A 53,923-nucleotide genomic window follows, 5' to 3' on the forward strand; every position below is an offset into this window, starting at 1 on the left:
CAGACTGAGGAACTCCACGGGCCCCTCCCCCGTCGACCCGAACCAGTGCGGCACCCGGGTGTCGAACTCGGCGGCCTCCCCGGCCGTGAGCACCACGTCGTGCTCGCCCAGCACCAGGCGGAGCTTCCCGGACAGCACGTACATCCACTCGTAGCCCTCGTGCGTGCGGGGATCCGGCTCCAGCCTCCGCTGCGGTTCGAGCACCTTGTAGGCCTGGAGGCCGCCGGGCTGGCGGGTGAGCGGCCAGTGGGTGCGCCCGCCCATCACGATCGGCTTCGACCGCACCCGTGGATCACCCGTCGGCGGGGCCCCGACCAGCTCGTCCAGGGCCACCTGGTGAGCGCGCGCGATGGGCAGCAGCAGTTCCAGACTGGGTTTACGGAGGCCGGACTCCAGTCGTGACAGGGTGCTGACGGAGATGCCGGTGGTCTCGGAGAGCGCCGCCAGGGTGACCTCCCGCTCCTTCCGCATCTGCCGCAGCCGGGGGCCGACACCCGCGAGTACCTCGTCCGTCGTCATGGCCTTATTGCAGATTCGGCAAACCTGTTTGTCAATCCCGTAGCGCTGGAGCGACGCTCGGGCGCGGAGGTGGTCACCATGACCGAGAAGTACGACGTCGTGGTCGTCGGCGGCGGTGCCGCGGGCCTGTCCGCGGCTCTGGTGCTGGGCCGGGCCCGGCAGCGCACGCTGGTCGTCGACGCGGGCGAGCCGCGCAACGCGCCCGCAGCGCACATGCAGGGCTATCTGTCGCGGGACGGGATGCCGCCCGCCGAGTTCCTGGCCGCCGGCCGGGAGGAGATCGCGCGCTACGGCGTGGAGCACGTGCGGGACCGGGTGGTGGAGGCGGCGAAGGGTGAGGACTTCTCCGTCGTGCTGGCAGGCGGGCGGACCGTACGGGCCCGGCGGCTGGTCGTCGCGACGGGGCTGAAGGACGAGCTGCCGGCGGTCCCCGGAGTCGCCGAGCGGTTCGGCCGGGACGTGCTGCATTGCCCGTTCTGCCACGGCTGGGAGGTGCGCGACCAGCCGTTCGGGGTGCTCGCCTCGAGCCCGGCGAGCGTGCACCAGGCGCTGATGGTGTCGCAGTGGTCGAAGGACGTGCGGTTCTTCCTGCACACGGTCGCCGAGGAGGAGCTGTCCGACGAGGACCTGCGCCGGCTCGCGGCGGTCGGGGTGGACGTGGTGCCGGGCGAGGTCGCGGGGCTCGTGGTCGAGGACGACCGGCTGACCGGTGTACGGCTCGCCGGCGGTACGACGCACAGCCGCTCCGTGCTGTTCGTCGCCCCGCACGCCGTCCCGCGGACCGGGCTCCTGGAACGGCTCGGCGCCGAACTGCGCGAGACGCCCTTCGGCGCGTACCCGGTGGTCGACCCGACCGGCCTGACGACCGTGCCCGGCGTGTGGGCGGCGGGCAACGCGATCGGGTTCAGCGAGCAGGTCGTGCACGCGGCGAGCGGTGGGTACCGGGCGGCGGCCGCGATCGTCGGAGATCTTCTGATGGCGGACCTCGACGCCGCCGTAGGGGTGTAGAGGCGGCGCACGCGATCACCGGGGCCACGGCGATGACCGGTCCCGACGGTCCGGCCGGTGGTGGCCGCGCCGACTTCGCGATCGCACCGGCTGCCGGTGACCGGCCTCCGCACGGCCGCCCAGGTGTAGAGGTGTCGCCTCCGGTGCACCATGACTGCATGCTGCTGCACCGGCTGGCCCGAGTGTCCCAGGAGGTCGCCGCCACCTCGGCCCGCTCCCGGAAGACCGCCCTGCTCGCGGAGCTGTTCCGGGACGCCGAGGCGGAGGACGTGCCGATCGTCATCCCCTACCTGGCGGGACGGCTGCCGCAGGGCCGGATCGGCGTCGGCTGGAAGGTGCTGAGCCGACCGGTCGCCCCGGCCACCGAGCCGGGTCTGACCGTACGGGAGGCGGACGCCCGGCTGTCGGTGCTCGCCGAGGTGTCCGGCCCCGGCTCCCAGGCGGAACGGGTCCGGCTGGTCGGGGAGTTGATGGGGGCGGCCACCGAGGACGAGCAGCGGTTCCTGGTCGGCCTGCTCACCGGCGAGGTGCGGCAGGGCGCGCTGGACGCGGTCGCCGTCGAGGGCCTGGCCCAGGCGACCGGGGCGCCTCCGGCGGAGGTACGGCGGGCGGTGATGCTCGCGGGCTCCCTGCAGACGGTGGCCGAGGCGCTGCTCGCGGACGGTCCGGCCGCCCTTGACCGCTTCCGCCTCACCGTCGGCCGCCCGGTCTGGCCGATGCTCGCGCACAGCGCCTCCTCCGTGGCCGAGGCGGTGGACAAGCTCGGCGCCTGCGCGGTCGAGGAGAAACTGGACGGCATCCGCGTCCAGGTGCACCGGGACGGCGACGTGGTCCGGCTGTACACCCGCACCCTCGACGACATCACCGACCGGCTGCCCGAAGTGACGGCCGCCGCGCTGGCGTTGCGGGGCGAGCGGTTCATCCTGGACGGCGAGGTGATCTCCTTCGACGAGGGCGGGCGCCCCCGCTCGTTCCAGGAGACCGCCGGGCGCGTCGGCTCCCGCACGGACGTGACGACGGCCGCCCGCGCGGTCCCCGTCTCCCCCGTCTTCTTCGACGCGTTGTCCGTGGACGGCCGCGACCTGCTCGACCTTCCGTTCACCGAGCGGCACGCCGAGCTCGCCCGGCTGGTCCCCGAGCCGATGCGGGTGCGGCGCGCGACGGTGTCCGGTCCGGACGACGCGCACACGGCGGAGGAGTTCCTCGCCGGGACGCTGAAGCGCGGCCACGAGGGCATCGTCGCCAAGGCGCTGGACGCCCCCTACAGCGCGGGCCGGCGCGGCGCGGCCTGGCTGAAGGTCAAGCCCGTCCACACCCTCGACCTGGTCGTCCTGGCCGCCGAGTGGGGCCACGGCCGCCGCACCGGCAAACTCTCCAACCTCCACCTGGGCGCCCGCACGGCCGACGGGGGCCTGGCCATGCTGGGCAAGACCTTCAAGGGCATGACCGACGCGATGCTCACCTGGCAGACCGAACGGCTCCAGCGGCTCGCCGTCGACGACAACGGACACGTCGTGACCGTGCGCCCCGAACTCGTCGTCGAGATCGCCTACGACGGCCTGCAGCGCTCCACCCGCTACCCGGCCGGCGTCACCCTCCGCTTCGCCCGCGTGATCCGCTACCGGGAGGACAAGCGCCCGGAGGACGCCGACACGGTCGAGACGCTGCTGGCGGCGCACCCGGAGGTGAAGCCGTGAAGCGCAGCGCCGGCCTGCTGCTCTTCCGCCCCTCGGAGGGCGGCCCCGAAGTGCTGCTCGGCCACATGGGCGGCCCCTTCTTCGCCCGGCGCGAGACGGGCGCGTGGACCATCCCCAAGGGCGAGTACGAGCCCGGCGAGTCCGCGCTCGCGGCCGCCCGCCGCGAGTTCGAGGAGGAGCTGGGGCTGCCGCCGCCCGACGGCGAGGCCATCGCCCTGGGCGAGGTGCGGCAGACCGGCGGCAAGACCGTCACCGCCTGGGCGATCGCGGCGGACCTCGACCCGTCGACGATCGCGCCCGGCACGTTCCGGATGGAGTGGCCGCCGCGCTCCGGGCGGCTCCAGGAGTTCCCCGAGCTGGACCGGGTGGCGTGGTTCGGCCTCGACCGGGGCCGCGAGGTGATCGTCAAGGCGCAGGCGGCGTTTCTCGACCGCCTGGCGGAGCACTCGCTCTGAGGAGACGTTCCCGCGTTGCGCTCCCCTCCGCCGCGCGGGAAGGTCGAGACACAGCCCGCACCGAGGGAGGTCAGTCATGCCCATCGCAACGGTGAACCCGGCGAACGGTGAGACGCTCAAGACGTACGAGGCCATGGGCGAGGAGGAGATCGAGCGCCGGCTCCAGCTCGCGGAGGCCACCTTCCGCACTTACCGGACGACGACGTTCGACGAGCGCGCCCGGCTGCTGCACAAGGCCGCCGACCTCCTCGAAGAGGACCAGCAGGACATCGCCCGGGTGATGACCACCGAGATGGGCAAGCCGATCCAGCAGGCCCGGGCCGAGGCCGCGAAGTGCGCCAAGGCGATGCGCTGGTACGCCGACCACGCCGAGGAGATGCTCGCCGACGAGGAACCCGCCGAGGCCGACGTCAAGGACTCCGGCGCCGCACGGGTGCGGGTGCGCTACCGGCCGCTCGGGCCGGTGCTGGCGGTGATGCCGTGGAACTTCCCGCTCTGGCAGGTGGTCCGCTTCGCCGCGCCCGCGCTGATGGCGGGGAACGTGGGCCTGCTCAAGCACGCCTCGAACGTCCCGCAGACCGCCCTGTACCTGGAGGACCTGTTCCACCGGGCGGGCTTCACGGAGGGCTGCTTCCAGACCCTGCTGATCGGCTCCGCCGCGGTCGACGACATCCTGCGCGACGAGCGGGTCAAGGCGGCGACGCTCACCGGCAGTGAACCGGCCGGGCGGGCGGTCGCCTCCACCGCCGGGGACATGGTCAAGAAGACGGTGCTGGAGCTGGGCGGCAGCGACCCGTTCGTCGTCATGCCGTCCGCCGACATCGACCGGGCCGCCAAGGTCGCGGTGACCGCGCGCGTGCAGAACACCGGGCAGTCCTGCATCGCCGCGAAGCGGTTCATCGTGCACACGGACATCTACGACGCCTTCGCCGAGCGCTTCGCCGAGGGCATGAGGGCGCTGAAGGTGGGTGACCCCCTGTCCGACGACACCGAGGTCGGGCCGCTCTCCAGCGAGCGGGGACTGCGCGATCTGGAGGAACTGGTCGACGACGCGGTGCGCGGCGGGGCCGAGGTGCTGTGCGGTGGCGAACGGCCGGAGGGGCCCGGCTGGTACTTCCAGCCGACGATCCTCGCCGGCATCACCCGCGAGATGCGGATCCACCGGGAGGAGGCGTTCGGGCCGGTCGCGACGCTGTACCGGGCGGCCGACCTGGACGAGGCCGTGCTGATCGCGAACGACTCGCCTTTCGGACTGAGTTCGAACGTGTGGACGCGGGACGAGGCCGAGGTCGACCGGTTCGTCCGGGACCTGGAGGCGGGCGGCGTGTACGTCAACGGCATGACGGCGTCCCATCCGGCGTTCCCGTTCGGCGGTGTGAAGCGGTCCGGGTACGGGCGTGAGCTGTCCGGGCACGGAATCCGCGAGTTCTGCAACATCACGACCGTTTGGCACGGTGCGTGAGTGTTACGGGGCTACGATCCCGTCTGTGAACCGCGAAGTGACTCTGCCGTTGATCGTCGACGACCGCGGGACCTTGCAGGTGGCTGCGGCCGATGTGAGCAAGCTGCTTCGGACGGTGGGCGGGCGGTGGCTGCGCCTGGTGGAGGCCGGGGACGAAGGACTGGACGAGGACACGGTCGCCGCGCTGACGATCGAGCTCGCGAAGCTGGCCGACCGGATCGACGTGGCGTGCATCGCGCACAGCAGCGGTGGCGCGCCCTGAGGGGACGCGGGGAACTGCGCGATCAGCCACGGACGGCCCGAAGACCGGATCGCACAGCACCCCGCCGCGGCGCTAACGAATCGGCATCCCCGACAGGGTCCGCGCGATCACCAGCCGCTGGATCTCGCTCGTGCCCTCGAAGATCGTGTAGATGGCCGCGTCGCGGTGCATCCGCTCGACCGGGTACTCCCGGGTGTAGCCGTTACCGCCCAGGATCTGGATCGCCTGGGCCGTGACCTTCTTCGCCGTCTCGCTCGCGAACAGCTTGGACATCGAGCCCTCGGCCGCCGTGAACGGCTTGCCGTTGACCGCCATCCACGACGCCCGCCACACCAGCAGCCGCGCCGCGTCGATGGACGTCCGCATGTCCGCGAGCTGGAAGGCGACCCCCTGGTTGTCGATGATCGGCCGTCCGAACTGCTCACGCGTCAGGGCGTAGTCGAGGGCGACCTCGTACGCGGCACGGGCCGTGCCGACCGCCATGGCTCCGACCGCGGGGCGGCTCGCCTCGAAGGTGGCCATGGCGGCGTTCTTCACCCGCTCCCCGCCCTGCTTCGCCCGCTCCCGTGCCCGGGCCAGCCGCTCGTCCAGCTTCTCCTTGCCGCCGAGCAGGCAGGAGCCGGGGACGCGCACGTTGTCCAGGATGACCTCGGCCGTGTGCGAGGCGCGGATGCCGTGCTTCTTGAACTTCTGTCCCTGGGACAGGCCCTCGGTGCCCGGCGGGACGATGAAGGAGGCGTGCCCCTTGGAGCCGAGTTCCGGGTCGACGACCGCGACCACGACATGGACGTTGGCGATGCCGCCGTTGGTCGCCCAGGTCTTCGTGCCGTTGAGCACCCACTCGTCCTTGGCCTCGTCGTACACGGCCCGGGTGCGCATGGAGGCCACGTCGGAGCCGGCGTCGGGCTCGGAGGAGCAGAACGCGGCGACCTTGACGTCGTTCGCGTCGCCGTACATCTGGGGGATCCAGGTGCCGACCTGCTCCTCGGTGCCGTTGGCGAGGACGCCGACGGCGGCGAGACCGGTGCCGACGATGGACAGGGCTATGCCCGCGTCCCCCCAGAACAGCTCCTCCATCGCCATCGGGATACCGAGGCCGGTGGGGTCGAAGTACTGCTGGGCGTAGAAGTCCAGGGAGTAGATGCCGACCTTGGCCGCCTCCTGGATGACCGGCCAGGGAGTCTCCTCACGCTCGTCCCATTCGGCGGCCGCGGGGCGGATGACGTCGGCCGCGAAGCCGTGCAGCCAGTCCCGGACCTCCTTCTGTTCGTCGTTGAGCTCCATGGTGAACTCGGCCATGTCGTCCCCTCCAGCGGCGGCACATGATGCATGTTACTTGCGGTAACAGCAGTCTGTTACCGGCGGGTAGGCCGCGTCAACTCCTACCGACCGGTCGGCACCCTTTCGGTGTTCAGGGCGCGCTTGAGTGTTAGTTTGCGCAGGCGTCATCGAAACAGCACGGGTGGGGAGAGCACATGGACACCACGCAGCGGACGGATCAGCAACGGTCCGCCGACCGCCGGCGGCGTGAGCTGCTGGAGGCCGCCGACCGAGTGGTGCTGCGCGACGGCCCGCAGGCCTCGATGAACGCGATCGCGGCCGAGGCCGGCATCACCAAGCCGATCCTCTACCGGCACTTCGGTGACAAGGGCGGACTTTACGCGGCCCTTGCCACACGGCACACGGACGCGCTGCTGGACTCGCTGCGGGCGGCGCTGGACGCGCCGGCGGACCGGCGGGAGCGGGTCGAGGCGACGTTGGACACGTACCTGGCGGCGATCGAGGCGCGGCCTCAGGTGTACCGGTTCCTGATGCATCCGGCGGAGGGGAGCCAGCCGGGCGATCAGGGATTCGATGTCGGCAAGCACAGTGCGCCGTTGCTGCGGCGGATGGGTGAGGAACTCGCCCAGGTCATCGAGGAGCGGCTGGATCTCGGGCCGGGCGGGCAGCAGCTGGCGCGGGTGTGGGGGCACGGGATCGTCGGGATGATGCACGCGGCCGGGGACTGGTGGCTGGGGGAACGGCCCTGTTCCCGTGCCGAGTTGGTGCGGAGTCTGGCGGACCTGTTGTGGGGTCGGCTTGCGGCCGCGGGAGATCGGATCGGGGGCCCGGGGTTCTGACGGTTGCGTTTCGGCTGCCGGCCGGTGGGGGTTGTTCGCGCCCACGCGGCGGAGCCGCATATCGACACAGCCCCGCGCCCCTGAGGAGTCACACCACACGGCGCCAGGGAGCCCGGCTCACCTGACGCATCAGCCTGCGGTGGCGCCAGCCGGTCAGGTGGTCCGCGTAGACGCGGCCCTCCAAATGGTCGCACTCGTGCTGGAGGCAACGGGCGAAGAAGCCCGTGCCGTGCACCGTGATGGGGTCGCCGGTCATCGTGAAGCCCTCGACCACCGCGTGGTCGTAACGTTCCGTGCCCGCTTCCAGGCCCGGGAGGGACAGGCAGCCCTCCGGGCCGCGGATCACCACTCCGTCCGTCTCGACCAGGCGCGGGTTGACCAGGTGGCCCAGGTGGCGGACGTCCTCGTCGTCGGGGCAGTCGTAGACGAAGACCCGCAGCGGCTCGCCGATCTGGTTGGCGGCGAGACCGACGCCCTGGGCGGCGTACATACTGGCGAACAAGTCCTCGACGAGCCGGGCCAGTTCGGGGCCGAAGTCGGTGACCTCCGCGCAGGGTGCGTGCAGGACGGGGTCGCCGTGCAGGGTGAGGGGTCTCACGCGGCCGTGGGCGCCGGGGATGGGGCTCTGTCGCATGGCGGCAAGAGTAAGGTCCTGTCGGTCCGCGCCTTCCACACGAGTTCGCCACAGTGCCGCGGTTCGGGAGTGCTAGTGGATCTCGATAGGCTGAGGTCCACACCACGTGGCCGTCAGGCTTCAAGGCGCGGCGCGTACGCAAGGAGGATCGAGAACTGATGGCAGGCAACTCGGACCCGCTCTCGCCGCGGGCCAAGCTGGCCGTGACCGCGGGCAAGGCGGTCGCGGCGGCATCCCGCGCCGCAGGGCGCGGCAGCGGTTCGGTGATCGGCGGCCGGGTGGCGCTCAAGCTCGACCCCGACCTCCTCGCCCGGCTCGCCCAGAACCTGGACGTGGTCCTGGTCTCGGCGACCAACGGCAAGACCACCACCACCCGGCTCATCGCGGAGGCACTGCGGGCGGCCGGGCCGGTGGTCTCCAACGCGCTCGGCGCCAACATGCCGGCCGGCATCACCTCGGCGCTCGCGGGCAGCTCGGACGCGCGGTACGGCGTCATCGAGGTCGACGAGAAGTACCTCGCCGGCGTCGCCCGGGACACCGCCCCGAAGTGCATCGCGCTGCTCAACCTCTCCCGCGACCAGCTCGACCGGGCCGCCGAGACCCGCATGCTCGCCGAGAACTGGCGGGAAGGACTCGCCGGCTCCAAGGCCGTGGTCGTGGCCAACTGCGACGACCCGCTGGTGGTGTGGGCGGCGTCCTCCTCCCCCAACGTGATCTGGGTCGCCGCCGGGCAGATGTGGAAGGACGACGCCTGGTCCTGCCCGTCGTGCGGCGGTGTGATGCAGCGCCCGGGCGACGACTGGTTCTGCGGCGAGTGCGGCTTCCGCCGTCCGACGCCGAGCTGGGCGCTCTCCGGCGACCACGTCCTCGACCCGCACGGCTCGGCCTGGCCGATCCACCTCCAGCTGCCCGGCCGCGCCAACAAGGCCAACGCCGCCTCCTCGGCCGCCGTCGCCGCCGTGTTCGGGGTGCCGCCGCAGGTCGCGTTGGAGCGCATGTACCAGGTGCAGGCGGTGGCCGGGCGGTACGACGTCGTCCAGTTCCAGGGCCGTGACCTGCGGCTGCTGCTCGCGAAGAACCCGGCCGGCTGGCTGGAGACGTTCTCCCTGATCGACCCGCCGCCGACCCCGGTCATCCTGTCGGTGAACGCGCGCTCCGCCGACGGCACCGACACCTCGTGGCTGTGGGACGTCGACTACTCGCGCCTGACGGGCCACCCGATCTGCGTCATCGGCGACCGGAGGCTGGACCTCGCGGTCCGCCTGGAGGTGGCGAACCAGCACTTCCAGGTCTACGAGAACCTCGACCAGGCCGTGCAGGCGTGCCCGCCGGGCCGGATCGAGGTCATCGCCAACTACACGGCGTTCCAGGACCTGCGCCGCCGCGTCGGCAACTGAGCACGAGACATCAGGGGACTTTTGTGAGCGACAACCAACTGCGGATCGTCTGGATCTATCCCGACCTGCTCAGCACCTACGGTGACCAGGGCAACGTGCTCGTCGTCGAACGCCGCGCCCAGCAGCGCGGCCTGGACGTGGCGCGGCTGGACGTACGCAGCGACCAGCCGATCCCGACCTCCGGTGACATCTACCTGATCGGCGGCGGCGAGGACCGGCCGCAGCGGCTCGCCGCCGAGCGGCTGCGCCGGGACGGCGGTCTGCAGAGGGCCGTGGAGAACGGCGCCATCGTGTTCTCGGTGTGCGCCGGCTACCAGATCCTCGGCCACGAGTTCATCAACGACCTCGGCCAGCGCGAGCCCGGCCTCGGCCTGCTGGACGTCGTCTCCGTGCGCGGCGAGGGCGCTCGGTGCGTCGGCGACGTGCTGGGCGACATCGACTCGCGGCTCGGTCTGCCCCCGCTGACCGGCTTCGAGAACCACCAGGGCGTCACCCACCTCGGCCCCACCGCCCGCCCGCTCGCCCAGGTGCGCTTCGGCAACGGCAACGGCACGGGCGACGGCACGGAGGGCGCGTACAACGACACGGTCTTCGGCACGTACATGCACGGGCCGGTGCTCGCGCGCAACCCGCTGATCGCGGACCTGCTGCTGAAGCTGGCCCTCGACGTCAACGCGCTGCCGCCGACCGACGACCGCTGGTACGAGGCGCTGCGCGACGAGCGCATCGCGGCTGCTCAGCAGCCTGCCTGATCCACGCGTCAACGTACTGGTCAACAGCCCGTCTGACGGCACATCCGCACAGGTGAGCGGGGTCGTCCAGCAGGCGGACGCATGGTTCGGCCCCGCCCCCTCCTGCCGCTAGGGTGGCGGGGATCGAGCCGGACGGCGTGGTCCGGCCCCGGCCCACTGTTGAGAAGGTATTTCGGGCTATGCGCATTGGTGTCCTCACGTCCGGCGGCGACTGCCCCGGCCTGAACGCCGTCATCCGGTCCGTCGTGCACCGCGCCGTCGTCGACCACGGCGACGAGGTCATCGGCTTCCGGGACGGCTGGAAGGGTCTCCTGGAGTGCGACTACCTCAAGCTCGACCTCGACGCGGTGGGTGGCATCCTCGCCCGCGGCGGCACGATTCTCGGGTCCTCCCGGGTCCAGCCCTCCCACCTGCGGGACGGTGTGGAGCGGGCCAGGGGCCATGTCGAGGAACTCGGCCTCGACGCGATCATCCCCATCGGCGGCGAGGGCACTCTCAAGGCCGCCCGGCTGATGTCGGACAGCGGTCTGCCCGTCGTGGGGGTGCCGAAGACCATCGACAACGACATAGCGGTCACGGACGTCACGTTCGGCTTCGACACGGCCGTGGGTGTGGCGACCGAGGCCCTGGACCGGCTGAAGACCACCGCCGAGTCCCATCAGCGGGTCCTGGTGGTCGAGGTCATGGGCCGGCACACCGGCTGGATCGCGCTGCACTCCGGCATGGCGGCCGGCGCGCACGCCATCGTCGTTCCCGAACGGCCCTTCGACATAGAGGAACTGGCCAAGCGGGTCGGCGAGCGGTTCGCGGCGGGCAAGCGCTTCGCGATCGTCGTCGCGGCGGAAGGGGCCAAGCCCCGGGCCGGGACCATGGAGTTCGACGAGGGCGGCAAGGACATCTACGGGCACGAGCGGTTCGCCGGGATCGCGCGTCAGCTGTCCGTGGAGCTGGAGCGGCGGCTGGGGAAGGAAGCGCGGCCGGTGATACTCGGACATGTGCAGCGGGGTGGTACGCCGACCGCGTATGACCGGGTGCTCGCGACGCGGTTCGGGTGGCACGCGGTGGAGGCGGTGCACCGGGGCGAGTTCGGGCAGATGACCGCGCTGCGCGGAACCGACATCGTGATGGTGCCGTTGGCCGAGGCCGTGGAGACGCTGAAGACGGTGCCGGAGGAACGGTACGCCGAGGCGGAGACCGTTCTCTGAGTTTGCTGTAGCCGGCCGGGTGCGGGTGGTTCGCGGCTTGTCCCGCCCACGGGGCGGAGCCGCGGATCTGACACAGCCCCACGCCCCAGGACGTCGTACTGCCCCCGGTCGCAAGGGTGACCGGGGGCGGTTCTACTCTTGGGGGCGGACAGATGGCTGCACACCCCCACGAAACAGGAGCCGGCGGAATGGATCACAGCGGGCACGGCACGACCATGGATCTGCCGCCGTTCACGCTGGGGCGAGGGCTGGAATGGTCGGCCGACCCGTTCTTTCTCATCGCCTGCCTGGTCGGGCTGGCACTGTACGGGTGGGGTGTCGTGCGGCTGGTGCGGCGCGGGGACAAGTGGCCCGTCGGGCGGACGGCCGCCTTCGTCGGCGGTGTGCTCAGCATCATGCTCATGATGTGCACCCAGCTGAACGACTACGGCATGGTCATGTTCAGCGTGCACATGGTGCAGCACATGGTGATCAGCATGGTGTCGCCGATCCTGATCCTGCTCGGCGCGCCGATCACGCTGGCGCTGCGGGCGCTGCCGACAGCGGGCCGCGGCCGCAAGGGCCCCCGCGAGCTGCTGCTGATGTTCCTGCACAGCCGGTACATGCGGATCGTCACGCACCCGGCGTTCACGATCCCGCTGTTCATCGCGAGCCTGTACGGGCTGTACTTCACGCCGCTCTTCGACACCCTGATGGGCTCCAAGGCGGGGCACATCGCGATGATGGTGCACTTCCTCGCCGTCGGCCTGGTGTTCTTCTGGCCGATCATGGGCGTGGACCCCGGCCCGCACCGGCCGGGCTACCTGATGCGGATGCTGGAGCTGTTCGCCGGCATGCCCTTCCACGCCTTCTTCGGCATCGCGCTGATGATGGCGTCCGAGCCGATGGTCGAGTCGTTCAGGAACCCGCCCGCCTCGCTCGGCATCGAGGCGCTCGCCGACCAGAACGCCGCGGGCGGCATCGCCTGGGCGTTCAGCGAGATCCCGTCCGTGCTGGTGCTGATCGCGCTCCTGTTCCAGTGGTACGCCTCGGAGCAGCGGCAGGCCAGGCGGAAGGACCGGGCCGCCGAGCGGGACGGGGACAAGGAACTCGAGGCGTACAACGCCTATCTGGCCTCCCTGGACGCGCGGGGGCGCTGAAAGCCACTGCCGCACGGGCCGTGCGCGCGGGGCGTCCGACGGGCACCATGGAGGGGACAGAACCCGAGGAGGGTGTTGCGATGCCCGGTTCCACGAACGGTTCGAACTCGACGAAGACCATGGGAGTGCTCACCGTCGGCGGTCTCGTCATGGTGACGGCGTACACGGTGGCGCTCGGGAGCAACGGGTGGCTGTGGTTCGGCTGGGTCGTCCTGGGCCTGATCACTCTCGGGATGGTGGTGACCACGAAGAGCACCTGACGGCTCACTCCCGGGTCAGCCGGCCCGCCAGGTGCACGCCCGGCTGGTACTTGGGGATCCGGACGGTGATCTTCATTCCGGCGCCCGTGGCGGTCTCGATGACGAGGCCGTAGTCGTCGCCGTAGACCTGGCGGAGCCGGTCGTCGACATTGGAGAGTCCGATGCCGCCCGAGGGGCTGACCTCGCGGGCGAGGATGCGGCGCAGCAGGGCGGGGTCCATTCCGGCGCCGTCGTCCTCGATGACGACGAGGGCCTCGGCGCCCGTGTCCTGGGCGGTGATCTGGATGCGGCACTTGCCCGAGGACACGGCCTTGCCCTCCAGGCCGTGTTTGACGGCGTTCTCGACGAGCGGCTGGAGACAGAGGAAGGGCAGGGCGACCGGCAGCACCTCCGGGGCGATCTGGAGGGTGACGGACAGGCGGTCGCCGAAGCGGGCCCGCACCAGCGCCAGGTAGTGGTCGATGGCGTGGAGTTCGTCGGCGAGGGTGGTGAAGTCCCCGTGCCGGCGGAACGAGTAGCGGGTGAAGTCGGCGAACTCCAGGAGCAGTTCGCGGGCGCGCTCGGGGTCGGTGCGGACGAACGAGGCGATCACCGCGAGCGAGTTGAAGATGAAGTGCGGCGATATCTGGGCCCGCAGCGCCTTGATCTCGGCCTCGATGAGGCGGGTGCGGGACTGGTCGAGATCCGCCAGTTCCAGTTGGACCGAGACCCAGCGGGCGACCTCCCCGGCGGCCCGGACGAGCACGGCCGATTCGCGGGGTGCGCAGGCGACCAGGGCGCCGTGTACCCGGTCGTCGACGGTGAGCGGGGCGACGACCGCCCAGCGCACCGAGCAGTCGAGGATGTCGCAGGTGAGGGCGAAGGCCTCGCCGCGGCCGGTTTCCAGGGAGCCGGACAGGCGTTCCATGATCTCGGTGCGGTGGTGGGAGCCGTCGCCGTCCCAGACGAGGACCTGTTTGCGGTCGGTGAGGCAGAGGGCGTCGGTGCCGAGCAGGGAGCGGAGTTTGCGGGCGGACTTGCGGGCCGTCTCCTCCGTCAGTCCGGCCCGCAGCGGGGGCGCGGCGAGCGATGCGGTGTGCAGGGTCTCGAAGGTGGCGTGCTCGACGGGGGTGCCGAGGCCGCCCAGGCTCTTGGGGCGGGCCGTGCGCCGGCCGAGCCAGATCCCCACGGCGAGCACCGGGAGGACGGCGACGCACAGGCCCGCCAGGAATTCGCTCATGCCGTCGTCACCTCCGTGCGCAGTTCCTCGGGCAGGTGGAACCGGGCCAGGACCGCCGCCGTGCCCGGCGGTACCCGGCCGGGGGTGGCCAGGGAGACAAGGATCATGGTGAGGAAGCCCAGCGGCACCGACCAGAGCGCGGGCCAGGCGAGCAGGGCGTGCAGGGCAGCGCCCTCGCCCGGGTAGCCCGCCATGGTCGCGGCGACGGCGAGCAGCGCCGAGCCGCCGCCGACCAGCATCCCGGCGGCGGCGCCGGGCGGGGTGAGCCGGCGCCACCAGATGCCGAGGACGAGCAGCGGGCAGAACGAGGAGGCGGACACGGCGAAGGCGAGCCCCACGGCGTCGGCGACCGGGAGCCCGCCGACCAGGACGCTCGCCGCGAGGGGCATGGACATGGCAAGGACGGTCCCGAGCCGGAAATGCCGTACGCCGCGCGAGGGCAGCACGTCCTGGGTGAGGACGCCCGCGACCGCCATGGTCAGCCCCGAGGCCGTGGACAGGAACGCGGCGAAGGCGCCGCCCGCCACCAGCGCGCCCAGCAGGTCACCGCCCACTCCCCCGATCATGCGGTCGGGCAGCAGGAGGACGGCGGCGTCCGTGTCGCCGGTGAGGGTGAGCTCGGGGGCGTAGAGGCGGCCGAGCGCGCCGTAGACGGGCGGCAGCAGGTAGAAGGCGCCGACCAGGCCGAGGACCGCGACGGTGGTGCGGCGGGCGGCGACACCGTGCGGGCTGGTGTAGAAGCGGACCACGACGTGCGGCAGGCCCATGGTGCCGAGGAACGTGGCGAGGATCAGGCCGTACGTGGCGTACAGCGGGCGTTCCTCGCGGCTTGCGGCCTGTGAGGGCGACAGGTCGCCGCCACCGCTGCGCTCGGCCTTGGGAACGGTCGCTCCAGCGGCGAAGGTGAGCCGGGTGCCCTGTTCGATGTGGTGGGTGCCGGCGGGGAGTTCGAGGCGGGTGCCGGTGTGCGTGCGGCCGTCGACGGTGCCGTTCACCGTGACGGTCAGCGGCCCGTCCAGCTTCAGGTCGACGCTCTCGCCGACGCGGACGACGCGCTGCTCCCGGAAGGCGGCCGGTTCGTCGAAGGCGTGGCGGGGCGCGCCGTCGCTCTGCCAGGCAAGCACCAGGAAGAGGGCCGGGACGAGCAGGGCGGTGAGCTTCAGCCAGTACTGGAAGGCCTGGACGAAGGTGATGCTGCGCATGCCGCCGGCGGCGACGGTGGCGGTGACGACGACGGCGACGATCACTCCGCCGAGCCAGTCGGGCGCCCCCGTCAGCACGGTCAGGGTCAGTCCGGCGCCCTGGAGCTGGGGCAGCAGGTACAGCCAGCCGACGCCGACGACGAAGGCACCGGCGAGCCGCCGTACGGCCGGGGAGCCGAGGCGGGCCTCGGCGAAGTCGGGCAGCGTGTAGGCGCCGGAACGGCGCAGCGGGGCGGCGACGAAGAGCAGCAGGACCAGGTAGCCGGCGGTGTAGCCGACCGGGTACCAGAGCATGTCCGGGCCCTGCACCAGGACCAGTCCGGCGATGCCCAGGAAGGAGGCGGCGGAGAGGTACTCGCCGCTGATGGCGGCGGCGTTGAGGCGGGGGCCCACGGTGCGGGAGGCGACGTAGAAGTCGGAGGTGGTGCGGGAGATGCGCAGGCCGAAGGCGCCGACCAGAACGGTCGCGACGACGACCAGGGCGACGGCAGGGACGGCGTAGCTGGAGTTCATCGGCGTGCTTCAGCGGTCTTCGACGAGGCGTACGAAGTCGCGTTCGTTGCGTTCGGCGCGGCGGACGTACCAGCGGGCGAGCAGGACCAGGGGGGCGTAGAGGCCGAAGCCGAGGACGGCCCATTCGAGGCGGTCGGCGTCCGGCATCGCCGCGAACAGCAGGGGCAGCGGGCCGACGAGGAGGCCGAGGACCGCGAACACGGCCAGGGCGGCGCGCAGTTGGGTGCGCATCAGGGAGCGGACGTAGGTGTGGCCGAGGGTGGTCTGTTCGTCGATCTCGGTGCGCGGGCGGTAGTACCCGGAGGCCTGGGGGTACCGCCCGCGCGAGCGATGCCGAGCGTGGGGGAGGGTGCGGCGGGGCGGGCCGGTGACGACGACACGGCGTTCGGCGGGGTCCTGGGGCACCGTCACGGCCTCCTCATGAGCAGGTCGCGCAGTTCGCGGGTGTGGCGCCGGCTGACCTGGAGTTCCTCGGCGCCGACGAGGACGCTGACGGTGCCCGCGTCGAGGCGGAGTTCGCCGATGTGGCGCAGGGCGACGAGGTGGCGGCGGTGGATACGGACGAAACCACGGGAGCGCCAGCGCTCCTCGAGGGTGGACAACGGGATGCGGACCAGGTGGCTCCCCTTGTCGGTGTGCAGGCGGGCGTAGTCACCCTGGGCCTCGACGTGGGTGATGTCGTCGACGGCGACGAAACGGGTCACGCCGCCGAGCTCGACCGGTATGTGGTCGGGGTCGGGCTCGCTCACGGGTATGCGGGGCGTCGTGCCGCGCAGCTCGGCCGCACGTCGAACAGCCTCGGCCAGGCGCTCCTTGCGGACGGGCTTGAGGAGGTAGTCGACGGCCTTGAGGTCGAAGGCCTGCACGGCGAAGTCCTCGTGGGCGGTGACGAACACGACGAGCGGCGGCCGGGCGAACCCGGTGAGCAGCCGGGCCAGGTCGAGCCCGTCGAGGCCCGGCATCTGGATGTCGAGGAAGACGACGTCGATCGCCTCGGGCCCGCCCGGGCCGGACTCCAGGGCGCGGTTGATGCGGCGCAGCGCCTCGGTCGCGTCGCCGGCGCCCTCCGCGCTGCCGATCCGGGGGTCGGCCTGCAGCAGGTAGAGCAGTTCCTCGAGCGAGGGGCGTTCGTCGTCGACAGCCAGGGCGCGCAGCATGAAATCGGAGTCTAGGGGCGATCAGCGCGTCTGGACACGTGCCGGGAGTGGACGTCCACACCGGACACGGTGCCCGGGCCGGGCCGGGCGCGAGCCGGGATGCCGGTGGATACAGTGCCCGCATGAACAGCAGGCCCACGCCATTCGACGATCTCGACCGGAAGATCATCAACGCGTTGATGGCGAACGCCAGGACGTCGTTCGCCGAGATCGGCACGGCGATCGGGCTGTCGGCCACGGCGGTCAAGCGCCGGGTCGACCGGCTGCGGGAGACAGGCGTGATCACCGGGTTCACGGCGACGGTGAAGCCGTCCGCGCTGGGCTGGCGCACGGAGGCCTACGTCGAGGTGTACTGCGAGGGCGCGGCCCCGCCGCGACGGCTGGCGGAGGTCGTGCGCGACTACCCGGAGATCACCGCGGCGATGACCGTGACCGGCGGTGCGGACGCGCTGCTGCACGTGCGGGCCCGGGACGTGGAGCACTTCGAGGAGGTGCTGGAGCGGATCCGCCAGGAGCCGTTCATCAGGAAGACGATCAGCGTGATGGTGCTGTCCCACCTGCTTCCGGAGAGTCCGGAGGCGGGCGCCAGCCAGCCCGCGCCGGAGTAGTTCCCGCCCGCACGCAGCGTACGTGCGCCCGACAGCCCGAAGACGCAGCATTCCTGCGCCGACGCGCAACTGATGATTCTTGTCGGCCACCTCCGGCACTTCCTACCTTGGTGTCAACACCCCGTCACAGTACGTGAGGAAGCGGAGGGACCCCTCTGTGCCCGACTCCCGTGTGCCGCGCCGGCGGCGCTACCTCGTCTGCGAACCCAGACACTTCGCCGTGCAGTACGCGATCAACCCCTGGATGCGTCCCGGCGAACCCGTCGACGTCATCCGCGCGCTGGACCAGTGGCAGGCACTGGTCGACACCTATCAGGCGCACGGCCATACCGTGGACACTGTGCAACCCGTTCCCGGCCTGCCCGACATGGTCTTCGCCGCGAACGCGGCGGTCGTCGTCGACGGCCGCGTCTTCGGCTCGCTCTTCCACGCCCCCGAACGCCGTCCCGAGTCCGTGCCGTACGAGGCCTGGTTCAAGTCGGAGGGCTACGAGGTCCACCACCCCGAGGGGGTGTGCGAGGGCGAGGGCGACGTGGTGCCGGCCGGTCGCTGGATCCTCGCCGGGACGGGCTTCCGCACCACCCGGGAGGCCCACAGTGAGGTGCAGGAGTACTTCGGGACGCCGGTGATCAGCCTGACGCTGGTGGATCCGTACTTCTACCACCTGGACACGGCGCTGTTCGTCCTCGACGAGGAGAATGTGGCCTACTACCCCGAGGCGTTCTCGCCGGGCAGCCGCGAGGTGCTGGCCCGGCTGTACCCGGACGCGGTGCTCGCCACCCGCGAGGACGCGATGGCGTTCGGGCTCAACTCCGTCTCCGACGGGCGCCATGTGTTCATCTCGCCGGGGGCGACGGGCCTGGCCGGGCGGCTCGCCGAGCGTGGCTACGTCCCCGTCCCCGTCGACATGTCCGAGTTCCACAAGGCCGGTGGCGGCATCAAGTGCTGCACCCAGGAGATCCGGGAGACCCGCTCATGACCGCACCCGCCCGCACCACCCGTGGCTCCGAGGAGCTCATCCGCGCGGAGGAGCCGGTCCTCGCGCACAACTACCACCCGCTGCCCGTGGTCGTCGCCCGGGCCGAGGGCAGCTGGGTGGAGGACGTCGAGGGGCGGCGCTACCTCGACATGCTGGCCGGCTACTCGGCCCTCAACTTCGGCCACCGGCACCCGGCACTGATCGAGGCGGCCCACCGCCAGCTCGACCGGCTGACCCTCACCTCGCGCGCCTTCCACAACGACCGGCTCGCCGAGTTCGCCGAACGGCTGGCGGCGCTGACCGGCACGGACATGGTGCTGCCCATGAACACCGGCGCGGAGGCGGTGGAGAGCGGGGTGAAGGTGGCCCGCAAGTGGGCCTACGACGTCAAGGGCGTCCCGGCCGACCGGGCGACGATCGTGGTCGCGGCGGACAACTTCCACGGCCGTACGACGACGATCGTGAGCTTCTCCACGGACGAGACGGCGCGAGCGGGCTTCGGCCCCTTCACACCGGGCTTCCGGATCGTGCCGTACAACGACCTGGCCGCACTGGAGGCGGCGGTCGACGAGACCACCGCGGCGGTGCTGATCGAACCGGTCCAGGGTGAGGCGGGGGTGGTCATCCCGGACGACGGCTACCTGGCCGGGGTGCGGGAGCTGACCCGCCGCGAGGGCTGCCTGTTCATCGCGGACGAGATCCAGTCCGGACTCGGCCGGACGGGCCGCACGCTGGCGGTCGAGCACGAGTCGGTGGTGCCGGACGTGCTGCTGCTGGGCAAGGCGCTGGGCGGCGGGATCGTGCCGGTGTCCGCGGTGGTCGGGCGCCGGGAGGTGCTCGGGGTGCTGCACCCCGGGGAGCACGGGTCGACCTTCGGCGGCAACCCGCTGGCGGCCGCGGTCGGCACGGCGGTCGTCGAACTGCTGGAGACGGGCGAGTTCCAGCGGCGCGCGACCGAACTGGGTGTGCTCCTCCGGGAGGGCCTGACCCGGCTGGTCGGCAAGGGCGTCGTGGGCTTCCGTTCCCGGGGCCTGTGGGCGGGCGTCGACATCGATCCGGCGATCGGCACGGGCCGCGAGATCAGCGAACGCCTCATGCGGGAGGGAGTCCTGGTCAAGGACACCCACGGCTCGACCATCCGGCTGGCCCCACCGCTCACCATCACCGGTGACGAGCTGGTGGGGGCCCTGGGGTCACTGGAGAAGGTCCTGGGCTGAGGAGGGAGCCCCGGCCGGGGGCCGGTCCGGCTCCGGGCCGGCCCCCGCGCACGATGCGCGCGAGCCACACCGGCCAACCCAGCCTGCCCGGGCCGCCTCCTGCCGAACTGACGGGAAGACCATCCGGGCCGAGCGGTCCCCGACGGGCTGTTGGAGCGAGGCCGGAGCCGGGTTGCCCCGTACCGTGGGAAAATGGTCTGATCCCGGCACTGGTGAGGCGACGGCCATGACGGATACGGCGATCGACTACGCGGCGGTGTTCCAGGCCCTGCCCGGCATGGTGGCGCTCCTGACGCCCGAGCTCGTGTTCGCCGACGTCAACGAGGAGTACATCCGGGTCTCCGGCCGCTCGCGCGAGCAGTTGATCGGCAAGTACCTGTTCGACGTCTTCCCCGACAACCCGGACGACCCGGCCGCGACGGGCACGCGCAACCTGGAGGCCTCGCTGTACCGGGTCATGGCGAGCGGCGAGCGCGACGCCATGGCGCTCCAGCGCTACGACGTGGAGGACGCCGAGCGGCCCGGGCACTGGGAGGAGCGCTACTGGAGCCCGGTGAACGCGCCGCTGGTCGGCCCCGGCGGGAGGGTGGTGCTGATCCTGCACCGTGTCGAGGAGGTCACGGAGCTGATCCGGGCCCGGGGCCGCTCGGGCGGGGACGGAGGCGGCAAGGGCAGCCGGGCCCGGGTCCTGGAAGCCGAGCTGTACACCCGCGCCCGAGAGCTCCAGGAGCTCAACGAACGGCTGCGGCGGGCACACTCCCGGGAACGGGAGGTGGCGCTGGCCCTGCAGGAGGCGATGCTGCCCGACCGCCGCCAGGTCAGCCACCACCACCGGACCGCCGTGCGGTACCGGCCCGCCGTGGGCGCGCTCAACGTGTGCGGGGACTGGTACGACCTGGTCGACCTGGTCGACGGCCACCGGGTCGGCGTGTCCGTGGGCGACGTGGTCGGGCACGGGCTGGCGGCCGCCGGTGTCATGGGCCAGCTGCGCAGCGCGCTCAGCGCGGCATCCCGGGTCGCCGAGGGCCCGGCCCAGGCGCTGGACGTGCTGGGGCGCTACGCCAACGTGGTCGACGGCGCCGAGTCGGCGACCGCGGTGACCACTTTCATCGACTTCCACCGCCGCTCCATCACCTACAGCAGCGCCGGGCACCTCCCGCCTGTGCTCGTCCACCCGGACGGCCGTGCGGAGTTCCTCGACGGTGCCACGGACACGCCGCTCGACGCCCGCCCCGACCCCGTTCCCAGACCCCAGGCCGAAACGACGTTCGAACCGGGCGCCACGCTCGTGCTCTACACCGACGGCCTGATCGAGCGGCGCGGCGAGGACATCGACACCGGTCTGGCGCGCCTGGCGGACTCGCTGTACCGGAACCGGGACCAGGATCCCGAGGCCCTCGCCGACAGCGTCCTGCTGGAACTGCTGCCGCCCGGCGGCGCGACCGACGACACCGCGCTGATCATCGTGCGGCTGTGAGCTGTGCGGATGCGCTACAGACGGGTCTTTCCGTGATCGAGCAGCCGGATGCGGTCCACGTTCTGCCGGTCCTCGGCGTCCCCGCTGGGCTTGCCCGCGAACCACGCGTCGAGGATCTCCGTCAGCAACGGCTCGGACGTCAGCCGCAGGCTGAGCGCGAGGACGTTGGCGTCGTTCCAGCGGCGCGCCCCGTCGGCCGTGTAGGCGTCCGTGCACAGGGCGGCCCGGACGCCCGGCACCTTGTTCGCGGCGATGGAGGCGCCCGTGCCGGTCCAGCAGCACACCACGGCCTGGTCGGCCGTCCCGTCGGCGACCTCACGGGCCGCGGCCTCGGAGCACACCGCCCACTGCGCGTCGCCCCCGGGACGCAGCGCGCCGTGCGGGCGCACCTCGTGCCCCCGGTCGCGCAGTGCGGCCACCAGGGAGCGGGCGACGGGCTCGTCCATGTCCGAGGAAACAGAGATCCGCATGCTTCGCAGACTACTCGGCAGGGCGGCGGGAACCAGCGGCCGGCCGGGCGCCCGCCCCGCGGCCCTCTCCAGCCACATGGGCACCGCCGGACACACTCACCTGACTGACCGTTAGTCAAACGGTGAAGGATCGGCGCGGTCTCGCCGCACGAGGTGCCCCGTGGCCGCGCTGCACCTACACTGGCACCCCACAACATGCCGGTTGACCTGCTGGAACGCGGCGTCGAGTCCCCCGCGAGAGTCGAGGAGCGCCCGCTTTGTTCTACTACCTGCTGAAATATGTGCTGCTGGGTCCGCTGCTGAGACTGGTCTTCCGGCCGCGGACAGAAGGCCTGGAGCACGTGCCGTCGGAGGGTGCCGCCATCATCGCGGGCAACCACCTGTCGTTCTCGGACCACTTCCTGATGCCCGCGATCCTCAAGCGGCGCATCACCTTCCTGGCGAAGGCCGAGTACTTCACAGGCCCGGGCGTCAAGGGCCGGCTGACGGCCTTCTTCTTCCGCAGCGCGGGGCAGATCCCGGTCGACCGCTCCGGCAAGGACGCGGGGCAGGCCGCGATCCGGGAGGGCCTCGGCGTGCTGAGCAAGGGCGAGTTGCTCGGCATCTACCCCGAGGGCACCCGCTCGCACGACGGCCGGCTCTACAAGGGCAAGGTCGGTGTCGCGGTGATGGCCCTGAAGGCCGGTGTCCCGGTCATCCCCTGCGCGATGATCGGCACCTTCGAGGCCCAGCCCCCCGGCAAGGTCATCCCCAACATCCACCCGGTCGTGATCCGCTTCGGCAAGCCCCTCGACTTCTCCCGTTACGCCGGCATGGAGAACGAGAAGACCATCCTGCGCGCCGTCACCGACGAGATCATGTACGCGGTCCTCTCCCTGTCCGAGCAGGAGTACGTCGACGAGTACGCGGCCGTCGTGAAGGCCGCGGACGCCGCCACCAAGGAACGCAAGTTCCCGCGGTTGCCGCTCCGTTGAGGCCTGCGGTCTGTGGCATGCCGTCTGACGCCTGCGTCTGAGGAGCTGTACTCGCCTGGCGGCGTTCCCGCTCCTCGCCCGGGCCTTCCCGGACCTCTTCGACCGCGCGGCGGAGGACGCCTGGTCCGCGGCATGGACGGGACTGCTCCGCGGACGGTCAGCGCAGGGAGGCCAATGCTTCGTCGAGCACCCGGCGCAGGCGCAGCGCGTCCGGCGCCACGGCGGTCACCAGCGCGGCGGGACCGGCGAGCGGAACGACCGAGGCCCCTTCCCCGACCACCCGGGCCGTCATCGGTTCGGTGGCGAACTCCGGCCGCACCACCACCAGCTGACCGACCGCGCGGTGTCCGGCGAGCACGGCGGGCCCGTCCCAGCCCCCCGGTGTGCCGGGGCCACAGGCCAGTTCCTGGTCGAGCACGACCCGCTCGTCGACCCGCACGGTCAGACGGCTCGTCAGCCGCCCGGGTTCCTCTCCGGCCCGCCCGAGCACCTGCTCCTCGCGCAGCACGAGCCGGGCCGCCGGAGCGAGGTCGACGCGGGTCGTGACGTACAGGTCGCTGCCCTGCGCGGAGATCAACTGCTCCGGTGCCCAGCGCAGTTCGGCGTGGTCCGCCACACCGAGCCGGACGTCGTAACGGGCCTCGCCCTTGGCCTGGCCCGGCAGGGCGATCGTGGCGGCGGCCGACCCGACGGAGAGCCGTGCTCCCTCCTCGACCCGGGCCTCCACGGTGAAGTGGTCACCACCGAGCGGACCGCTCATCGCGCCGACCAGCATGACCCGCGCCCCGGCACCACTCCCCCGGGTGCGCCGCAGCGCCAGGGGCCCGTCGCTCTCCAGCACGGGCAAGGCGGTCCCGCCGCGGCCGTCGTCCCGGGCGACGATCCTCGCGACGGACCGCACCCCCGCGCCGTTCACGCCCGTGCCGCCCACGCGGCCAGCCGGTCACGCACCCACGCGGCGACGTCCGTCACCCCGGCCTCGCTCCGCAGCGACTGGAAGACGACGGGCAGTTCGGCCCGCTGCGCCTTGGCGTCGGCCGCCATCCGCGCGAGGTCGGAGCCGACGTACGGTGCGAGATCGGTCTTGTTGACGACGAGGAGGTCGGCGGTGGTCACGCCCGGTCCGCCCTTGCGCGGGATGTCGTCACCCCCCGCCACGTCGATCACGAAGATCTGACCGTCGACCAGCCCCTTGGAGAAGGTCGCGGTGAGGTTGTCGCCACCGGACTCCACGAGGACCAGGTCCAGTGGTCCGACGGCGTCCTCCAGGTCCTCCACCGCTTCCAGGTTCGCGGAGATGTCGTCACGGATCGCGGTGTGCGGGCAGGCCCCGGTCTCCACGGCGGTGATCCGCTCGGGCGGCAGCACGGCCTCCCTGAGCAGGAACTCGGCGTCCTCCCGGGTGTAGATGTCGTTGGTGACGACCGCGAGGGACAGCTCGTCCCGCAGAGCCCGGCAGAGCGCCGCGACGGTGGCGGTCTTCCCGGACCCGACGGGTCCGCCGAGCCCGATCCGCAGGGCACGGCGGGAGCCGTCGGGGCGGTGCGCGTCGGCGCTCACGGCGGTGGGGCCTGCGTGGGTGTGGTCGAGGTGCATATACGGCTCCTGGTAAGGCGGGCCCGGCTTTGCGGACGGCCGGTTCAGGGGGCGGGCGCTGGTCGGGGTGCGGGTGAGTGGGAGCTGACCGCGCAGTTCCCCGCGCCCCTTGTGGGGTCGGTCTGCGCGGCGTTCAGGAGGCGGCTACGACGCGAACAGCCGTACCGCCCAGGCCGCATGCACCTCCGCTCCGATCTCCAGCAGCGGCGCCGACGCCGCGGGCAACGCGTCGGCCCCGTCGTCGACCGCCCGTCGCGCCGCCTCCACCGCCCGGTCCACGACGCGGTCCACCTCCGGCGCCAGCCGGGCCAGGACCGCCGTCGCGTCGAAGGGGTCCAGACTCAGCAGCCGCACGGTCGCCGTGGCCGGTCCGCTCACGTTCTCGTACGCGGCGCAGTACGCCGCGTCGACCGGCCCGAGCCCCGCCGCCCGCGCCGCCAGCCCGAGCACCACCGGCTGATGGGCCCCCTTGGGGAACTCCCGCCCCAGCGCGTCCAGTTCGGCGGACGGCCAGGTCGCACGGGCGGCGCGCAGCAGCTGTCTCCCCAGTTTTCGCGCGGCGACCCGCAGCGCGGGTGAGGGCGTGCGGGCGTCCGCGGCACGGTCGAGCGCGACGGGATCGATCCCGAGCGCGGCAGCCGCCGCGAGGCCCGCCGCGACCAGCCCCGACGTGTGCAACCGCCCCCGGCAGAAGTCCTCCAGGCTCGCCGCCCCGCTGATCCGTCCCGCCTTGACGGCCGCCTCGGCCCCGCCGGAGTGGGCATGGCCACCGGCGGGAAACCGGCCGTCGGCCAGCACGAGAAGCGCAGCACGTGACATCAGGCCGCCTCAGAAAAGGAAGTACCGCTGGGCCATGGGCAGTTCGGCCGCCGGGGCCGCCTCGACCAGCTCCCCGTCGATGTGCACGGCGAAGCTGTCGGGATCGACCCGCACCTCGGGCCGCGCGTCGTTCTCCCGCATGTCGGCCTTGGTGACTCCGCGCGTCGACTCGATCGCCACGAACCGCTTGCCGAGGCCCAACCGCTCCGGAAGCCCGTCCTCGACGGCCAGGGGCGCGACGAAGTTGAGGGAGTTGGCGGCCGGCGCCCGCCCGATCGCCCCGTACATCGGGCGCGGCAGGATCGGCTGCGGGGTGGGGATCGAGGCGTTCGCGTCGCCCATCTGGGCGTAGGCGATCTGGCCGCCCTTGATGACCAGCTGCGGCTTGACGCCGAAGAACGCGGGCTCCCACAGCACCAGGTCGGCCAGCTTGCCGCTCTCCACCGACCCGATCTCCCGGGCCAGGCCCTGGGCGAGCGCCGGGTTGATCGTGTACTTGGCGACATAGCGGCGTACGCGGTGGTTGTCGGCCCGCCCGTCCCCGGGCAGCGCGCCTCGGCGCCGCTTCATCACGTGCGCGGTCTGCCAGGTCCGCATGACGACCTCGCCCACGCGCCCCATGGCCTGCGAGTCGGAGCTGATGATCGAGATCGCGCCTAGGTCGTGCAGCACGTCCTCGGCGCCGATGGTGGACGGCCGGATGCGGGACTCGGCGAACGCCAGGTCCTCCGGCACGGCCGGGTTGAGGTGGTGGCACACCATCAGCATGTCGAGGTGTTCCTCAGCGGTGTTGACGGTGAACGGCCGGGTGGGGTTGGTGGAGCTGGGCAGCACGTACGACTCGGAGACCACGGTCATGATGTCGGGCGCGTGCCCGCCGCCCGCGCCCTCCGTGTGGTACGCGTGGATGCCCCGCCCGGCGATGGCGGCCAGGGTGTCGCCGACGAACCCGGCCTCGTTGAGGGTGTCCGTGTGGATGGCGACCTGGATGCCGGTCCGCTCGGCGACGGTCAGCGAGGCGTCGATGACGGCCGGGGTCGAGCCCCAGTCCTCGTGCAGTTTCAGCCCGAGCGCGCCGCCCCGGATCTGCGACAGCATAGCCTCGTGGGAGACGGTGTTGCCCTTGCCGAGCAGGCCGATGTTGAGCGGGTGGGCCTCCATCGACTCCAGCATCCGCGCGAGATGCCAGGGGCCGGGGGTCACGGTGGTGGCCTTGGAGCCCTCGGCCGGACCCGTACCGCCGCCGACGAGCGTGGTGATGCCCGACGCCAGCGCCTCGTCGGCGATCTGAGGGCAGATGAAGTGGACGTGCGCGTCGATCGCGCCGGCCGTGAGGATCCGCCCGTTGCCGGCGATGATCTCGGTTTCCGGGCCGATGACCAGGTCGGGGTGGACTCCGTCCATGGTGTCGGGGTTGCCGGCCTTGCCGATGCCGGTGATCCGGCCGTCCCGGACGCCGACGTCGGCCTTGACGATGCCCCAGTGATCGATGATCACCGCGCCGGTGATGACGGTGTCGGGGGTGCCCTGCGCGCGCGTGGCCCGCGACTGGCCCATGGATTCGCGGATGACCTTGCCGCCACCGAACACGGCCTCGTCACCGGCGCGCCCCGGACCGCCGGAACGGTCCTCCTCGATCTCGACCAGCAGATCGGTGTCGGCGAGCCGGATCCGGTCACCGGTCGTCGGTCCGAACAGGTCGGCGTACGCGGCACGTGAGATCTCAGGCATCCAGGGCACCTCCGGTCTCCCCGCGCAGACCGGGCACGACACGGGCGCCGGTGAGCGGAACGAGTTCGACGTCGACCGGGATCCCGGGTTCGAAGCGCACGGCCGTGCCCGCTGCGACGTTCAGCCGCTTGCCGCGCGCGGCCGCGCGGTCGAACTCCAGACCGGGATTGGCCTCGGCGAAGTGGTAGTGGGAGCCGACCTGGACGGGACGGTCGGCGGTGTTGAGGACGGTGAGCCCGGTGACCTCACGGCCCTCGTTGTAGGCAATCGGTTCGTCCGCGAAGAGGACTTCTCCGGGAATCATCAGGTCCCTCTCTCAGACGATCGGCTCGTGGACGGTGACGAGCTTGGTGCCGTCCGGGAAGGTGGCCTCGACCTGGACGTCGTGGATCATCTCCGGGACGCCCTCCATGACGTCGTCCCTGGTGAGAAGCTTGCGTCCGGAGGACATGAGGTCGGCGACCGTCCGGCCGTCACGGGCGCCTTCGAGGATGTGCGACGTGATGAGGGCGACCGCCTCGGGGTGGTTGAGCCGGAGGCCCCGGGCCCTGCGCTTCTCGGCCACGTCGGCCGCCACGTGGATCAGCAGTCGCTCTTGCTCGTGCGGGGTCAGCTGCACGTCCCACCTCACAGTCCTCGCTCCGGACCGTGCGGGGCCCGGTTGCCGCGGCCACGGGGCAAAGTGCCAGGTGGCGTGGAGCGGCAGGCTAGTGGGACCGCGTTTCGGGCACGTAAACCAAGCTGTGATCCGTGACGGACCGCTGATGGGTGAAAGACCGCGGTGCACGGAACCGTCTGTTCCCGGAACTATGCCGGGCCGGACCCCCGGTGCTCCGCCGCGATACCGAACCGCTGCCGTTCGCCGGCAGCGGACGCTGCTTCGTGGACCGTGGAGACCGCGCTGATCACCTGCTCCGCCGATGGCTCCGCAAGCTCGTGGGCCTCTTCGAGCCGCCGCAGGTCATCGGCGGAGACGAGGGCGACGAGGGGCTTGCCGTGCCGGGTGACGACGACGCGTTCACCTGCGTACACCACGCGGTTGATCAGGTCGGCGAGCTCAGCCCTGGCTTGTGTCACCGGAATCTCGTAGGCCATGACCCCATCATAACGTCACGTACGTACTGTACATTTTTTACAGAGACAGTCGTCGCCGGAGACGGCTCCGTTCGCAAGGAGGGGTTCGCCATGACCCGACCGTCCGCACGCCACGTGCTGCCCGAGTTCACCGAACGCACGAGCTCCGGACTGCGGACGATGGATCCGTACTCGAAGCTCCTGGAGGAGCGGATCGTCTTTCTCGGGACGCCGGTGGACGAGACCTCGGCGAACGACGTGATGGCCCAGTTCATGCACCTCGAACACCAGGCCCCGGACCGCGACATCTCGCTCTACATCAACTCCCCGGGCGGCACCTTCCACGCGATGACGGCCGTCTACGACACGATGCAGTACGTCAACTGCGACGTGGAGACGATCTGCCTGGGCCAGGCCGGGGCGGCCGCCTCGGTCCTACTGGCGGCGGGCACACCCGGCAAACGCTCCGTGCTGCCGGACGCGCGCCTGGTGATCCATCAGCCCGCGCTGGCCGAGCCGGTCCACGGACAGGCCAGCGATCTGGCGATCGAGGCCGACGAGTTGACGCGTGTCCGGACCCGCATGGAGGAGATGCTCGCGCGGCACACGGGCCGCACCCGGGAGCAGGTGAGCGCGGACATCGACCGCGAGAAGATCCTCACCGCCCAGGAGGCGGTGGAGTACGGCCTGGTGGACCGGATCGTCCCCACCCGCAAGGCCACCCTGGCCCCGCCGACCGGAGAGTGAGCCGCCTGTGCTTCCGCCCGAACTGCCGCCACTTCCCGCCCTGACACGCGCCGAGGCGGAGTTGATCGACCGTTACCTCGACGTCGTCGACCTGCTCGGCCGAATCAACCCGGCCCTGGACGGCGACACCTACCGTGGCCTGCGCGCCGCCCAGGCCCTGGTCGGCAAGGCGACCGCGCTGCGTGACGCACTCACCCTGATGCACCAGCGAGGCGAGACGGAACTGCACGCCGCCACCCTCGCCAGGGCGCTGCGGGTGCTGGACGGCGAGCGGCGCACGGCCCGCGTCACCCTGCCCCCCGAGTCCGTCAGTTGACGCCGAACGGTCAGCCCGGACGCTCGCCCTGCCGACGAGCATCCGGGCTTGAGTCGAAACGGACCAAACGACGTACCTCTGTCTGGAGTAGACGGGACGCCAATTTTTGGACCAGCCCGGTTGCGCAACGCGCGTAGCCAGGGGGCGGAACGGGACATTCCATCCCTGGTCCGAGGGCATGCGGGCCCGTGGACGGCGGTTCGAACACAGACGTGTCCACCCGAACGGGCGAGTGGTGAGTAACAACACAAATCCCAGGTTCCGTTGGGATTTCCGGACATCCATGAGTCAAGATCCCTGACTGACGACAAGCCCCCGCCACAGCGGCGGGGCGATCCGGGCGGACGCCGAGTCCTGCCGCCGCCCGGGTGACCGGTCGACAGGAGTGGATCGGCAGGAGTGGAGGACCCAAGCACGACGGGTCGCCGGGACGGTCACACCATGACCGGACCCGAGCAGCCCTTGGGGTGAAGCCGCGTCAGCGGCCGGGCAACTTCGCCAGCCCGAATCCGACAGGTCATCCTTCACAGGCGGCTGACGAAGGGTTGCGCATGACTGCGCTCAATCGTGTCCCGTCGCTCATGGTCCGGGCCGGTACGGCCTCGGCCCTCACCATCGCCGCCATGGGCGGGTCGATAGTGGCGCCCGGCCTCACCTCGGAGGCGGCGGCAGCCACACCGGCGACGAAGGCACTCCAGGTCGCGGCCTCCAAGAAGGGTTCGCCCTACAAGTACGGGGCCACCGGACCGAGCAGGTTCGACTGCTCCGGTCTCACGCTGTACTCGTTCAAGAAGGCGGGCAAGAAACTCCCCCGCACGGCCGCCCAGCAGTACAACAAGACGCGCCACATCTCCGCCAAGAGCCGCAAGGCGGGAGACCTCGTGTTCTTCCACTCGGGCCGCAACGTGTACCACGTCGGCATCTACGCGGGTAAGAACAAGCTCTGGCACGCCCCGAAGAGCGGGGACGTGGTGCGGCTGCAGAAGATCTGGACCAAGAGCGTCTGGTACGGGCGCGTGAAGTGATCCTCCCGGCGTGCGGCGGCGTCCCTGACGCGCCGCCGCACGCCGGAGCGTGACACCGGCCCAAGTGGATACCCGTACGGCATGGCCGAGCACCGTCCCTGCACCGCCCGTGGCGAGACGCCGCTGCAGCGCGCCGACCGCAACTTCGTCGAGCTGCTCCAGGAACTCCGGGTCACCCAGACCGGCGTGCAGATCCTCTTCGCCTTCCTGCTGTCGCTGGCCTTCACCTCGCGTTTCGGGTCCCTGGACTCCTTCCAGCGTGTCCTCTACGTCGTCACGCTGCTGCTGGCGGTCCTGGCCGCGGCGCTGTTCACCGCGCCGGCCGCCCTGCACCGCTCGCTCTTCCAGAAGGGCGCCAAGGCCCTCATCGTGCAGGTCTCCTCACGTCTGGCCACCACCGGGCTGATCGTGCTGGTGTTCGCGTTCAGTGGTTCCGTGCTGCTGGTGGTGGATGTGACGACCGGCCGGACCGGCGGGTTCGCCGCGGGCGCGGGGACCTTCCTGGTCTGTGTCGGCCTGTGGGGGCTGCTCCCCCGGCTGGTGCGGCGGGCGGGGATGCGCGACGAGACGAACGGCGCCGTCGACGCCCACGAGGCTTCCGCCGGGGAACCGGCGCCCCGGGGCACGGCCAGGGTTCCCGCGCCGCTGCGCGGCACCATCAGGCAGCCCTCGGCCCCTCGGGAAGCAACGGCGAACCGAGAAGCGTCAGCGCGGCACCGGTGACGGTGCAGGGACGGTGCGCCGGTGAGGCTTACGGCTCCTGGAGTCCCGCCGCCGTCACGGGCTGGGCCGGAACGGTCCACGGGAGTTCGACGAGGATGGTCTTGCCGCCCTCCCGGGTGGGGCGGATCCTGAGCTTGCCGCCGTACTGCGCGGTCAGCCAGCGGATGATGACCAGCCCGCGTCCGTTGTCCTGCTGCACGGCGGCAGGGAGGCGTCTGGGAAACCGGGGGTGGCTGTCCGTGACACCGAGGTGCAGGTGTTCGTCGCGGTCGAGTGCGATGTCCACCCTGAAGGTGGGTGACTGGCCGAAGGTGTGCTGGACGGCGTTGGTGGCGAGTTCCGAGATGATGAGCCGGATGGTGTCTGACGCATCCGTGTCCGCCGGCAGGCCCCACTCCGCGAGCGTCCCCACCACGTAGGCGCGTGCCGCGGAGACCGAGGCGGGATCGCTCGGCAGAGTGACGGATGCTTCCAGATGGTCTGCCATGGCGACGTCGTCCCTTTCCCACGGGACCGCAGACCGACACGGAGCGGATGGTTCGAGTACGGTCCCGGACTGGTGCTTCATCGTCAGACTGCCACCACAACGTCCGTGAAGGGCTTCGATCCACCAAGATATGCATATATCTGTCGCTCAAAGCGGTGAACTCTGCGACGCGAGACCGTATGTGGGTGGCTCGGGAGGAGTAGGGAGAATCCCATGCAGCACGGTCCCGCGGTGCGCCGCCGGAAGCTGGGCGCGGAACTGCGCACACTGCGCACCTCAGTGGGGCTCACCAGTGGTGAGGCGGCCCGGCTGGTGGGCTGGCACCAGTCGAAGGTCAGCCGGATCGAGACCGGCACGAGCGGGGCGAAACCGGCCGATGTGCGGTTACTGCTCGACGCCTACGGCGTGGCGGACTCCCAACTCCGCGAGCTGCTGCTGGTGCTGGCGGGGTCGGACGACGGTGGCGGCCGGCACCACTGGTGGCACGCCTATCGCGGGGTACTGCCGCCGACCTACCGGGACTTCATCAGCCTGGAGTCCCAGGCCAGTGCGATGCGCACCCTGGAGACCACGGTCGTTCCCGGGCTGCTCCAGACCCCCGAGTACGCGCGCGCGGTGACGAAGGCGGCGGTGGAGGGCCTGTCGGAGGACCGGCTGGACACGCTGGTCGAGGTGCGGCTGGCCCGGCAGGACGTCCTGTGCGCGGATCCGCCGCTGGAGCTGAGCGCCGTCCTTGACGAGGCGGTGCTGCGGCGGGAGGTGGGCGGCCCCGGGGTCATGGCGCGACAGCTGGAACGGCTGGTCGAGGCGGCGCGCCTGCCCCAAGTGCGTCTCCAGGTGCTGCCGTTCGTCGCCGGGGCGCACATCGGCGTCACTGGCCCTTTTGTTATTTTCTCATTTGCGCGCACTTCTGATCTGGATGTGGTTGTTCTCGACCACTTGACGAGTAGCCTCCACCTTGAGCGGAAAGAAGACCTCCGGGTCTACACGGAGGCCTTCAACGCTCTTCAGATCCACGCCCTTTCGCCCGAGGACTCGTTGGATTTCATCGCCGGGACAGCCACCGGCGCGTAAGGAGGCACCATGCGTGCACTGCCTCGTCATGTCCCATCGAGCATCGAACTGCGCTGTGTGCGGTGGTTGCGCAGCAGCTACAGCACCGGCGCTAACAACTGCGTCGAGACCGCGCGTCCGGACACCCGGCCCTGGGCCGGACTCCTCGCCGTGCGTGACTCCAAGGCTCCGGCCGGGCCCGCACTGCTCTTCTCGCCGGAGAGCTGGGCGGAGTTCACCGCCGCGGTCGACCGTATCTGAACCGCTGGTGAGCCGTACTCGATCAGTCCGTCCTGGTGCGAGGCACAGCCGTGTCACGCCGACTCATGGCCGCGTCTCGCCGATCAGCCGTACAGCGCGTTCGATCTGCTGACCGGTCAAGTCCGCGCGGGCGGTCAGCCTGAGCCGTGAGATGCCGTCGGGCACGGAGGGAGGACGGAAACAGCCCACGGCCAGGCCCGCCGCGCGGCACTCGGCCGCCCAGCGCACGGCGTCCTCGGGAGAGGGCGCCCGCACCGAGACCACCGCGGCGTCCGGACGTACCGCTTCCAGCCCCGCGGCGGTCAGGTGTGCGTGCAACTCGCCCGCCACCGCGCGGGCCCGCGCCGCGCGTTCCGGCTCGCGGCGCAGGATCCGCAGGGCCGTCAGCGCCGCCCCCGCCGCGGCGGGGGCCAGTCCCGTGTCGAAGATGAACGTCCGGGCCGCGTTGACCAGATGCTCGACGACCCGGGCGGGGCCGAGGACGGCTCCTCCCTGGCTGCCGAGCGACTTGGACAGCGTGACCGTCGCGACGACGTCGCCGGCGCCCGCGAGTCCCGCCGCGTGCGGAGCGCCGCGACCCCCGGCGCCGAGTACGCCCAGGCCGTGGGCGTCGTCGACCACCAGTCCGGCGCCGTGCTCCCGGCACGCCTGGGCGAGCGCGGTGAGCGGCGCCGCGTCGCCGTCCACCGAGAAGACCGTGTCGGACACGGTGATCGCCGCGCCCTCGTGCGTCCGCAGCGCCTTGCCCACGGCCTCCGGTTCCGCGTGCGTCACGACCTGGGTCGTGCCACGCGCCAGCCGACAGCCGTCGATGAGCGAGGCGTGGTTGCCGGCGTCGGAGACGATCAGGGAGCCGTGCGGGGCCAGCGCGGTGACCGCGGCGAGGTTGGCCGCGTAGCCGGAGGAGAAGACGAGGGCCGCCTCGAACCCGCAGAAATCGGCCAGCTCCCGTTCCAGTTCGGCGTGCAGTTCGGTGCTGCCGGTGACGAGCCGGGAGCCGGTCGAGCCGCCACCCCACTCCCGCGCGGCACGGGCCGCCCCTTCGGTGACCTCGGGGTGGCGGGCCAGACCCAGGTAGTCGTTGCTCGCCAGGTCGAGGAGCGGCGATGCGGCCGGACGGGGGCGCAGAGTCCGTACGAGCCCGGCGCGGCGGCGCAGTTCCGCCTGCTCGTCGATCCAGCCGAACGCCATGGGTGGTCCTCCGGGAATTTTGTAGGCAGTGCACAGACACTAGCGGGACCACCAGCAGGTCAGTGTGTGGCAATACCCACACCTCGAAGCGACTCTGTTGTGCGAACTCTCCTTGGCCGCGGGCGCCTGAGTAGGACAGGATCGGCTCTCATGGACCTGCTGAACACGCTGGTGGACAAGGGGCTTCGGCGCGAGCTGCCGACCCGCGAAGAGGCACTCGCCGTCCTGGCGACGTCCGACGACGACCTGCTCGATGTGGTGGCCGCGGCCGGGAAGGTGCGTCGGCACTGGTTCGGCCGACGGGTGAAACTCAACTATCTCGTCAACCTGAAGTCGGGCCTGTGCCCGGAGGACTGCTCGTACTGTTCCCAGCGGCTGGGCTCCGAGGCCGGGATCCTGAAGTACACCTGGCTCAAACCCGACCAGGCCTCGGAGGCGGCGGCGGCCGGCGTGGCCGGGGGCGCCAAGCGGGTGTGCCTGGTGGCCAGCGGGCGCGGCCCGACCGACCGGGACGTGGACCGGGTCTCCGACACGATCAGGACCATCAAGGAGAAGAACGAGGGCGTCGAGGTGTGCGCCTGCCTCGGGCTGCTCTCCGACGGTCAGGCCGAGCGGCTGCGCGAGGCGGGCGCCGACGCCTACAACCACAACCTCAACACGTCCGAGGCGACGTACGGCGAGATCACCACCACGCACACGTACGCCGACCGTGTCGACACGGTGAACAAGGCGCACGCGGCGGGCCTGTCCGCCTGCTCCGGGCTGATCGCCGGTATGGGCGAGACGGACGAGGACCTGGTGGACGTCGTCTTCTCGCTGCGCGAGCTGGACCCGGACTCCGTTCCGGTCAACTTCCTGATCCCGTTCGAGGGCACCCCGCTCGCCAAGGAGTGGAACCTGACCCCGCAGCGGTGCCTCAGGATCCTCGCGATGACGCGGTTCGTCTGCCCGGACGTCGAGGTGCGCATCGCGGGCGGGCGCGAGGTCCATCTGCGCACCCTGCAGCCGCTCGCCCTGCACCTGGCCAACTCGATCTTCCTCGGGGACTACCTCACCAGTGAGGGCCAGGCGGGCAAGGCCGACCTGGAGATGATCGCGGACGCCGGGTTCGAGGTGGAGGGCACCGACCAGGTGACGCTGCCCGAGCACCGCGCCGCCGGCGGGTGTCACGACGGTGGCGGAGCGTGCGGTTCCGAGGGTGGCGGTGTGTGCGGTTCCGGCGCCGGGGCGAAGGTCTCCGAGCCCCGTGAGGCCGCCGAGCCCCGTACCGACCTGGTCGCCGTCCGCCGTCGGGGCGCCGGGACGGACCTCGCGCCCAATGCCTGAGCTGACGGTGCCCGAGCTGCTGGAGCTGGACCGGCGGCATGTGTGGCACCCGTACGGACCGATGCCCGGCCGGCAGGAGCCGCTCGTGGTGGAGTCGGCGAGCGGGGTGCGGCTGAAGCTCGCCGACGGCCCGGGTGAGCTGGTCGACGGCATGTCGTCCTGGTGGTCGGCGATCCACGGCTACAACCACCCGGTGCTGAACGAGGCCGCGCGCGGGCAGCTGGGGCGGATGAGCCATGTGATGTTCGGCGGGCTCACCCACGAGCCCGCCGTCCGACTGGCGAAGCTCCTTGTCGACATGTCGCCGGAGGGTCTCGAGCACGTGTTCCTCGCCGACTCCGGGTCGGTGTCGGTCGAGGTCGCGGTCAAGATGTGCCTGCAGTACTGGCGCTCGCTGGGCCGCCCCGGCAAGCAGCGGCTGCTGACCTGGCGCGGCGGCTACCACGGGGACACCTGGCAGCCGATGTCGGTGTGCGATCCCGAGGGCGGGATGCACGAGCTGTGGACCGGCGTGCTGCAGCGTCAGGTGTTCGCGGACCCGCCACCGGCCGAGTACGACGAGACATACGCCGAGCACCTGCGCACACTGATCGCGCGGCACGCCGACGAGCTGGCCGCGGTGATCGTCGAGCCGGTGGTGCAGGGCGCCGGCGGGATGCGGTTCCACTCCCCCGCGTATCTGCGGGTGCTGCGCGAGGCGTGCGACGCGCACGACGTACTGCTGGTCTTCGACGAGATCGCGACCGGCTTCGGCCGGACGGGCGCGCTGTTCGCGGCGGAGCACGCGGCCGTGACGCCGGACGTGATGTGCGTCGGCAAGGCGCTGACCGGTGGTTACCTGACGATGGCCGCGACGCTGTGCACCGCGCGGGTGGCCGACGGCATCTCGCGCGGCGAGGTACCGGTGCTCGCGCACGGGCCGACCTTCATGGGCAACCCACTGGCCGCGGCGGTGGCCTGCGCCTCCATCGAGCTGCTGCTCGGCCAGGACTGGCTCGCGGAGGTCAAGCGGATCGAGACGGGGCTGCGGGACGGGCTCGCGGCGGCCGCCGGACTCCCGGGCGTCAAGGACGTGCGGGTGCTCGGCGCGATCGGGGTCGTGCAGCTGGACCACGCCGTGGACATGGAGGCGGCCACTCGGGCGGCCGTACGCGAGGGCGTGTGGCTGCGGCCGTTCCGGGATCTGGTGTACACCATGCCGCCGTACGTGACGGGCGACGCGGACGTGGCGCGGATCGCGCGCGCGGTGTGCGCGGCGGCGCGGGAGGGATGACATGCCGGTACTGGTGATCACGGGCACGGGCACGGAGGTCGGCAAGACGGTCGTGACCGCCGCCGTCGCGGCGACGGCGCTGGCGGCGGGCCGTTCGGTGGCCGTGCTGAAGGCCGCGCAGACGGGCGTGCGGCCGGACGAGCCGGGGGACGCCGCCGAGGTCGCGCGGCTCGCGGGCGCGCTGACCACGGCCGAACTGGCCCGTTATCCGGAGCCGTTGGCACCGGCCACGGCCGCTAGACGGGCGGGGCTCGCCCCGGTGCATCCGCAGGAGGTCGCGGAGGCCGCGGCCAAGCTGGCCACCGAGCACGATCTGGTGCTGGTCGAAGGGGCGGGCGGGCTGCTCGTGCGGTTCGACGCGGCCGGCGGCACCCTGGCCGACGCGGCCGGGCTGCTGTCGGCGCCGGTGCTGGTCGTGACGCAGGCGGGGCTCGGCACCCTCAACACGACGGAACTGACGGCGCGCGAGCTGCGCTCCCGGGGGCTGGACCTGGCGGGAATCGTCATCGGGAGCTGGCCCGCCGCGCCGGATCTCGCCGCGCGCTGCAATCTGGCGGACCTGCCGGACGTGGCCGGAGCGCCGCTGCTGGGTGCGGTCCCGGCCGGTTCGGGAGCCCTCTCCCCCGCCGGTTTCCGGGCGTCGGCCCCCGACTGGCTGGCGCCCCGCCTGGACGGTACGTGGGACGTCGGGGCGTTCCAGGCGCGGGAGGCGCCGCCGGTGTACTGAGACTGCCGCGTCGCGGGGTGCAACCGGGTCGGGGCTGGTCGCGTGTTGAAGTACGTACGTGATCACTTCTCCGAAGGGACCACCTTGCACTCGAACGGACCCCGCCCCTCCCGCCGTACGGCACTCGCGCTGGGCGCGGGCACGGTGCTCGCCCTGGCGGCCGCACCGGCTCACGCCTTATCCGGCACCGGCGGCATCACCGCGCGGCTGAGGGAGCTCGAACAGGAGCACACCGCCCGGCTGGGCGTCTACGCCCGCGACATGCGCACGGGCCGTACGGTGGCGTACCGGGCCGACGAACGCTTCCCGATGGCCTCGTTGTTCAAGACGCTCGCCGCCGCGGCCGTCCTGCGCGACCTCGACCGCGACGGCGAGTTCCTGGCCCGGCGCGTGTACTTCACCCAGGACGACGTCGACAAGTCCGGGTACTCCGAGGTCACCAAGCATCACGTCGCGACCGGCATGACCATCGGCGAACTGTGCGACGCGACCATACGCTTCAGCGACAACACCGCGGGCAACCTGCTCCTGGAGGAGCTGGGCGGGCCGACCGCCGTCACGCGGTTCTGCCGCTCGATCGGTGACCCCGTCACCCGGCTCGACCGGTGGGAGCCCGAGCTCAACTCCGCGGAACCGTGGCGCGTGACCGACACGACCTCCCCGCGCGCCATCGGCACGACCTACGCCCGGCTCGTGCTGGGCACCGCGCTGGAGCCCCGGGACCGCGGGCGGCTCACGGACTGGCTGCTGGGCAACACCACCAGCGTCGAAAGGTTCCGCAAGGGCCTGCCCGCTGACTGGCTGCTCGCCGACAAGACCGGCGGCGGACAGTACGGCAGCAACAACGACGTCGGCATCACCTGGCCTCCCGGCGGCACGCCGATCGTGCTGTCCGTTCTGACGACCCAGCCGGAGGAGGACGCCCCGGCCGACAACGCGCTGGTCGCCCGGACGGCCGCGCTGCTGGCCGCGGAACTCGGCTAGACACCCGTGGACGACCGGGGAGAGCGGCGGGGCGGGCGCCCGTCGGACGCCTGGCTCGTCGCGGGCGCCTTGGGTGTCGCCGGCCTGTCGTCCCTGCACTCCGCCGTGCCCAACGGGGTCGGGCGTCTCGGCAGTCTGCTGGAGACGTTCCTGCCGTGGCTGGGCGTGGGTGTGCCTCTCCTCGGTTGTCTCGCCGTGCTCAAGCGGTCGAAGACGGGGCTGCTCGCCTGCCTGGCGCCGGTGGCGGTGTGGCTCTGGATGTTCGGCGGGCTGTGGTTCTCCCCGGCCCCGGAGTCGTACGACCTGACCGTCGTCCAGCACAACGTGGCCGACGACAACGCCGACCCCGAGGGCACGGCGCGGGCTCTGCGTGCCACCCGTGCGGACCTGGTGGCCTTGCAGGAACTGCTGCCCGCGGCACGGCCGGTGTACCAGGCCGCCCTGGGCGGCTCGTATCCGTACCGGGCGGTTCACGGCACGGTCGGGCTCTGGTCGGCGCACGCCCTCACCGACGTGCGGGCGGTGGACATCCGGCCCGAGGGCTTCCCGGAGAGCTGGCAGCGTGGGCTGCGGGCCACGGTGTCCGCGCCCGGCGGGCAGATCGCCGTGTACGTGGTGCATCTGCCGTCGGTCCGTCTGGGCCCGACAGGCCTGGCTTCGGCGGCCCGGGACGAGAGTGCCGCACTGCTCGGGGCCCGGATCGCGGACGACCCGGCCGGCCGGCTGCTGGTCGTGGGCGACCTCAACGGCACGGTGCAGGACCGGGGGCTCGCGCCGCTCACCTCCCGACTGGACGTGCCGGACGCGGGGTTCGCGTTCAGCTGGCCCGCGTCCCTGCCGGTGGCGAGGATCGACCAGGTGCTGGGGAGGGGGGTCGAGGTGTCGGAGGTGTCGGCGCTTGACGAGACCGGGAGTGATCACTTGCCGGTGGTGGGCCGCGTACTCCTGCGGTAGGCGGCATGGATGGACCGGACTCGTCCGGGGGACACTCCCGGTAGGCCCACCTCACCAGGGAGGTCCCCATGCCGCTCCGCTCCGGCAAGGTGCCCCGGGACGCCGTGCGTCATCCGCTGTTCGCGCGTTGCTACGCCCGGGTCAGCGTGGCCGCCGAGAACCGGATGGGCATGGACCGGGTCCGCGAGAGACTGCTCGCCGGGCTGTCCGGTCGGGTGATCGAGATCGGCGCGGGAAACGGGCTGAACTTCGGGCACTACCCGGGCGCCGTCTCGGAGGTCGTGGCCATCGAACCGGAGCGGCGACTGCGGCAGCTGGCCGTGGAGGCCGCTCTGCGCGCCGAGGTGCCGGTGGACGTGGTGCCGGGTGTGGCTGAGGCGCTGCCGGTCAAGAGCGAGGGCTTCGACGCGGCGGTGGTGTCCCTGGTGCTGTGCAGTGTGCGGGACGTGCCCCGGGCCCTCGGGGAGCTGCGGCGGGTGCTGCGGCCGGGTGGTGAGGTGCGGTTCTTCGAGCACGGCCGGGGCGGCGGCCGGGTGATGACCTTCAGCCAGCGCGCGCTGGACCGGACGCTGTGGCCGGTGCTGAGCGGCGGCTGCCACCTGTCGCGGGAGCCGGTGCGGGCGCTGCGGGACGCCGGTTTCGAACTCGGCCCCTACCGCCGGGTGCTGATGCCGGAGCAGGGGCCGGTGCTGCCGGCTTCGTACTGCGTGCTGGGCACCGCGTGGCGCCCGGGGATCAGCGGGTAGTCACAGGCTCCACTGGCGCAGCTCCTGCTCGATGTCCCGCACCGACGCCTCACCGCTCTTGACCAGCCGGGCGAGGTCGCGGACCTGCTCGGGTGAGGTGACGACCTTGGCGCCGCCGGCGACGAGGTACGCGTAGGCGACGGCGGAGGCGAACAGGGCGTTGGAGCGTTCCAGCGCGGGGACGTGGATCAGGAGCTGGAGCAGCGCGGCGGCACGGGCGTGCGGGCTGTCGTAGACGGGGACGCCGAATATCTCGGCCTGGTGGCGGGCGACGGCGGCGACCAGGGCTCCCCAGTCGGTGACCTGGGGGTCTCCGGGGGTCTTCTGCTCGGCGAGCATCAGCAGCCAGGCGAGGTCGATTTCGAGGTTGTTCAAGGGATCAGTGACGACCTTCGCGGGTGCCTTCGCGGTCAGCGCCGAATTCCTCGGCGAAGACGGACTCGTACTGCTTCATGAAGTCGGCGGCGGCCTCCACGAAGGTGTGGCCCACCTCGCCGGTGTCCTGTCTGACCAGCTCCTCGATGTAGCGGTTGACGCTCATGCCGCGGGCCAGGGCGCGTTCGCGGGCGGCTCGGGCGGTGCCCTCGTCGACTCGCACGTTCAGCTGGGTCTTCGCCATACCCAGAAGCTAGCGCGGAGGCGCTAGCACCGGCAAGGCGGCGGCTCCGACTCGCGGAGGATACCGAGTGTGGGCCGGGTCACATTACCCTCGGGCCAGGCGAGGAAGTCCTGACGTCCACCAGGAGGAGGCGGCCTTGTCCACACCTGCTGCGCAGCACGCCCCCGGCCTCGCGCCGGCCGACGGCATCGCGGCCCGGGCCCGCGGGCTGACCAAGGCGTACGGTTCGGGCGAGACGACCGTGCTGGCGCTGGACTCGGTGGACGTGGACGTCGTCCGCGGCCGGTTCACCGCGGTGATGGGGCCGTCGGGGTCCGGGAAGTCCACGCTGATGCACTGCCTGGCGGGGCTCGACACCGTCTCGGCCGGTCAGGTGTGGCTCGGCGACACCGAGATCACGGGGCTGAGGGACCGCGAGCTGACACGGCTGCGCCGCGACCGGATCGGGTTCATGTTCCAGTCGTTCAACCTCATCCCGACCCTGAACGCGCTGGAGAACATCACCCTGCCCATGGACATCGCGGGCCACAGGCCCGACGAGAAGTGGCTGGACCAGGTCATCGACACGCTGGGCCTGCGGGACCGGCTCCGGCACCGGCCGTCGCAGCTCTCCGGCGGACAGCAGCAGCGGGTGGCCTGCGCCCGGGCGCTGGCCTCCCGGCCCGAGCTGATCTTCGCGGACGAGCCGACCGGCAACCTCGACTCCCGGGCGGGTCTGGAGGTGCTCGGCTTCCTGCGCGAGGCGGTGGACCGGCTCGGCCAGACCGTTGTCATGGTCACCCATGACCCGGGTGCCGCCACCCACTCGGACCTGGTGCTCTTCCTCGGGGACGGCCGCATCGTCGACGAGATGCGGCAGCCGACGGCGGAGGCCGTGCTGGAACGCATGAAGCGCTTCGACGTGATCCGCAGCCGGTCCGAGGACACGCCCGCGTCGCCCGGGGAGAGCTGACCCCGTGCTCAAGGCGACCCTGAGGACCTTCCTGGCACACAAGGGGCGGCTGCTCCTCTCGGCGCTCGCCGTCCTGCTGTCCGTCGCGTTCGTCACGGGCAGCCTGATCTTCTCGGACACCGTCAGCCGCACCTTCGACCGGCTGTTCGCCTCCACCGCGGCCGACGTCACCGTCAGCCCCAAGGAGGGCCTCGACGAGGCGGTGCCCTCGGGACGGACGGCGACCCTGCCGGCCGCGCTCGCCGAGCGGGTGCGGCAGGTCGACGGGGTGGCGGCGGCACGCGCCGAGGTGGACGTGGACGGCCTCACCGTCGTCGACGAGGACAACGAGCCGGTCGGCCCGACCACCGGCGCCCCCACGCTCGGCACCGCCTGGAACCCGAGCGGACGCAGCCCGGTGGAGCTGACCTCCGGCCACGCCCCGCGCGGACCGGACCAGGCGCTGCTCGACTCGGAGACCGCCGGCCGGGCGGACGTGCGCATCGGTGACACCCTCACCGTGATCGCGCCGCCCGGGTCGTTCCAGGTCCGGGTCGTCGGCATCGTCACCTTCACCACCACCAACCCCGGCTCCGCCCGGGTCTTCTTCGACGGCCCCACCGCTCGGACGAAGCTGCTGGGCGACCCGCGGGCGGCGACCGGCATCGCGGCCGACGCCGCCGAGGGAGTCAGCGACCAGCAGATCAAGCAGCGCGTGGCCGCCGCGCTCGGCGCGCACATCTATGACTACAGGACCGCCGACGAGCAGGCCGAGTCGGACGTCGAGCGACTGGGCGGATTCCTGGACGTCATCAAGTACGTGATGGTCGGCTTCGCCGGGATCGCCGTGCTGGTGGGCGTGTTCCTGATCGTCAACACCTTCTCCATGCTCATCGCGCAGCGCACCCGGGAGCTCGGCCTGCTGCGTGCGCTGGGTGCCGACCAGCGCCAGGTCCGCCGCTCGGTGCTCACCGAGGCGGTCCTGCTCGGTCTGGTCGGCTCGACGCTGGGGCTCGCCACGGGCATCGGGCTCGCGGCGGGGCTCATCGAGCTGATGGGCCTGGTCGGCATGAACATCGACGCGGACGAGATGGCCATCGGCTGGGCGACACCGGTCGCGGCGTACGTCGTCGGTCTCGGTGTCACCTTCGTCGCCGCGTATCTGCCGGCGCGGCGGGCCGCGGGCGTGTCGCCGATGGCCGCGCTCGCGGACGCCGAGGTCGCCGGGGTCGGCCGGCCGCTGCGGACGCGGGCGGTGGCGGGTGCGGTCGTCGGAGCGGCCGGTGCGGCGGCCCTCGTGGGCTGTGCGGTGTCCGGGCAGACGTCGTCGGCGGCGTCCCTGCTGGGGCTCGGGGTGGTGCTCACCCTGATCGCGACCGTGATCGCCGGGCCGCTGCTGGTGCGGCCCGTGATCCGCGTGCTCGGGGCGGCGTTCCCCGCGGTGTTCGGGCCGATCGGCCGGATGAGCCAGCGCAACGCCCTGCGCAACCCCCGCCGTACGGGGGCCACCGCGGCGGCCCTGATGGTGGGGATCGCCCTGGTCGTCGGGATGTCGGTGGCGAGCGCCTCGATGACAAGGTCGTTCGACCAGCAGATCGACAAGACGCTGGGCGCCGACTTCGTGATCCAGAACGGCAACTTCCTGCCGTTCCCACGGGAGGTCACCGACGAGGTACGCGACACCGAGGGCGTGGGCCTGGTCGTGCGGGGGCGGTTCGCGCCGGTCGCCGTGCGGCTCCCGGACGGTGACCGCGTGGAGACGACGGCCGCGGGCTACGATGCGCGGCTCGACGAGGTCGCCAACATCACGTACGCGCGGGGGAACACGGCGGCGGCCCTGGCGGACGGCCGGCTCGCCATGGACCGGGACTTCGCCCGCGACCACGACGTGCGGGTCGGCGGCACGATCCCGGTGGAGTTCCAGGGCGGACGCCAGGCCGAGCTGACGGTCGGCGCCCTCACCGACCAGGACTCCGCCGAGGGCTTCGGCACTCAGGGCGGGCTCTACTTCGGGCTCGCCACCCTCGAGCGGTACGCGCCGGGCGGCCAGGACTCCGCGCTGTACGTCAACGCCGCCCCGGGCACGGGCGACGACGACCTGCGCGCGAACCTGGAGGAGACCCTGGACCCGTATCCGCAGGTGCAGGTACGGGACCTGGCCGACTACAAGGAGCTGGTCCACGACCAGATCGCCGTCCTGCTCTACCTCGTGTACGCGCTGCTGGGGCTGGCGATCATCATCGCGGTACTGGGGGTGGTCAACACCCTCGCGCTGTCGGTCGTCGAACGCACCCGGGAGATCGGGCTGCTGCGGGCGATCGGGCTGGCGCGCCGTCAGCTGCGGCGGATGATCCGGCTGGAGTCGGTGGTGATCGCCGTGTTCGGCGCGGTTCTGGGGCTCGCGCTGGGGCTGGTGTGGGGCGTGTGCACTCAGCAGGTGCTGGCGCTCCAGGACATGGGGGCCCTCGCGATCCCGTGGGGCACGGTCGTCGCGGTGGTGATCGGCTCGGCGGTGGTGGGAGTCGTGGCGGCGCTGCTTCCGGCGTTGCGTGCATCCCGCATGAACGTACTGGCGGCCATCGCGCACGAGTGATGGAATCGCGACGGGCACTCAAGTCAGCTCTGCATGAGGAGAGTTCATGTCGCGTCCGTTCCGCTTCGGCGTCAACCTGCTCGAATCCGCGTCCGCCGACGAGTGGCGCGCCAAGTGCCGCCGGGCCGAGGAACTCGGCTACGACGTGATCCTCGTCCCCGACCATCTCGGCATGCCGGCGCCGTTCCCCTCGCTGGTGGCGGCGGCCGAGGCCACCCGGCGCCCGAGGCTCGGTACGTTCACGCTCAACGCGGGCTTCTGGAACCCGGCGCTGCTGGCCCGCGAGGTGGCGACGACGGACGCGCTGACGGGCGGACGCCTGGAACTCGGCCTCGGCACCGGCTACGCCCGGGGGGAACACGAGGCGGCCGGGCTGCCGTTCGGCGCGCCGGGCGAGCGGGTCGACCATCTGCGGCGGACGGTCGAAGAGCTGGAACGGCTGCTGGGCTCCGAGGAGTACCGGCCGCAGGCGGCGCAGCGGCCCCGGGTGCCCCTGCTGATCGGCGGGAACGGCGACCGGATGCTCCGGCTGAGCGCCGAGCACGCCGACATCGCGGCGTTCACCGGGGCGCGTACGGCACCTGGCAGCACCGACGGGCGGTTGACGCCGATCACCGCGGACGAGCTGGAGGAACGCGTCGCGCGGTATCTGAAGTTCGCGGAGCACCGCGAGGAGCCGCCCGAGCTGAACCTGCTCATCCAGATGGTGATCGGCACCGAGGACCGCCAGGCGGCCGTCCAGCCGTTCCTCGAACACTTCCCCGGCCTGACAGCGGATCAGGTACTGGAGCTCCCCGTCTCCCTCGTCGGCACTCCGGACGAGCTCACGGAGCAGGTCCTGGCCCGACGGGAGCGCTACGGCTTTACGTACCTGACCGTCCTGGAGCCCTACATGGAGGCGTTCGCACCGGTCATGGAGCGGGTGCGAGGGCTCTGACGTCCGCATCCTGGAAATGGAGCATCACGGCTCGCGGAGCGTGATGTGATCAACTCATGACCGAGCTGCGTATCCGGGCCGCGACGCCCGAGGACCTCGACACCGTGCTGGCCTTCTGGAAGGTGGCCGCCGAGGGCACGAGCATCAGCGACGACCGGAGCGGCGTGGAGCGGCTGGTCGCACGCGACCCCGAGGCACTGATCCTGGCCGAGCTGGGCGGCGAGCTGGTCGGCACGGTGATCGCCGGCTTCGACGGCTGGCGCTGCCATCTGTACCGGCTGGCCGTGCATCCCGACCGGCGCCGCCAGGGCATCGCGTCCGCACTGCTGGCCGCGGCCGAGGAGCGGTTCGTGCGGCTCGGCGGGCGGCGCGCGGACGCGATGGTGCTCACGCACAACGAGACCGCGCACCACGCGTGGGGTGCCGCCGGTTACGCCCCCGAGGAGCAGTGGCGACGCTGGGTGAAGCCCCTCACCGAGTACTAGGCGCGCCGGCCGGGGCGAGGACCCCGGCCACGAGCCGGCGGGCGTAGGAGGCGTCGAGGCCGTCGGGGCGGAAGAGGATGCGGTACATCATGGGCGCGACGACCCGGTCGATGACCGTCTCGACGTCGGGTACCGGCTCCCCGCGCTCGCTCGCGCGGCCGAGGACGACGCCGATCTGCTCGGCGGCGTAAGCCGAGCACTGGCCGGCGTTGCCACCGTCCGGGTCGCCGAGCAGGGCGTCCCGTATGTAGGCGCGGCCGGTGGGCGAGGCCATCTCGTCGAGGAACTGCTCGGCCCAGGCCGTGAGGTCGGACGCCAGGGCGCCGTGGTCCCGGGGCGCGGTGTCGGGCCGCAGCCGCTCCACCGCCACGTCCGACAGCAGTTCCTGCAGATCCCCCCAGCGGCGGTAGACCGTGGACGGCGTCACGCCCGCGCGCTGGGCGACCAACGGCACGGTGAGGGCGTCCCGGCCGACCTCCGAGGCCAGTTCGCGCACGGCTGCGTGCACTGACGCCTGGACCCGGGCGCTGCGTCCACCGGGGCGCACCATCTGCCTGCTCATGGCACCCACCTTAAAGCGAAATCGTTGCGTCTAACGAGCCGCCGTGGTGATCGGTTCGGGGGCGAGCTCCGGGGTGGGCCGTGTCATTTCGTAGGCGTGGCCGACCCGCAGCAGCAGGCTCTCCCCGAGCGGCTTCCCGAGGAGCTGCATACCGATCGGCAGACCCGCCGTGTCGTGGCCGACCGGTACGGACAGTGAGGGCATCCCGGTGATGTTGGCGGGAGCGGAGAGCCGCACATAGGCGTCGGCGACGCCCTCGACGGTGCCGTCGGGCCAGGTGATGGTCTCCTGCCCGGCCTCGACGGCGGTGGCCGGGACACTCGGCGCAACGATCAGATCGACCTCCCGCAGCAGGTCCTCCCACCCCTGCCGCATGAGCGCCCGGGAACGCTGGGCGCGCAGATAGTCCCCCGCGGTCATCAGTTCGCCGGCTTCGAGAAGGATCCGGACGTCCGCCTGATAGAGCTCGGGGACGGTACGCAGAGTGCCCTCGTGGTAGGCGGTGGCCTCGGGCACCATCAGGCCCCACTGGGTGGCCTGGACATAGCGGGTCATGGGGATCCCGACCTCGACGAGGCGGGCGCCGAGCTCCTCGAGCCGGCCGGTCGCGCGCCGGACGGCGGCCTCCACCTCCGTATCGACATGGTCGAAGTAGTACGTGCGCGGCACACCGATGCGCAGTCCGGTCAGGTCCGGGTCCGGGCCCGGCCGGTAGTGCGCCGGGGGTGGGGTCACGGAGGCGGGGTCGCGCGGGCCGTGACCGGCCACGGCGTCGAGGACGAGGGCCGCGTCCTCGACGGTGCGGGTGACCGGGCCGACGTGGTCCAGCGACCAGGACAGGGACGTGACGCCGTCGCGGGGCACGAGGCCGTAGGTCGGTTTGAGGCCGACGACGCCGTTGAGCGCTGCGGGCACCCGGACGGATCCTCCGGTGTCGGTGCCCAGGGCGAAGGTGGCGGTGCCCGTGGCGACGGCCACGGCCGATCCGCCGCTGGAGCCACCGGCGATCCGGCGGGGGTCCCAGGCGTTGCGGGTCTGCGGGGTGGTGAGCCCGTAGGCGAACTCGTGGGTGTGGGTCTTGCCGACCAGGACGGCTCCGGCCGACACCAGGCGGGCGGCGACCGTGCTGTCGGCCCGGGCGCGATGGCCGGACCTGACCCGCGAACCGGCCGACGTCGCCACTCCGGCGACGTCGATCAGGTCCTTCAGGCCCATCGGGATGCCGTGCAGCGGGCCACGGTAACGGCCGGCGGCGATGTCGTCCTCGGCTTCGCGCGCGGCCCGGCGGGCCTGCTCGGCCCGGACGGTGACGTAGGCCCCGAGGCGTGGTTCCACTTGATCGACACGCTCCAGCACGGAGTCCGTCAGCTCGACGGGGGACAGCTGCCGCGCCCGGATCGCGTCGGCGGCGGCACTCAGGGTCAGCTCACTGGGCCGCATCGCGCGTCTCCTTCGCCGTTGCCGCGCGGTAGGCGGGGGCGGGCGGGGTGTCACCGAAGTCCAGCTCCCGCAGGACCGCGACGACGGAGTGGATGTGGTCGGCGGTCGCCGCGACCGCGGCGTGGCGGCCGGCGGGCAGTACGAGCCCCGCACGGCCGGCCCAGCGGGCCGCTTCCCGTGGCGTGAGTCCGGTGGCGGACATGAACCCTCCCTAAAAGCCAACTGTTTGCGTTTAGGTGACCGTAAGACCTACGGTCGACTAAACGCAAACGGATTGCTTTAAGAGTCTGGAAGAGGATCAATGACCACACTCGCTTCCTGGACCGTGGGCGACATCACGGTCCACCGCATCGACGAGATCCCCCTGCCGCCCACCACCGGACGCTGGCTGCTGCCCGGTGCCACTCCGGACGTCGTCGCCGGGCAGGACTGGCTGCGGCCCCACTTCGCCGACGACGAGGGCGTCCTGCGCATCGACAGCCACAGCTTCGCGTTCACCACCGGCGGGCTACGGGTCCTGGTGGACACCGGCATCGGCAACGGCAAGGAGCGGGCCAACCCCGCCTGGCACGATCTGGACACCGACTACCTCCAGCGCCTCACCGCCGCCGGGTTCCCCGCGGACTCGGTCGACCTGGTGATCCTCACCCACCTGCACGCGGACCACGTCGGCTGGAACACCCGGAAGGAGAACGGCGCGTGGGTCCCCACCTTCCCGAACGCCCGATATCTGACCTCACGTGCCGAGCGGGAGTTCTGGGCCGGCCACGCCATGGACGAGGCACGCCGACAGATGTTCCAGGACTCCGTGATCCCGGTGGAGGAAGCGGGGCTGCTCGACCTCGTCGACGTCCCCGCCGAGGGCGTCGATGCCGTCGCGGGCGTGCGTCTGGTCCCGACCCCCGGACACACCCCGGGCCACCTCGCCGTGGAACTGACCAGCCGTGGGCACACGGCGCTGATCACCGGCGACTGCGTCCATCACCCCGTCCAGCTCACCCGCCCCGGCATCGGCGCCTGCGTCGACATCGACCCGGCGGCGTCCGAGGCTTCGCGCCGCACGCTGCTGGCTTCGCTGGCCGGTACGCATACGCTCCTCCTGGGTACGCACTTCGCACCGCCCACCGCGGGCCGGGTCGTCGTCGACGGGGACGCCTACCGGCTCTCCCCCGTCCCCGGCTGAGTGACCCGATCGGAGGACTTTGCCCATCCTTTACCCTTGGATGGCCACTCGGTTCTGCATGAAAGGTTGTGAGCGTCCGCCCATGGGCGAGCCTCCCAGTACGCGACACCGCGCGTTCCACCCTGTTCCGGAGAACCATGGAACGGGGGTGAACCGATGACAGAAGTGCTCCTCCTCCTGGCGGCGATCCTGCTCTCGCTCGCCTGCGGTGCCTTCGTGGCGGCCGAGTTCTCCCTCACCACGGTCGAGCGCGCCGAGCTGGAGCGGGCGGCGGAGCGCGGGGAGCGGGGCGCCCAGGGCGCGCTGAAAGCCGTACGGAACCTGACGTTCCAGCTCTCCGGGGCGCAGCTCGGCATCACCGTCACGAACCTGGTCGTCGGCATGCTCGCCGAGCCGTCGATCGCCGCGCTCATCGCCGGGCCGCTGGAGGACCTCGGCGTCTCGCGTTCGGCCTCGCACAGCCTCGCGCTGGTGCTCGGCACGGCGCTGTCGACGGTCTTCCTGATGGTCGTCGGTGAACTCGTGCCGAAGAACTGGGCGATCTCCTCGCCGCTGACCGTCGCCAAGACCGTGGGCAACGCGCAGCGCTGGTTCAGCGCCGCGTTCCGGCCCTTCATCACGCACCTCAACAACACGGCCAACCGGGTCGTGCGGCGGATCGGTGTCGAGCCCGCCGAGGAGCTGGCCTCGGCGCGCGGGCCGCAGGAGCTGGCCGCGCTCGCCCGGCACTCCGCCAAGGAGGGCGCGCTGGAGGCCGACACCGCCGAGCTCTTCGTACGGACCCTGAATCTCGCCGACCTGACCGCCGAGAACGTGATGACGCCCCGGGTCCAGGTCGTCGCGCTGGACGTGCAGGCCACCCTGGAGGACGTGGCGAACGCGACCCGGGCGACCGGGCTGTCCCGTTTCCCCGTCTACCGCGGCACCCTCGACTCGGTCGTCGGGACCGCGCACGTGAAGGACGTGCTGGCGGTGCCGGCCGAGCGCCGGACCCGGATCTTCGTCTCCGAGCTGATGCGCGAGCCGTTGATGGTGCCCGAGACCCTCACGGTCGACCGGCTGCTGGACCGGCTGTCCGGCAAGCGCACCATGGCCGTCGTGATCGACGAGTACGGCGGCACGGCCGGTGTGGCCACCCTGGAGGACATCGTCGAGGAGGTCGTCGGCGAGGTGCGCGACGAGCACGACCCGCACGAGCTGCCGGACCTCGCCCCGGCCGGCACGGACGAGTCCGGTCACGCCCTGTACTCGGCCGACGGTTCCGCCCGCGTGGACCACCTCGAGCGCATCGGGCTGCGCGCGCCGGAAGGGCCGTACGAGACGCTCGCCGGGCTGGTGGCGACGGTGCTCGGCCGGATACCGGCCACCGGTGACACCCTCGAGGTCGCCGGCTGGCGGATGGAGGTCATGGACGCCACGGGCCGCCGGGCGGCCCGCGTGCGGCTGTGCGCGCCCCTCGACGACGAGAAGCCCGACGAGAAGGACGAGAAGGACGAGAAGGGGGCGGAGCTGTGACCGCCGTCCAGTTGCTGATCGGCCTGGCGACGCTCGTCGTCAACGCCTTCTTCGTCGGCGCCGAGTTCGCGCTGATCTCCGTGCGCCGTAGCCAGATCGAGCCCTACGCCGACCAGGGCGACCGGCGGGCCAAGAGCGTGCTGTGGGGGCTGGAGCACGTGTCCGCGCTGATGGCGGCCGCACAGCTCGGTATCACGCTGTGCACGCTGGTGCTGGGTGTGGTCGCCGAGCCGGCGATCGCGCACCTGCTGGAGCCGGTGTTCCACGCGGTGGGCGTGCCCGAGGGCGCTGGGCACGCGGTGTCCTTCGTCATCGCGCTGGCCCTGGCGACGTATCTGCACATGCTGCTCGGCGAGATGGTGCCGAAGAACATCGCGCTCGCCGAGCCGGTGCGCAGCGCCCTGGCGCTGGGTCCGCCCCTGGTGGCCCTCTCCCGGGCGCTGCGGCCGGTGATCTTCACGGTCAACACCTTCGCCAACACGCTGCTGAAGCTGCTGCGGGTGGAGGCCCGGGAGGAGGTCGCCGCCTCCTACTCGGACGCCGAGATAGCGCAGATCGTGAAGGACTCCAGCGAGGCCGGCCTCATCGACGACCGCGCGCAGGAGCGACTGCACGACGCGCTGGAACTGGGGCGCCGTCCGGTGCGCGACGTGGTCCTGCCGCTGGAACGCGTCGTGTACGCACGCGTGGGCGTCACCCCGGAGGAGTTGGAGCGGCTGTCGGCGGAGTCCGGGTTCTCCCGCTTCCCGGTGGTGGACGAGGGGCGCCGGATCGTGGGCTACCTGCACGTGAAGGACGCTCTGGAGGCCGTCGGGCGCAAGGTGCCGTTCCGGTTGCGCGACATGCGGCCCATCGCGCGCGTGCGGGAGCACACGCCGCTGGACGACGTCCTCACGGCGATGCGGGGCAGCCGTACCCACCTGGCGGCCGTGCTCGGGGCGGACGGGCGGCTGGCCGGTCTGGTGACCATGGAGGACGTGCTGCGGGAGCTGTTCGGTCAGCGGGCGTGAGAAACCGAGCAGGGCAGGGCTGACCGACCGCTGGGTATGTGCACGGGATAGTATTTCCTCCGTCATGTACACGAACCCCACCTACAGCAGCCTCGTCGCGCTCGGCGACTCCTTCACCGAGGGCATGTCGGACCTGCTTCCCGACGGTACCTACCGCGGCTGGGCCGACCTGCTCGCCGCCCGGATGGCGGCCCGTACGCCCGGCTTCCGGTACGCCAACCTCGCGGTGCGCGGCAAGCTGATCCGGCAGATCGTGGACGAGCAGGTGGACGTGGCGGCGGCCATGCAGGCCGACGTGGTCACCCTGGTCGGCGGGCTCAACGACACGTTGCGGCCCAAGTGCGACATGGGACGGGTGCGCGGACTCCTGGAGGAGGCCGTCGAGAAGCTGGCCCCGTCGTGCAAGCAGCTCGTCCTGATGCGCAGCCCGGGCCGTCAGGGTCCCGTCCTGGAGCGGTTCCGGCCGCGCATGGAGGAGCTGTTCGCCTGCGTCGACGAGCTCGCCGCCCGGCACGGGGCGGTCGTCGTCGACCTGTACGGCGCGCCCTCGCTCTCCGACCCGCGGCTGTGGGACGTGGACCGGCTGCACCTGACGGCCGAAGGCCACCGCCGGGTCGCGGAAGCGGTCTGGCAGGCGCTCGGCCATGAGCCGGAGGACACCGAGTGGCGCACGCCGATGCCGGCGACGCTGCCGCCCGGCTGGGCCATGCGGCGCGTGGCCGACGCGCGGTTCGCGCGGCAGCATCTGCTCCCCTGGATAGCCCGTCGCCTGACGGGCCGCTCCTCGGGCGACGGGCTGCCGCCGAAGCGGCCGGAACTGCTGCCGTACAAGGGGCAGGCGTAGGCGCTACTCGAGCCGGACGGCAGTGCTCCGGCCTGCCGGTCCGCGGCGTCGACGTGCGCTGCCGATGGCTGCCCGACGGACTCTTGTAGGTTCCGACGAACGCACCCGTTGCGCTGGCCTGCACGAATCGCCAGTAGAATCCGTCCACGTGACTTCCGCTCCCGCCAAGCCCCGCATCCCGAACGTCCTCGCCGGACGGTACGCCTCCACCGAGCTCGCCACGCTCTGGTCGCCCGAGCAGAAGGTGAAACTGGAGCGACAGCTCTGGCTCGCCGTGTTGCGCGCCCAGAAGGACCTCGGGATCGAGGTGCCGGACGCGGCGCTCGCCGACTACGAGCGGGTGCTCGACACCGTCGACCTGGCCTCCATCGCCGAGCGCGAGAAGGTCACGCGGCACGACGTGAAGGCGCGGATCGAGGAGTTCAACGACCTCGCCGGGCACGAGCACGTGCACAAGGGCATGACCTCCCGCGACCTCACCGAGAACGTCGAGCAGCTGCAGATCCGGCTCTCCCTGGAGCTGATGCGCGACCGCACGGTGGCGGTCCTGGCGCGCCTCGGCAAGCTGGCCGGTGAGTACGGCGAGCTGGTCATGGCCGGCCGCTCGCACAACGTCGCCGCACAGGCCACCACCCTCGGCAAGCGTTTCGCGACGGCCACCGACGAGCTGCTCGTGGCCTACGGCCGCATCGAGGAGCTGCTGGGCCGCTACCCGCTGCGCGGCATCAAGGGCCCGGTCGGTACCGCGCAGGACATGCTGGACCTGCTCGGCGGGGACGCCGCGAAGCTCGCGGAGCTGGAGCAGCGGATCGCCGGCCACCTGGGCTTCTCGCAGGCGTTCACGTCGGTCGGCCAGGTCTACCCGCGCTCGCTGGACTACGAGGTCGTCACGGCGCTGGTGCAGCTGGCGGCGGCGCCGTCGTCGCTGGCGAAGACGATCCGGCTGATGGCGGGGCACGAGCTGGTCACCGAGGGCTTCAAGCCCGGCCAGGTCGGTTCCTCCGCCATGCCGCACAAGATGAACACCCGCTCCTGCGAGCGCGTCAACGGCCTGATGGTCATCCTGCGCGGCTACGCCTCGATGACCGGTGAGCTGGCGGGAGACCAGTGGAACGAGGGCGACGTGTCCTGCTCGGTGGTGCGCCGGGTCGCGCTGCCGGACGCGTTCTTCGCGCTGGACGGCCTGCTGGAGACGTTCCTGACGGTGCTCGACGAGTTCGGCGCGTTCCCGGCGGTCGTGGCGCGCGAACTGGACCGGTACCTGCCGTTCCTGGCCACCACCAAGGTGCTGATGGGCGCGGTGCGCGCCGGTGTGGGCCGGGAGCTGGCGCACGAGGCGATCAAGGAGAACGCCGTCGCCTCCGCCCTCGCGATGCGTGAGCAGGGCGCCGAGCGCAACGAGCTCCTCGACAAGCTGGCCGCCGATGAGCGCATCCCCCTGGACCGGACCGAGCTGGACGCGCTGATGGCGGACAAGCTGTCCTTCACCGGCGCCGCGGGCGACCAGGTCGCCGTCGTCGTCGCCCGGGTCGAGGAGATCGTGAAGCAGCACCCCCAGGCCGCGGGCTACACGCCCGGCGCGATTCTCTGACGCGCCGCCGACGATGGCGCGCTTCACGCCAGAGGAACTGGAGGCCGCCCGCGACCGCGTCGTGCCCGATGTGGTCGCGGACGGTCTGCGGGTGCTGTTCTGCGGGATAAACCCCGGTCTGATGACGGCCGCGACGGGCCATCACTTCGCCCGCCCCGGCAACCGCTTCTGGCCGGTGCTGCACCGGTCCGGTTTCACGCCCAGGCTGCTGAAGCCGTCGGAGCAGCGGGAGTTGCTGTCGTACGGGCTGGGCATCACCAATGTCGTGGCGCGGCCGAGCGCGCGGGCCGACGAGCTGAGCGCCGAGGAGTACCGGGAGGGCGGGCGGCTGCTCGCGCTGAAGGTGGGCCGGCTGCGGCCGCGCTGGCTGGCCGTGGTGGGGGTGACCGCGTACCGCGCGGCGTTCGACGACCGGAAGGCTCAGGTCGGGCCGCAGTCGCGAACGATCGGGGAC

General features: G+C 71.8%; 60 protein-coding genes and 1 riboswitch (2 of these 61 running past the window's edge). Of the genes, 38 read left to right on the forward strand and 22 right to left on the reverse strand.

Annotation, left to right across the window (positions count from 1 at the left end):
- On the reverse strand, nt 1–519 hold the 5' portion of the coding sequence (locus IE97_RS0101735; protein ID WP_030147373.1) for a helix-turn-helix domain-containing protein. 54 nt of this gene lie to the left of the window's left edge; 519 of the gene's 573 nt are visible here — the first part of the coding sequence; the start codon lies at nt 517–519; the stop codon falls past the left edge of the window.
- A gap of 78 nt (nt 520–597) precedes the next feature.
- Here IE97_RS0101735 and IE97_RS0101740 point away from each other — a divergent pair, with 78 nt between their 5' ends.
- From IE97_RS0101740 to IE97_RS0101760, 5 genes are all read left to right on the forward strand, one after another.
- Complete coding sequence (locus tag IE97_RS0101740) at nt 598–1,527, forward strand: NAD(P)/FAD-dependent oxidoreductase (RefSeq protein WP_030147374.1); 930 nt, start codon at nt 598–600, stop codon at nt 1,525–1,527.
- 158 nt (nt 1,528–1,685) lie between these two features.
- Nucleotides 1,686–3,224 carry an ATP-dependent DNA ligase gene (locus tag IE97_RS0101745; protein ID WP_030147375.1) on the forward strand — a complete coding sequence of 513 codons (1,539 nt, stop codon included), beginning with the start codon at nt 1,686–1,688 and terminating at the stop codon, nt 3,222–3,224.
- Nucleotides 3,221–3,679: an NUDIX domain-containing protein gene (locus tag IE97_RS0101750; protein WP_030147376.1), complete on the forward strand. Its 459-nt coding sequence runs from the start codon at nt 3,221–3,223 to the stop codon at nt 3,677–3,679. Before IE97_RS0101745 ends, IE97_RS0101750 begins: the two co-directional genes overlap by 4 nt.
- A 76-nt stretch (nt 3,680–3,755) precedes the next feature.
- Nucleotides 3,756–5,141: an NADP-dependent succinic semialdehyde dehydrogenase gene (locus tag IE97_RS0101755; protein ID WP_030147377.1), complete on the forward strand. Its 1,386-nt coding sequence runs from the start codon at nt 3,756–3,758 to the stop codon at nt 5,139–5,141.
- A 25-nt stretch (nt 5,142–5,166) separates the two neighbouring features.
- A complete protein-coding gene (locus tag IE97_RS0101760) occupies nt 5,167–5,403 on the forward strand; it encodes a DUF6213 family protein (RefSeq protein ID WP_030147378.1) in 237 nt (78 codons plus the stop codon).
- A gap of 72 nt (nt 5,404–5,475) precedes the next feature.
- Here the strand turns inward: IE97_RS0101760 and IE97_RS0101765 are convergent, their stop codons facing one another.
- Nucleotides 5,476–6,702, reverse strand: a complete 1,227-nt coding sequence (locus IE97_RS0101765) for an acyl-CoA dehydrogenase family protein (RefSeq protein ID WP_030147379.1) — start codon at nt 6,700–6,702, stop codon at nt 5,476–5,478.
- Nucleotides 6,703–6,878: 176 nt separating this feature from the next.
- On the opposite strand from IE97_RS0101765, the gene IE97_RS0101770 reads away from it, so the two are divergent.
- A complete protein-coding gene (locus tag IE97_RS0101770) occupies nt 6,879–7,523 on the forward strand; it encodes a TetR family transcriptional regulator (protein ID WP_030147380.1) in 645 nt (214 codons plus the stop codon).
- An 88-nt stretch (nt 7,524–7,611) separates the two neighbouring features.
- Here IE97_RS0101770 and def read toward each other — a convergent pair whose 3' ends face one another.
- The gene (gene def, locus IE97_RS0101775; protein ID WP_030147381.1) at nt 7,612–8,157 is read right to left on the reverse strand and encodes a peptide deformylase; all 546 of its coding nucleotides are present in this window, start codon (nt 8,155–8,157) and stop codon (nt 7,612–7,614) included.
- Between the two features lie 158 nt (nt 8,158–8,315).
- Here def and IE97_RS0101780 point away from each other — a divergent pair, with 158 nt between their 5' ends.
- From IE97_RS0101780 to IE97_RS0101800, 5 genes are all read left to right on the forward strand, one after another.
- Nucleotides 8,316–9,554: a MurT ligase domain-containing protein gene (locus tag IE97_RS0101780; RefSeq protein ID WP_030147382.1), complete on the forward strand. Its 1,239-nt coding sequence runs from the start codon at nt 8,316–8,318 to the stop codon at nt 9,552–9,554.
- Nucleotides 9,555–9,577: 23 nt separating this feature from the next.
- Nucleotides 9,578–10,306 carry a type 1 glutamine amidotransferase gene (locus tag IE97_RS0101785; RefSeq protein WP_030147383.1) on the forward strand — a complete coding sequence of 243 codons (729 nt, stop codon included), beginning with the start codon at nt 9,578–9,580 and terminating at the stop codon, nt 10,304–10,306.
- A gap of 179 nt (nt 10,307–10,485) precedes the next feature.
- Nucleotides 10,486–11,511 carry a 6-phosphofructokinase gene (locus IE97_RS0101790; RefSeq protein ID WP_030147384.1) on the forward strand — a complete coding sequence of 342 codons (1,026 nt, stop codon included), beginning with the start codon at nt 10,486–10,488 and terminating at the stop codon, nt 11,509–11,511.
- A gap of 188 nt (nt 11,512–11,699) precedes the next feature.
- Nucleotides 11,700–12,650 carry a cytochrome c oxidase assembly protein gene (locus IE97_RS0101795; protein ID WP_030147385.1) on the forward strand — a complete coding sequence of 317 codons (951 nt, stop codon included), beginning with the start codon at nt 11,700–11,702 and terminating at the stop codon, nt 12,648–12,650.
- Nucleotides 12,651–12,730: 80 nt separating this feature from the next.
- Nucleotides 12,731–12,910, forward strand: a complete 180-nt coding sequence (locus tag IE97_RS0101800) for a membrane protein (RefSeq protein ID WP_030147386.1) — start codon at nt 12,731–12,733, stop codon at nt 12,908–12,910.
- 4 nt (nt 12,911–12,914) lie between these two features.
- Here IE97_RS0101800 and IE97_RS0101805 read toward each other — a convergent pair whose 3' ends face one another.
- The 4 genes from IE97_RS0101805 to IE97_RS0101820 are packed head-to-tail and all read right to left on the reverse strand — an operon-like array spanning nt 12,915 to nt 17,001.
- Nucleotides 12,915–14,129: a sensor histidine kinase gene (locus IE97_RS0101805; RefSeq protein ID WP_030147387.1), complete on the reverse strand. Its 1,215-nt coding sequence runs from the start codon at nt 14,127–14,129 to the stop codon at nt 12,915–12,917.
- Entirely contained in the window at nt 14,126–15,844 is a 1,719-nt protein-coding gene (locus tag IE97_RS0101810; protein ID WP_030147388.1) for a cation acetate symporter, read from the reverse strand. The genes IE97_RS0101805 and IE97_RS0101810 overlap by 4 nt, the downstream gene beginning before the upstream one ends.
- A gap of 9 nt (nt 15,845–15,853) precedes the next feature.
- The gene (locus tag IE97_RS0101815; protein WP_030147389.1) at nt 15,854–16,249 is read right to left on the reverse strand and encodes a hypothetical protein; all 396 of its coding nucleotides are present in this window, start codon (nt 16,247–16,249) and stop codon (nt 15,854–15,856) included.
- Nucleotides 16,250–16,251: 2 nt separating this feature from the next.
- Nucleotides 16,252–17,001, reverse strand: coding sequence for a LytR/AlgR family response regulator transcription factor (locus tag IE97_RS0101820; RefSeq protein ID WP_030147390.1), 750 nt, complete (start codon nt 16,999–17,001; stop codon nt 16,252–16,254).
- A gap of 122 nt (nt 17,002–17,123) precedes the next feature.
- Between IE97_RS0101820 and IE97_RS0101825 the strand changes: the two genes are divergently transcribed.
- The 4 genes from IE97_RS0101825 (at nt 17,124) to IE97_RS0101840 (ending at nt 21,282) form a co-directional block, all read left to right on the forward strand.
- Complete coding sequence (locus tag IE97_RS0101825; RefSeq protein WP_030147391.1) at nt 17,124–17,609, forward strand: Lrp/AsnC family transcriptional regulator; 486 nt, start codon at nt 17,124–17,126, stop codon at nt 17,607–17,609.
- Nucleotides 17,610–17,766: 157 nt separating this feature from the next.
- A complete protein-coding gene (gene ddaH / locus IE97_RS0101830) occupies nt 17,767–18,588 on the forward strand; it encodes a dimethylargininase (protein ID WP_030147392.1) in 822 nt (273 codons plus the stop codon).
- Nucleotides 18,585–19,805 carry an ornithine--oxo-acid transaminase gene (gene rocD / locus IE97_RS0101835; RefSeq protein WP_030147393.1) on the forward strand — a complete coding sequence of 407 codons (1,221 nt, stop codon included), beginning with the start codon at nt 18,585–18,587 and terminating at the stop codon, nt 19,803–19,805. Before ddaH ends, rocD begins: the two co-directional genes overlap by 4 nt.
- Nucleotides 19,806–20,031: 226 nt before the next feature.
- On the forward strand, nt 20,032–21,282 hold the full coding sequence (locus tag IE97_RS0101840; RefSeq protein WP_030147394.1) for a PP2C family protein-serine/threonine phosphatase: 1,251 nt from the start codon (nt 20,032–20,034) through the stop codon (nt 21,280–21,282).
- 14 nt (nt 21,283–21,296) lie between these two features.
- Here IE97_RS0101840 and IE97_RS0101845 read toward each other — a convergent pair whose 3' ends face one another.
- A complete protein-coding gene (locus IE97_RS0101845) occupies nt 21,297–21,752 on the reverse strand; it encodes an RpiB/LacA/LacB family sugar-phosphate isomerase (protein WP_030147395.1) in 456 nt (151 codons plus the stop codon).
- A 257-nt stretch (nt 21,753–22,009) separates the two neighbouring features.
- Here IE97_RS0101845 and IE97_RS0101850 point away from each other — a divergent pair, with 257 nt between their 5' ends.
- Nucleotides 22,010–22,726 carry a lysophospholipid acyltransferase family protein gene (locus IE97_RS0101850; protein ID WP_030147396.1) on the forward strand — a complete coding sequence of 239 codons (717 nt, stop codon included), beginning with the start codon at nt 22,010–22,012 and terminating at the stop codon, nt 22,724–22,726.
- A gap of 157 nt (nt 22,727–22,883) precedes the next feature.
- Here IE97_RS0101850 and IE97_RS0101855 read toward each other — a convergent pair whose 3' ends face one another.
- The 7 genes from IE97_RS0101855 to IE97_RS0101885 all read right to left on the reverse strand — a co-directional run bounded on the left by IE97_RS0101855 (nt 22,884) and on the right by IE97_RS0101885 (nt 27,967).
- Nucleotides 22,884–23,657, reverse strand: a complete 774-nt coding sequence (locus IE97_RS0101855; protein ID WP_030147397.1) for an urease accessory protein UreD — start codon at nt 23,655–23,657, stop codon at nt 22,884–22,886.
- A complete protein-coding gene (ureG, locus tag IE97_RS0101860) occupies nt 23,639–24,322 on the reverse strand; it encodes an urease accessory protein UreG (protein WP_030147398.1) in 684 nt (227 codons plus the stop codon). Before ureG ends, IE97_RS0101855 begins: the two co-directional genes overlap by 19 nt.
- A 144-nt stretch (nt 24,323–24,466) precedes the next feature.
- The gene (locus IE97_RS0101865) at nt 24,467–25,141 is read right to left on the reverse strand and encodes an urease accessory protein UreF (protein ID WP_030147399.1); all 675 of its coding nucleotides are present in this window, start codon (nt 25,139–25,141) and stop codon (nt 24,467–24,469) included.
- Nucleotides 25,142–25,150: 9 nt separating this feature from the next.
- Nucleotides 25,151–26,872, reverse strand: coding sequence for an urease subunit alpha (locus IE97_RS0101870; RefSeq protein WP_030147400.1), 1,722 nt, complete (start codon nt 26,870–26,872; stop codon nt 25,151–25,153).
- A complete protein-coding gene (locus IE97_RS0101875; protein WP_030147401.1) occupies nt 26,865–27,176 on the reverse strand; it encodes an urease subunit beta in 312 nt (103 codons plus the stop codon). The genes IE97_RS0101870 and IE97_RS0101875 overlap by 8 nt, the downstream gene beginning before the upstream one ends.
- A gap of 12 nt (nt 27,177–27,188) precedes the next feature.
- Nucleotides 27,189–27,491, reverse strand: a complete 303-nt coding sequence (locus IE97_RS0101880) for an urease subunit gamma (protein ID WP_030147402.1) — start codon at nt 27,489–27,491, stop codon at nt 27,189–27,191.
- A gap of 188 nt (nt 27,492–27,679) precedes the next feature.
- Nucleotides 27,680–27,967, reverse strand: a complete 288-nt coding sequence (locus IE97_RS0101885) for a type II toxin-antitoxin system Phd/YefM family antitoxin (protein WP_030147403.1) — start codon at nt 27,965–27,967, stop codon at nt 27,680–27,682.
- 90 nt (nt 27,968–28,057) lie between these two features.
- On the opposite strand from IE97_RS0101885, the gene IE97_RS0101890 reads away from it, so the two are divergent.
- The 4 genes from IE97_RS0101890 to IE97_RS0101905 all read left to right on the forward strand — a co-directional run bounded on the left by IE97_RS0101890 (nt 28,058) and on the right by IE97_RS0101905 (nt 30,757).
- Nucleotides 28,058–28,693 carry an ATP-dependent Clp protease proteolytic subunit gene (locus tag IE97_RS0101890; protein WP_030147404.1) on the forward strand — a complete coding sequence of 212 codons (636 nt, stop codon included), beginning with the start codon at nt 28,058–28,060 and terminating at the stop codon, nt 28,691–28,693.
- Nucleotides 28,694–28,700: 7 nt separating this feature from the next.
- Complete coding sequence (locus tag IE97_RS0101895; protein WP_030147405.1) at nt 28,701–29,009, forward strand: hypothetical protein; 309 nt, start codon at nt 28,701–28,703, stop codon at nt 29,007–29,009.
- Nucleotides 29,010–29,344: 335 nt separating this feature from the next.
- Nucleotides 29,345–29,557: riboswitch (cyclic di-AMP (ydaO/yuaA leader) on the forward strand.
- Nucleotides 29,558–29,560: 3 nt separating this feature from the next.
- Nucleotides 29,561–30,034: a C40 family peptidase gene (locus tag IE97_RS0101900; RefSeq protein ID WP_030147406.1), complete on the forward strand. Its 474-nt coding sequence runs from the start codon at nt 29,561–29,563 to the stop codon at nt 30,032–30,034.
- Between the two features lie 81 nt (nt 30,035–30,115).
- Nucleotides 30,116–30,757, forward strand: coding sequence for a DUF6328 family protein (locus IE97_RS0101905; RefSeq protein WP_030147407.1), 642 nt, complete (start codon nt 30,116–30,118; stop codon nt 30,755–30,757).
- Between the two features lie 28 nt (nt 30,758–30,785).
- Here IE97_RS0101905 and IE97_RS0101910 read toward each other — a convergent pair whose 3' ends face one another.
- Nucleotides 30,786–31,244, reverse strand: a complete 459-nt coding sequence (locus IE97_RS0101910; protein WP_030147408.1) for an ATP-binding protein — start codon at nt 31,242–31,244, stop codon at nt 30,786–30,788.
- Nucleotides 31,245–31,457: 213 nt separating this feature from the next.
- Between IE97_RS0101910 and IE97_RS0101915 the strand changes: the two genes are divergently transcribed.
- Together IE97_RS0101915 and IE97_RS0101920 are read left to right on the forward strand one after the other, a co-directional pair.
- Nucleotides 31,458–32,318: a helix-turn-helix domain-containing protein gene (locus IE97_RS0101915; protein ID WP_030147409.1), complete on the forward strand. Its 861-nt coding sequence runs from the start codon at nt 31,458–31,460 to the stop codon at nt 32,316–32,318.
- 9 nt (nt 32,319–32,327) lie between these two features.
- Entirely contained in the window at nt 32,328–32,558 is a 231-nt protein-coding gene (locus IE97_RS0101920; protein WP_030147410.1) for a DUF397 domain-containing protein, read from the forward strand.
- 63 nt (nt 32,559–32,621) lie between these two features.
- On the opposite strand, the gene IE97_RS0101925 is transcribed toward IE97_RS0101920, so the two are convergent.
- The gene (locus IE97_RS0101925) at nt 32,622–33,749 is read right to left on the reverse strand and encodes an 8-amino-7-oxononanoate synthase (protein ID WP_030147411.1); all 1,128 of its coding nucleotides are present in this window, start codon (nt 33,747–33,749) and stop codon (nt 32,622–32,624) included.
- Between the two features lie 150 nt (nt 33,750–33,899).
- On the opposite strand from IE97_RS0101925, the gene bioB reads away from it, so the two are divergent.
- From bioB to IE97_RS0101955, 6 genes are all read left to right on the forward strand, one after another.
- Nucleotides 33,900–35,075, forward strand: coding sequence for a biotin synthase BioB (bioB, locus tag IE97_RS0101930; protein ID WP_030147412.1), 1,176 nt, complete (start codon nt 33,900–33,902; stop codon nt 35,073–35,075).
- Nucleotides 35,068–36,348, forward strand: coding sequence for an adenosylmethionine--8-amino-7-oxononanoate transaminase (locus IE97_RS0101935; protein WP_030147413.1), 1,281 nt, complete (start codon nt 35,068–35,070; stop codon nt 36,346–36,348). The genes bioB and IE97_RS0101935 overlap by 8 nt, the downstream gene beginning before the upstream one ends.
- A gap of 1 nt (nt 36,349) precedes the next feature.
- Complete coding sequence (gene bioD / locus IE97_RS0101940; RefSeq protein WP_030147414.1) at nt 36,350–37,075, forward strand: dethiobiotin synthase; 726 nt, start codon at nt 36,350–36,352, stop codon at nt 37,073–37,075.
- Between the two features lie 84 nt (nt 37,076–37,159).
- The gene (bla, locus tag IE97_RS0101945; protein WP_030147415.1) at nt 37,160–38,059 is read left to right on the forward strand and encodes a class A beta-lactamase; all 900 of its coding nucleotides are present in this window, start codon (nt 37,160–37,162) and stop codon (nt 38,057–38,059) included.
- 6 nt (nt 38,060–38,065) lie between these two features.
- Nucleotides 38,066–39,013 carry an endonuclease/exonuclease/phosphatase family protein gene (locus tag IE97_RS0101950; protein ID WP_030147416.1) on the forward strand — a complete coding sequence of 316 codons (948 nt, stop codon included), beginning with the start codon at nt 38,066–38,068 and terminating at the stop codon, nt 39,011–39,013.
- 68 nt (nt 39,014–39,081) lie between these two features.
- Entirely contained in the window at nt 39,082–39,759 is a 678-nt protein-coding gene (locus tag IE97_RS0101955) for a class I SAM-dependent methyltransferase (protein ID WP_030147417.1), read from the forward strand.
- Here the strand turns inward: IE97_RS0101955 and IE97_RS0101960 are convergent, their stop codons facing one another.
- Nucleotides 39,760–40,134, reverse strand: a complete 375-nt coding sequence (locus IE97_RS0101960) for a hypothetical protein (protein WP_030147418.1) — start codon at nt 40,132–40,134, stop codon at nt 39,760–39,762. It abuts the gene before it with no gap.
- 4 nt (nt 40,135–40,138) lie between these two features.
- Nucleotides 40,139–40,378, reverse strand: coding sequence for a hypothetical protein (locus IE97_RS0101965; RefSeq protein ID WP_020270799.1), 240 nt, complete (start codon nt 40,376–40,378; stop codon nt 40,139–40,141).
- Nucleotides 40,379–40,514: 136 nt separating this feature from the next.
- Between IE97_RS0101965 and IE97_RS0101970 the strand changes: the two genes are divergently transcribed.
- The 4 genes from IE97_RS0101970 to IE97_RS0101985 are packed head-to-tail and all read left to right on the forward strand — an operon-like array spanning nt 40,515 to nt 45,324.
- Nucleotides 40,515–41,330: an ABC transporter ATP-binding protein gene (locus IE97_RS0101970; protein ID WP_030147419.1), complete on the forward strand. Its 816-nt coding sequence runs from the start codon at nt 40,515–40,517 to the stop codon at nt 41,328–41,330.
- A gap of 4 nt (nt 41,331–41,334) precedes the next feature.
- Nucleotides 41,335–43,902, forward strand: coding sequence for an ABC transporter permease (locus IE97_RS0101975; RefSeq protein ID WP_030147420.1), 2,568 nt, complete (start codon nt 41,335–41,337; stop codon nt 43,900–43,902).
- A gap of 46 nt (nt 43,903–43,948) precedes the next feature.
- Nucleotides 43,949–44,839: an LLM class F420-dependent oxidoreductase gene (locus IE97_RS0101980; RefSeq protein WP_030147421.1), complete on the forward strand. Its 891-nt coding sequence runs from the start codon at nt 43,949–43,951 to the stop codon at nt 44,837–44,839.
- A 56-nt stretch (nt 44,840–44,895) separates the two neighbouring features.
- On the forward strand, nt 44,896–45,324 hold the full coding sequence (locus IE97_RS0101985; protein WP_030147422.1) for a GNAT family N-acetyltransferase: 429 nt from the start codon (nt 44,896–44,898) through the stop codon (nt 45,322–45,324).
- On the opposite strand, the gene IE97_RS0101990 is transcribed toward IE97_RS0101985, so the two are convergent.
- The 3 genes from IE97_RS0101990 to IE97_RS0102000 are packed head-to-tail and all read right to left on the reverse strand — an operon-like array spanning nt 45,311 to nt 47,528.
- Nucleotides 45,311–45,886 carry a TetR/AcrR family transcriptional regulator gene (locus IE97_RS0101990; RefSeq protein ID WP_030147423.1) on the reverse strand — a complete coding sequence of 192 codons (576 nt, stop codon included), beginning with the start codon at nt 45,884–45,886 and terminating at the stop codon, nt 45,311–45,313. The genes IE97_RS0101985 and IE97_RS0101990 overlap by 14 nt on opposite strands.
- 30 nt (nt 45,887–45,916) lie before the next feature.
- Complete coding sequence (locus IE97_RS0101995; RefSeq protein ID WP_030147424.1) at nt 45,917–47,326, reverse strand: Asp-tRNA(Asn)/Glu-tRNA(Gln) amidotransferase GatCAB subunit A; 1,410 nt, start codon at nt 47,324–47,326, stop codon at nt 45,917–45,919.
- Entirely contained in the window at nt 47,313–47,528 is a 216-nt protein-coding gene (locus IE97_RS0102000) for a hypothetical protein (RefSeq protein ID WP_030147425.1), read from the reverse strand. Before IE97_RS0102000 ends, IE97_RS0101995 begins: the two co-directional genes overlap by 14 nt.
- A 99-nt stretch (nt 47,529–47,627) precedes the next feature.
- On the opposite strand from IE97_RS0102000, the gene IE97_RS0102005 reads away from it, so the two are divergent.
- From IE97_RS0102005 to mug, 6 genes are all read left to right on the forward strand, one after another.
- Nucleotides 47,628–48,509 carry an MBL fold metallo-hydrolase gene (locus tag IE97_RS0102005; RefSeq protein ID WP_030147426.1) on the forward strand — a complete coding sequence of 294 codons (882 nt, stop codon included), beginning with the start codon at nt 47,628–47,630 and terminating at the stop codon, nt 48,507–48,509.
- Nucleotides 48,510–48,665: 156 nt separating this feature from the next.
- Nucleotides 48,666–50,024: a hemolysin family protein gene (locus IE97_RS0102010; protein ID WP_030147427.1), complete on the forward strand. Its 1,359-nt coding sequence runs from the start codon at nt 48,666–48,668 to the stop codon at nt 50,022–50,024.
- Nucleotides 50,021–51,034, forward strand: a complete 1,014-nt coding sequence (locus IE97_RS0102015; RefSeq protein ID WP_030147428.1) for a hemolysin family protein — start codon at nt 50,021–50,023, stop codon at nt 51,032–51,034. Before IE97_RS0102010 ends, IE97_RS0102015 begins: the two co-directional genes overlap by 4 nt.
- 64 nt (nt 51,035–51,098) lie before the next feature.
- The gene (locus IE97_RS0102020; RefSeq protein ID WP_030147429.1) at nt 51,099–51,878 is read left to right on the forward strand and encodes an SGNH/GDSL hydrolase family protein; all 780 of its coding nucleotides are present in this window, start codon (nt 51,099–51,101) and stop codon (nt 51,876–51,878) included.
- A gap of 148 nt (nt 51,879–52,026) precedes the next feature.
- The gene (gene purB, locus IE97_RS0102025; protein ID WP_030147430.1) at nt 52,027–53,469 is read left to right on the forward strand and encodes an adenylosuccinate lyase; all 1,443 of its coding nucleotides are present in this window, start codon (nt 52,027–52,029) and stop codon (nt 53,467–53,469) included.
- A 13-nt stretch (nt 53,470–53,482) separates the two neighbouring features.
- Nucleotides 53,483–53,923, forward strand: the 5' portion of a protein-coding gene (gene mug, locus IE97_RS0102030; protein ID WP_030147431.1) for a G/U mismatch-specific DNA glycosylase. Its footprint extends 105 nt past the window's final position; 441 of the gene's 546 nt are visible here — the first part of the coding sequence; it begins with the start codon at nt 53,483–53,485; its stop codon lies off the right edge, out of view.

The sequence above is a fragment of the Streptomyces sp. NRRL S-455 genome (assembly GCF_000717875.1).
Classification (GTDB): Bacteria; Actinomycetota; Actinomycetes; order Streptomycetales; family Streptomycetaceae; genus Streptomyces.

Bases quoted from the DNA above. Each gene is read 5' to 3' on its own strand.
- IE97_RS0101740 (WP_030147374.1), top strand. From the start codon at position 598: ATGACCGAGAAGTACGACGTCGTGGTCGTCGGCGGCGGTGCCGCGGGC.
- IE97_RS0101745 (WP_030147375.1), top strand. From the start codon at position 1,686: ATGCTGCTGCACCGGCTGGCCCGAGTGTCCCAGGAGGTCGCCGCCACC.
- IE97_RS0101755 (WP_030147377.1), top strand. From the start codon at position 3,756: ATGCCCATCGCAACGGTGAACCCGGCGAACGGTGAGACGCTCAAGACG.
- IE97_RS0101765 (WP_030147379.1), bottom strand. From the start codon at position 6,702: ATGGCCGAGTTCACCATGGAGCTCAACGACGAACAGAAGGAGGTCCGG.
- IE97_RS0101770 (WP_030147380.1), top strand. From the start codon at position 6,879: ATGGACACCACGCAGCGGACGGATCAGCAACGGTCCGCCGACCGCCGG.
- def (WP_030147381.1), bottom strand. From the start codon at position 8,157: ATGCGACAGAGCCCCATCCCCGGCGCCCACGGCCGCGTGAGACCCCTC.
- IE97_RS0101780 (WP_030147382.1), top strand. From the start codon at position 8,316: ATGGCAGGCAACTCGGACCCGCTCTCGCCGCGGGCCAAGCTGGCCGTG.
- IE97_RS0101790 (WP_030147384.1), top strand. From the start codon at position 10,486: ATGCGCATTGGTGTCCTCACGTCCGGCGGCGACTGCCCCGGCCTGAAC.
- IE97_RS0101795 (WP_030147385.1), top strand. From the start codon at position 11,700: ATGGATCACAGCGGGCACGGCACGACCATGGATCTGCCGCCGTTCACG.
- IE97_RS0101800 (WP_030147386.1), top strand. From the start codon at position 12,731: ATGCCCGGTTCCACGAACGGTTCGAACTCGACGAAGACCATGGGAGTG.
- IE97_RS0101805 (WP_030147387.1), bottom strand. From the start codon at position 14,129: ATGAGCGAATTCCTGGCGGGCCTGTGCGTCGCCGTCCTCCCGGTGCTC.
- IE97_RS0101810 (WP_030147388.1), bottom strand. From the start codon at position 15,844: ATGAACTCCAGCTACGCCGTCCCTGCCGTCGCCCTGGTCGTCGTCGCG.
- IE97_RS0101820 (WP_030147390.1), bottom strand. From the start codon at position 17,001: ATGCTGCGCGCCCTGGCTGTCGACGACGAACGCCCCTCGCTCGAGGAA.
- IE97_RS0101825 (WP_030147391.1), top strand. From the start codon at position 17,124: ATGAACAGCAGGCCCACGCCATTCGACGATCTCGACCGGAAGATCATC.
- rocD (WP_030147393.1), top strand. From the start codon at position 18,585: ATGACCGCACCCGCCCGCACCACCCGTGGCTCCGAGGAGCTCATCCGC.
- IE97_RS0101840 (WP_030147394.1), top strand. From the start codon at position 20,032: ATGACGGATACGGCGATCGACTACGCGGCGGTGTTCCAGGCCCTGCCC.
- IE97_RS0101845 (WP_030147395.1), bottom strand. From the start codon at position 21,752: ATGCGGATCTCTGTTTCCTCGGACATGGACGAGCCCGTCGCCCGCTCC.
- ureG (WP_030147398.1), bottom strand. From the start codon at position 24,322: ATGCACCTCGACCACACCCACGCAGGCCCCACCGCCGTGAGCGCCGAC.
- IE97_RS0101865 (WP_030147399.1), bottom strand. From the start codon at position 25,141: ATGTCACGTGCTGCGCTTCTCGTGCTGGCCGACGGCCGGTTTCCCGCC.
- IE97_RS0101870 (WP_030147400.1), bottom strand. From the start codon at position 26,872: ATGCCTGAGATCTCACGTGCCGCGTACGCCGACCTGTTCGGACCGACG.
- IE97_RS0101875 (WP_030147401.1), bottom strand. From the start codon at position 27,176: ATGATTCCCGGAGAAGTCCTCTTCGCGGACGAACCGATTGCCTACAAC.
- IE97_RS0101885 (WP_030147403.1), bottom strand. From the start codon at position 27,967: ATGGCCTACGAGATTCCGGTGACACAAGCCAGGGCTGAGCTCGCCGAC.
- IE97_RS0101890 (WP_030147404.1), top strand. From the start codon at position 28,058: ATGACCCGACCGTCCGCACGCCACGTGCTGCCCGAGTTCACCGAACGC.
- IE97_RS0101900 (WP_030147406.1), top strand. From the start codon at position 29,561: ATGACTGCGCTCAATCGTGTCCCGTCGCTCATGGTCCGGGCCGGTACG.
- IE97_RS0101905 (WP_030147407.1), top strand. From the start codon at position 30,116: ATGGCCGAGCACCGTCCCTGCACCGCCCGTGGCGAGACGCCGCTGCAG.
- IE97_RS0101910 (WP_030147408.1), bottom strand. From the start codon at position 31,244: ATGGCAGACCATCTGGAAGCATCCGTCACTCTGCCGAGCGATCCCGCC.
- IE97_RS0101915 (WP_030147409.1), top strand. From the start codon at position 31,458: ATGCAGCACGGTCCCGCGGTGCGCCGCCGGAAGCTGGGCGCGGAACTG.
- IE97_RS0101920 (WP_030147410.1), top strand. From the start codon at position 32,328: ATGCGTGCACTGCCTCGTCATGTCCCATCGAGCATCGAACTGCGCTGT.
- IE97_RS0101925 (WP_030147411.1), bottom strand. From the start codon at position 33,749: ATGGCGTTCGGCTGGATCGACGAGCAGGCGGAACTGCGCCGCCGCGCC.
- bioB (WP_030147412.1), top strand. From the start codon at position 33,900: ATGGACCTGCTGAACACGCTGGTGGACAAGGGGCTTCGGCGCGAGCTG.
- IE97_RS0101935 (WP_030147413.1), top strand. From the start codon at position 35,068: ATGCCTGAGCTGACGGTGCCCGAGCTGCTGGAGCTGGACCGGCGGCAT.
- bioD (WP_030147414.1), top strand. From the start codon at position 36,350: ATGCCGGTACTGGTGATCACGGGCACGGGCACGGAGGTCGGCAAGACG.
- IE97_RS0101955 (WP_030147417.1), top strand. From the start codon at position 39,082: ATGCCGCTCCGCTCCGGCAAGGTGCCCCGGGACGCCGTGCGTCATCCG.
- IE97_RS0101965 (WP_020270799.1), bottom strand. From the start codon at position 40,378: ATGGCGAAGACCCAGCTGAACGTGCGAGTCGACGAGGGCACCGCCCGA.
- IE97_RS0101980 (WP_030147421.1), top strand. From the start codon at position 43,949: ATGTCGCGTCCGTTCCGCTTCGGCGTCAACCTGCTCGAATCCGCGTCC.
- IE97_RS0101985 (WP_030147422.1), top strand. From the start codon at position 44,896: ATGACCGAGCTGCGTATCCGGGCCGCGACGCCCGAGGACCTCGACACC.
- IE97_RS0101990 (WP_030147423.1), bottom strand. From the start codon at position 45,886: ATGAGCAGGCAGATGGTGCGCCCCGGTGGACGCAGCGCCCGGGTCCAG.
- IE97_RS0101995 (WP_030147424.1), bottom strand. From the start codon at position 47,326: ATGCGGCCCAGTGAGCTGACCCTGAGTGCCGCCGCCGACGCGATCCGG.
- IE97_RS0102000 (WP_030147425.1), bottom strand. From the start codon at position 47,528: ATGTCCGCCACCGGACTCACGCCACGGGAAGCGGCCCGCTGGGCCGGC.
- IE97_RS0102005 (WP_030147426.1), top strand. From the start codon at position 47,628: ATGACCACACTCGCTTCCTGGACCGTGGGCGACATCACGGTCCACCGC.
- IE97_RS0102010 (WP_030147427.1), top strand. From the start codon at position 48,666: ATGACAGAAGTGCTCCTCCTCCTGGCGGCGATCCTGCTCTCGCTCGCC.
- IE97_RS0102020 (WP_030147429.1), top strand. From the start codon at position 51,099: ATGTACACGAACCCCACCTACAGCAGCCTCGTCGCGCTCGGCGACTCC.